Below are 57,047 nucleotides of genomic sequence, written 5' to 3'. Positions count from 1 at the left end.
GCTGGTGAAGAACGGGCGGCGGCCGAGGCACTGGGGACTGCGAGGACGCAGCTTGGCGCGGCCGACCAGCGGTTGCGCGCGGCGCTTCGTGCTGCCGACGAAGCGGCTACGGCGCTAGAGCGGCTTTCCGGGCGGCGGGAGGCCGTCGAGGAGCGACTGGCCGAAGCGCGCGCTGATCTGGGCGCAGCCCGGGCCGAACATGACAAGATGGACGCTGCGCGCGCGGCGGTGCCGGACGGGGACGGGACGCGGACGCTGGTGGCATCGCTTTCGCAAGCGAGCGAGAAGGCGCGCATAACTGTCAGCCAGTTGCAGGCGGATCAGGCCCTGGCCGACCGGGCTTTGGCGAGCGATCGTGAACGCATGGCTGCGGCTGACGCGGAAGCCAAGGGCTGGCGCGCGCGGGCGGGCGAGGCGGCGAAGCGGATCGCCGCCATGGTAGAGCGCGGCGAGGCGATTGCGTCCGAGCGCGATGGGCTGGCACAGCAGCCCGACAGGCTGGCGACGGCGATCGCCGCCTTGTCTGAGCAGGGCGCGGGGCTGGCGGACGCGGCGGAAGCGGCGCGGCGGGCGGAGAGCGAGGCCGAAGCGGCGCTGCGGGTTGCCGAGGAACGGGCAGCGCAGACGGGTGAAGCGCTGGCTCAAGCGCGCGAACGGCGGGCGACTGCCGCCGCGCGAGCGGAGGCAGCGGAAGAGAAGCGGGTGGAAACCAACCGTCTTTCGGGCGAACGCTTTGAATGTCTGCCGCCGGTGCTGCCCGAGAAGCTGGGCTTTGCCAGTGCCGACATCCGGATCGCGCAGAGCGAGCAGGGTGACCATGACCGTCTTTCCGCCGAGCGCGAGCGGATCGGGCCGGTCAATCTGGTGGCCGCGCAAGAATTGGAGGAGCTGGAGGCAACGCAGGCGGCGAGCCGGGCCGAGAGCGAGGAACTTGCCCAGGCGATCAACCGGCTGCGCGGGTCAATCGGCAGTCTCAATCGCGAAGGTCGGCAGCGGCTGCTGGCGGCGTTCGAGGCGGTGGACGGGCATTTCCGGCGGCTGTTCACGACATTGTTCAACGGCGGACAGGCGCATCTGGAACTGATCGACAGCGACGATCCGCTGGAGGCAGGGCTGGAGATCATGGCGCAGCCGCCTGGCAAGAAGCTCGCTGCGCTGACGCTGTTATCTGGCGGAGAGCAGGCGCTGACGGCCGTCGCGCTGATCTTTGGCCTGTTCCTGACCAATCCGGCGCCGATCTGCGTATTGGATGAGGTCGATGCACCATTGGACGATGCCAATGTCGAGCGTTTCTGCGACCTGCTCGATGTCATGGTCGGGCAGACCGACACGCGCTACCTGATCGTCAGCCATAACGCGGTGACCATGGCGCGGATGCACCGGCTGTTCGGTGTGACGATGGTGGAGCGGGGGGTAAGCCGCCTCGTTTCCGTCAATCTGGGCGGCGCGGAAGCGCTGCTGGCGGCGGAATAGGAAAGCGGCGAGGCTTCAGCGCGGCTTGCGCATGCGACGGAACAGGCTGCGGTCGGTGACCGGTTCGAACATCTCTTCAGGCCCTTCCGGATCGAGTAATTCATTTTCGGCCAGCCAGGCCTGCACATCGTTGAGGTCGGGCGTCACATAAGGGCGCAGGGTTCGGCCAGGCTTGTCACGCAGTTCCTCGATCCCGGCAATCAGCCCGCGCTCTGCAATGACGGCGGATACCCGTTCGACGGGCAGATCCAGATGTTCGGCGATCAGGTCATCACGAATGCCGAGCACGGTCGCTTCATGCCCGGCATTGGCGGGAAGGGTCCCGTCGATCGTGACATCACATTCGGTATCGAGCCGCATCGAACGGTTGTTCATGTTGGACGAGCCCACGCGCAAGGTCCGGTCATCGACGATCAAGATCTTGGCATGGACGTAGATCGGCTCACCACGCACCGTGAAAGGATGGTAGATGCGCAGCTTGCCATAGGCGTCACGGGCGCGCAGGGCTTCGACCAAGCGAGCGCGGGCAGTGTCCATGGCCTGCTGTTCCAACCAGCCATCGGCTTGTTCCGGATTGATGATGACGATTTCCGGCCCATCGGGATCACCCAGCCGCGCGGCGATCGCCTCGGCGATGCGGCGGGATGCGAAGTACTGGCTTTCGGCGTAGATGGATCGCTTCGCAGACGCGATCTGGTTCAGATAGAGCCGCTCAATCTCTTGCAACGGCTGCTGATCTTCCATTTCCGGCGCGGAACGGGAAATGGCGATATCGACATTTTCAAATTGCACCGGCAGCGCGTCGGGCCAGCAATCATGTTCGCCGAAGATCGGTTCCAGATCGCCGCCGCCGGCCCCATTCCAACGGGCGCGGGCATGATCCCCCAACACCATCGCGACATCGCCTTGCAAGGCGGTCGTCGCGTCATGCCAAGGCCCATAGGCGGAACCGTCCGGGTGGTGACGGCCCGGGTCCTCGTCGCGATGATGGCGTGTGTCCCACCGGTCGCTGGTCATGTCGATGCCGCCGCAAAAGGCAAAACAATCATCGATCACGACGATCTTCTGATGGTGGGAAGCCCCAGGGGGATGATGGCTGTCCAGCTTCACCTGTATGCGCTTGTGCGCCATCCATTTGACGGTGGTAAAGAGGTTGGCGGGCTGCACCATCGACTTCATCGCGCCAACGTCCCAGCGCAACAGGAAGATTTCCAGCTCCGGCTTCTCCGCGACGAGCCAGCTAATGAACTCGCCGATGATGACGGGCGCTTCATCCTTGGCTTCGTCCTCGCGGATCAGGCTGATCGCGGCGTCAAAATCCCAACCGATGAGCATGATCCGGCGTTTTGCCTTGAGCATGGCTGCGCGGGCGTGGCGGAAATAGGCTTCCGCATCAATGATGACGCTGGCCTTGGCGGCGCGGGCGATGCGCCAGCAATCCTCACCCTCTTGCGGCATGCTCATGCACTCCCCACGACGAGGCAGCCAAGGAACATCAAGAACCCCGCGAAACGGTTGGAGCGGAACTTGGTGAGGGGATCGGCTCCATCCTCCTTGAGCGTTCCTACCTGCCAGAAAAGATGAACCGCCATCGGCAGCGAGGCAGCTAGAACAAGCCATTGCGGCCGCACCTGCCAAAGGGCCGCCGCCCAAAGGGAAAGCGCGAGCAGGTAGCAGAGCATTACGCCGCCGCGCACATGGCGGCCCATCGACAAGGCGCTCGACCCGATACCGATCAACGCATCATCCTCCCGGTCCTGCAACGCATAGATGGTGTCATAACCCACGACCCAGAAGATGGTGCCTGCGTAAAGCAACAGCCCGGGCGAGGTAAGCGCCCCTGCGACCTCGCTCCAGCCGACCAGCGCTGCCCAGGAAAAAACAAGGCCAAGCCAAAGCTGCGGCCAGCCAGTGATCCGCTTCATGAAGGGATAGGCAGCGACCAACGCGAGACTGCCGAGCGACACGATCTGCGCATAAGGGCGCAGTTGCAGGAGGACCGCGAGGCCGACGAGGCAAAGCAGGATGAGCCACGCCCATGCAGTACGCAGGGAAAGGGCACCGCTCGCGAGCGGCCGGGCGGCGGTGCGGGCGACTTTCCGGTCGAGGTCGCGATCGACGATGTCGTTGAACACGCAGCCCGCGCCGCGCATGGCGATGCTGCCGAGCAACAGCCAGAGGATCAGCGGCCAGCGCTCCCCTGCCCCGCCCGCCAAAACCACCGCCCAGGCCCCCGGCCAGAAGAGCAGCCACCAGCCGATCGGACGATCGAGCCGAGCCAGTAGCGCGAGCGCGCGGGGCGTCGCGGGCAGGCGGGCGAGCAGGCCGCGGGCCTCGCTGTCTGGGACTATGGTGTCACTCAACGTCACGCTCGCTTGTCGAAGGGCCGTTCTTCCTCTTTAGAGAAGTAAAGGGCTTCGACAAGCTCAGCCCGAACGGAGCATTGGAATATGACCGCAACCCCTGCATGGCCGCCGCAGAGCGCGCCGCGCCTGCATGTCGAGACGCAGTTAGGCGACGGCGTGGCCGTGCCGGTCGATGGCAACCCGGCCCATTATCTGATCAGCGTCATGCGGGTGAAGCCGGACGACATCGTCCTGCTGTTCGACGGCAGGTCCGGCGAATGGGCCGCGCGGGTGCGGGACATACGCAAGCGCGATCTGGTGCTGGAATGCGTCAGCCAAACCAAGGCACCGGAGGAGGTGCCCGATTTCTGGCTATGCTGCGCGCCGATCAAGAAAGGCCGCATCGACCTGATCGCGGAAAAAGCATGCGAACTGGGTGTCGCGAAGCTGCAACCGGTACTGACGCGCCGAGCTGTGGTGGACAAGCTCAACCTCGACCGGCTTCATGCGCATCTGGTCGAGGCGGCCGAACAATGCGGCCGCACCGCGCTGCCTGACCTCAGCGGCATGGTGAAGCTGGACGCGTTGCTGCGCGACTGGCCGGAGGATCGCTGGCTGTTTTTTGCCGATGAAAGCGGCGGCGAACCGCTGCACGATACGCTGCGCGCGCATCAAGGCCCTGCGGCGTTCCTGATCGGGCCGGAGGGCGGCTTCGACCCGGCAGAGCGGGAGGCGATCCGCGCTGTGGCAAAGGCCGTGCCCGTGTCCCTTGGCCCTCGCATCCTGCGCGCGGAGACAGCGGCGATCGCCGCGACGTCGGCGTGGATGACGCTGAACGGCGACTGGCGATAGGATAGCTGTTCCAGTTGCAATCCGAAATGGGATTGCAGCCCCGGTGGACGCAACCTATTTGTCCCCCGGGCGCTGTCGATTGACGCGCAAGGGGGACAGGCTAAGGCGGGGCATGAGCACGAGAACCGACTCAGGGGGAATCGATCCCGTCATCGAAAGCCGCGACCAGCTGATCGTGGCCTTTTCCAAGGGCGCCAAGCCCAAGGACCGCTGGCGCATCGGCACCGAGCATGAGAAGTTCGTCTATTCAAAGGCCGATCATCATGCGCCGTCCTACAGCGAGCAGGGCGGCATCCACACGCTGCTGATCGGCCTGACGCGCTATGGCTGGAGCCCGGTGTTCGAGGGTGACAACATCATCGCCCTGTCCGGCGCCGATGGAACGGTGAGCCTGGAACCGGCGGGTCAGTTGGAACTGTCCGGTGCGCCGCTGGAAAATCTGCACCAGACCTGCACGGAAACGCAGCGGCATCTGGAACAAGTCAAATATGTCGGCGACATGCTCGGCCTCGGCTTCCTGAGCTTGGGCATGTGGCCGGACAAGACACGCGACGAACTGCCCGTGATGCCCAAGGGGCGTTATGACATCATGCTGCGGCATATGCCGCGCGTGGGGTCGATGGGCCTCGACATGATGCTGCGGACCTGCACCATTCAGACAAACCTCGACTATGGCAGCGAGGCGGACATGGTGCAGAAGTTCCGCGTTGGCCTCGCCCTGCAACCTCTCGCAACCGCGCTGTTCGCCAATTCACCCTTCACCGAAGGCAAGCCCAACGGCTTCCTGTCCTATCGCAGCCATATCTGGTCGGACACCGATCCACATCGCACGGGCATGCTGCCCTTCGTGTTCGAGGACGGCTTTGGCTATGAGCGGTACGCCGACTATGCGCTCGATGTGCCGATGTATTTCGTCTATCGCGACGGCCGCTATATCGATGCGGCGGGCCTGAGCTTCCGCGACTTTCTAGACGGCAAGCTATCGGTGCTGCCGGGTGAAAAGCCGACCGAGAAGGATTGGGAAGATCATCTGTCCACCGCCTTCCCGGAAGTGCGATTGAAGAGCTTCCTTGAAATGCGCGGGGCCGATGGCGGACGAGCCGATCGCATCACCGCCCTGCCCGCTTTCTGGGTTGGCCTGCTCTATGATCAGGGCGCGCTCGATGCGGCCTGGGATCTGGTGAAGGGCTGGACCATGGAGGACCGGCAGACGCTGCGCGACGCGGCGCCGAAGCTGGCGCTGGATGCACCGTTACCGGGCGGGCGCAAGTTGCGCGATATCGCAGCGCAGGTGCTGGATATCAGCCGCAGCGGACTGAGGGCGCGGGCACGGCTGAACGATATCGGCGACAATGAAACCGCCTATCTGGCACCGCTGGACGAGATCGTGGCGGCGGGGCGTACCCATGCCGAAGAACTGCTCGACCGTTATCATGGCGAATGGGCGGGCGACCTTTCCCGCGTCTATGATGAGGAAAGCTTCTAACCTATTCCGCTGGCGTCAGGCTCGGCTGAACCTTGCGCCTGCGGCCCGTTGCCCAGGCGAACAGACGGGGGACGGGCGCGTTGCGCTCCATCCATTGGCTGTAGTCGCGATAGGCGGGATCAGTAGAAAGGTGCGCCTCTTCGGTCCGGGCGCGCCAATAATAGACGGCGTTGGTCGCCGCCAGCATCGCGCAGTTGCGCACCATGTCAGTGAGGCTTCCCGAGACCGTGAGGAAGGGCAGCGCTGAAAACCACCAGAACAGGTTCTTCGACAGGTAAGCGGGGTGCCGCGTCCAGCGATACGGCCCGTGCGTCAGGATGCCGCGATGGGTGAGGTTGGAAAAGCGGATGCCGAACACCACCGTCGCCCAGGCATAGATGGCGGTTAGCAGGACAAGCCAGCTGCCCAATATCCATTGCAAGGTCGTGTGCCCCTGCGTCCAAACGTCCCATTCAGCCCCGCCTGCATGATAGTCCAGCGGTCCCCCTGACCCCATCAGCACGAAGGGCGGGTAGCAGATCAGCGCCGCCACCCACCCGGTCAGCAATGGATTGGCGGAACGAATATGGGAATCGAGCGGCTTGCATGTCAGCAGGTAGCCGACCGTCGCCATGCAGACATCGATCATGAACATAACCGCGATCAGGAAGGCGGCAAGGTTCACCGGATTGGCGAAGGCATGATCCAACCGCCAGTCCACCACGCTGGCAAAATTGCCCGGCACGATGGAGAGCATGAAGGCTAGGAAAAAGCCTTTGACCGCCCATGCGCGGGCATGATTGGCGACCTGCGCCATGTCCGGCGCGCCCGCTGCTCCGCCGATGACCCATTGCCCGAAGGCATGGGTGGCGTCGCAGGGTTCGACCAATCGCCGGTCCAGCCAGACGACATAGGGAACGGAGAACAGCACAAGCCAAGGGGCCGCGTCCATGAACAGGTTCATGGAATAATGATAATTCCCGCTCCAGTACCAGCGGGCGAGGCAGTAGAAGATCGCGAGCGCCAGCCATGTTGCCCAAAGGCCAGCAATCTTGACGAGGCTGATGTCGAGGATAGCGCGCCATGGCCGGGGAGGCGCCTGCCAATCGATACCAGTCGATGGATTGCGATGAACCCTGTCCACCAGCAGCGACCACAAGATCATCGGCAGCCCGCAGGCGATCACCGCCGCGAAGCCCGCATTGGGGCCGTTCATCCCATAATGCCGCGCCACCACCGCCCAAAGGGCAAGACCGGCCAGCCCGGCGAAGCCTACGCCATGGCTGACGGCAGAGGGCGGACAAGGATCGGTAGCGGAAGACATGCCCGGCTTATGCCGGGAAATGGTAAGCAAGCCGTGAAGCTACCTCAGACGCCGCCCAGCACATTGATGGTAAAGGCCAGGATGCCAAGGTTGAACAGGAATGCCGCGAGGCAATGCGCGGTCACCACCTGACGCATGGATGTGCCGGTCACCCTGACATCGGACGTCTGGAAGGTCATGCCGAGGGTAAAGGCAAAATAGAGAAAATCGCTGTAACCGGGCTCCTTCGTACCGGGGAAGTCGAGGCCCTGCTGATCCTTCCCATGCCGATCGGCCAGATAGAAGAGATGCGCATAATGCATCGCATAGACGAGGTTGGAAAAGAGCCAGGCAAGCGCCAGCGTCACAAGCAACAGCGCGATGGCGGCTGCATTGGGGCCGCCATGCTGGCTGACGGCTGCACCCACCGCGACCAGCACCACCAGCGACACGATGCCGGTCAGGAGCAGCATCAGGCGGCGATTGGCATCATTTTCCTGGGCGGTGCGACGCATGCGGTCGGGGTCGGCTCGCAGAAGCGGCGCGGCCACAGCGATGAAGGCAAGAGAGGCACAATCGAACCCGGCCATCACCGCCTGATGCCAGGGCATCAACCAGCCGAATGGCAAGGCGGTCGCCAGCAACGCCAGGAACATGCCGTAGCGCCAGGGAAAAACCAGGGAGCGGGCGGAAGAAGGCTTCATCCGCCCAGAAAGCCGCAAAAGGACGATGCTGGCAAGCGGCCGTCAGAGCACCGCTTCCACCAGACCAAGCGTCGCGGCGTCATTCGCTTCGAGATACCAGTTTTCCGGTGCCCGCTTCAGCACTTCGTCGAGCGAGATGCTGGAGCCCAGGATCAGGTTGGAAAAGCCTTCATTCTGGATGGCGATCGATGCCTCGATCTCGTTCAGGGCGGCCCTTAGCGGTGCGATGCAGGTGGACAGCGGGCCTTGAAGGTGGATGTCCTTGGTGATCAGCCGTTCATGGATCATCACCCGCGTGCCACGCGTGAGGTAGCGGTTTTCCTTGGCGAAAAAGCCCATGAAGGTCGCGCCTGCCGAATAGACGGCGGTCTTTCCCAGGAACACCAGTCGCCGCGCGGCGCTGAGTTCCGAATGAAAGCGGATATCCTCCCCCATCATCCGCGCGATTTCCGGGTCGCCGCCAAGCGTAGAAATTTCTGTCACCACCAGCCCGTCGGAGGGCGCCGCCGCCAGCGCCTCCTTGAAGTACAGATACATGGACTGGTCGACGGGACCGGAGAGGCGGATGGCGGGACAGGCGAAGTCCTGGGGTGAGAGCAAGGGCGCTTGCATCGACATCAATGGGTTCCTGATAGACTAGGGATGGGCTGCACTACGTCCGGCGCGGGAATTGGTGCCAAGGCAGGCGCGCTTTTGACTGGCGCTATCCTTGGGAGCCTGTAAAGAACAGATCATGACCAAAGGGTGCGGGGCATGATCGCGAAACTCAAAGGGCGGCTGGACAGCACGGGCACTGACCATGCGATCATCGACGTGGGGGGCGTGGGCTATCTCGTTGGCGCATCGTCGCGCACCTTGTCGGCGCTGGGTCCGGTAGGCGAAGCGGTGACGGTGCATACCGAAATGCTGGTGTCGGAGGATTCGATCCGGCTGGTCGGCTTTGCGCGGGGGGAAGAGCGCGACTGGTTCCGCCTGCTGATCGGCGTGCAGGGCGTGGGATCGCGCGTGGCGCTGGCGATCTTGTCGGCGCTCGAACCGGCCGAACTGCATCGCGCGGTGGCGACCGGGGACAAGGCGATGGTGGCGCGCGCCAATGGCGTCGGGCCGAAGCTGGCGCTGCGAATCGTCAACGAATTGAAGGACAAGATCGGCGCGGCGCCGGGCGCTGGCGGCGTGCTGGGCGCGGGCATCGCGCCCGTCATGGCCGGAGGATTGGGAGCGGACGCGATTTCCGCCCTGCAGAATCTCGGCTTCAAGCCTGCCGAGGCGAGCAGCGCGGTTGCTGCTGCGGAAGAAGAACTGGGCGATAGCGCGACCCTGGATGCGCTCGTGCGGCTGGCGCTGCGGAAGGCGGCCAAGTGAGCGAGGAACGGTTGATCGCCTCCACGCGCCGGGCGGAGGATGTGGACGCCGCCCTGCGGCCCAAATCCCTGACCGAGTTTATCGGGCAAGAGGCTGCGCGCGGCAATTTGCGGGTCTTTATCGAGGCGGCGAAGCAGCGTGGCGACGCGTTGGACCATGTGCTGTTCTTTGGCCCGCCGGGGCTTGGCAAGACGACGCTGGCGCAGATCGTGGCGAAGGAAATGGGCGTCGGTTTTCGCGCGACGTCGGGACCGGTCATCGCCAAATCGGGCGATCTGGCGGCACTGCTCACCAATCTGGATGAGGGCGACGTGCTGTTCGTGGACGAGATCCACCGGCTCAATCCTGCGGTCGAAGAGGTGCTCTATCCCGCGATGGAAGACCGCGCGCTCGACCTGATGATCGGCGAGGGTCCTTCGGCCCGGTCGGTGCGGATTGATCTGCCGCGCTTTACGCTGGTGGGCGCGACGACACGGCAGGGGTTGCTGACGACGCCGCTGCGGGATCGCTTCGGCATTCCGGTGCGGCTGCAATTCTACACCGTGGAGGAACTGGAACTGGTGGTGCGGCGCGCGGCGCGGCTGCTGGACCTAGGCATCACGTCCGACGGGGCGATCGAGATTGCCCGCCGGTCGCGCGGAACGCCCCGCATCGCCGGACGGCTGCTGCGGCGGGTGCGCGACTTCGCCAATGTCGCGGGGGTAGAGGCAGTGGACGCCAAGGCGGCGGACGCGGCGCTGAGCCGGTTGGAGGTCGATCAACTAGGCCTCGACCTGATGGACCGCCGTTACCTGATGATGATCGCCGACATTTATCGCGGGGGGCCGGTGGGCGTGGAGACGCTGGCGGCAGGCTTGTCGGAGCCGCGCGACACGATCGAGGAGGTGATCGAACCCTATCTGATCCAGCTTGGCCTGATCGCTCGCACCGCGCGGGGCCGCTGCCTGAACGGGCCGGGATGGAAGCATCTGGGGCTCAATCCGCCCGCCGGATTGCAGGACGGGCTGTTCGACTGAAAAATGCGTGACCGCTACGGCAAGGCGCGGCTATAGCGTGGGCAAGGAGCGGATGCGCGCATCGGACGCGCTCTAGAATCAAGGAGTTGCGCTGCTTTGCGGGCGATCGAACAGTATCCCAATCTGGTGACCATGTTCTTCGCCCGGGCGAAGGAAATGGGCGACCTCCCCTTCCTGTGGCGCAAGACGGTCGGCGGCTGGCAATCGCTCAGCTGGACCGAGGTGGCGTTGCAGGTGGCGGGACTTGCCGCCGCGCTCAAGGCGCAGGGACTGAAGCCCGGCGACCCGGTCATGCTGGTGAGTGAGAACCGTCCCGAATTCTGCATCGCCGATCTTGCCATCATGGCAGCGGGATGCGTGACGGTCCCGACCTACACCACCAATACCACCCGCGATCATCAGCATATCCTGACCGATAGCGGCGCCCGCGCGGTGATCGTATCGACGGCCAAGCTGGCCCAGACGCTGATGCCCGCCGTGTTGCGATCGCAGGCGAGCTTCATCATCGGCATGGAACCGCTCCGGGGCGCGCAGGGGGATCTGTCCTGCCATCTCTGGGCCGACATGGTCGCGTCCCGCATCGCCGATCCCGACGCCTGCGACGCTGAACAGACCGCCAGGCGGAATGACCTGGCCTGCATCATCTACACCAGCGGCACGGGTGGTGCGCCACGCGGCGTCATGCAGCATCACGGCGCGATCCTCTGCAATATCGAGGGCGCGGGCAGGCTGGTGGCGGAGGATTTCGGCTGGGGGGATGAGGTGTTCCTGTCCTTCCTGCCGCTCAGCCACGCTTATGAGCATAGCGGCGGGCAATTCCTGCCGATCATGCTGGGTGGGCAGATATATTATGCGGAGGGGCTGGAAAAGCTCGCCAGCAACATAGAGGAAGCGCGCCCGACGATCATGGTCGTCGTGCCCCGCCTTTTCGAAGTGCTGCGCGCCCGGATCATCAAGTCGATCGAGAAGCAGGGCAAGTTCCCCACCTGGCTGCTGACGCAAGCTTTGCGGATCGCCGCGAAGGAGCAGAGCGGTAACATATCGATCGCCGACCTGCCGATGAAGCTGCTGCTCAACCGCACGCTGAAGCCCAAGATCGCCAAGCGCTTTGGCGGGCGGATGAAGGCGCTGGTGTCAGGCGGCGCGCCGCTCAATCCGGATGTCGGCCTGTTCTTCGACGCCATGGGGCTGACGCTGCTGCAGGGCTATGGCCAGACGGAGGCGGGGCCGGTGGTCAGCTGCAACCGACCGAGCGCGGGCATCGCCATGGACACGGTGGGGCCGCCACTTGATGGGGTCGAGGTCAGGATCGCCGAGGATGGCGAGATATTGGTACGCGGCGAACTGGTGATGCAGGGCTATTGGCGCAATGCCGCCGAAACCGAAAAGGCGCTGAAGGATGGGTGGCTGCACACCGGGGACATTGGCGAGATCGACGCCAAGGGCCGCATCCGCATCACCGATCGCAAGAAGGACCTGATCGTCAATGACAAGGGCGACAATGTGTCGCCGCAGAAGGTCGAGGGCATGTTGACGCTACAGCCTGAGATCGGTCAGGCCATGGTCTATGGCGACCGGCGTCCGCATCTGGTCGGGCTGTTGGTGCCCGATGCCGAGTGGACGCGCGAATGGGCGGCGGCGCACGGCCTTGATGCGGGCGCGGTCTCATCCGACGCCACCTATCAGGCAGCATTAAGGGCGGCGGTCGATCGGGTGAACGAGGAATTGTCCGTCACCGAACGGGTCCGGCGCATCATCCTGGCGGACGAACCCTTCACCATCGAAAATGGCGAGATGACGCCATCGATGAAAATCCGCCGCCACGTCATCAAGGCGCGCTATCAGGAGCGGCTGGACGCACTCTACAAGGGCTGACGGTTAACGGCCGGGGGTGCGATAGGGCGTGAACGACCCAAGCGCGCAACCGCCGGTGATCGACCCGATGGCGAGATCAGCGCTCCGCGCGATGTCGCCCCGGCAATATTGCGAACCCGTCGGCTTGATGATGAGTGTGTCGCCCCTGCCCAGCCCGGTGCAACCGCCGATCAGGTCGTTGCGATAGATCAGCCGACCGCTCACCCGGTACAATAACACGCTTTCGCTGATAGCGGTCAGGCTGGCGCCGGGATAGCGGGTCACGCAGTTGACTGGCTCGCCCGCGACTTTGCCCTCCAGCGCCGCTTCCAGCCGGTCAGCCTGCTTTTCCGTAAGGCGCGGGGGCTCGCTACCGCCCGCGCACCCTGCCAGCATCAGTGGCGCCAGACACATCCATGCACGCATGGCTTTTCTCCTGCACATCTTCCCGTGAAAGGGAGACGGCGGCGCAACGCCCGAACCGTCAGGCGGTATCCTTGGCCTTGCGGCGGCGAGCCAGCTCGGCGGCATCGCTCGCGCGCATGAAGATATTGGTCGCGCGCTCCAGCCCTATGGTCGTGGGCACGGTAGCCTCGCCGCGTGCACGCGCAGCATCGACCTGCACCATTCGGTCGGCGAGCTCTTCATTGTCCGGCTCGATCGTCAGGCCAAAACGGCCATTGCCCTGCGTATATTCATGGGCGCAATAGACCATCGTGTCGTCCGGCAGCGCCGCGAGGCGGGCCATGTTGGCGAACATCTGATCCGCCGTCCCTTCAAACAACCGCCCGCAGCCCATGGCGAACAGCGTATCGCCGACGAAGATGATGTGATCGTCAGCCAGATGATAGGCGATATGACCCGCCGTATGGGCGGGCACCTCCATCACGGTGGCGACATGATCGCCGATGCGCACCTTGTCCCCTTCCCCCACCTGCCGGTCGAGCGTGCCGATCTTGGTGGCCTCTGCGGCGGGACCGGTGATCAGGCAGCCGGTCGCCGCCTTGATCGCCGCATTGCCGCCCACATGATCGCCATGCCAATGCGTGTTCCAGATCTGGGTGATGGTCCAGCTCCGCTCGGCCGCCGCCGTCAGCACGGGGTCCGCCACCGCCGGATCGACCACCACGGTCTCGCCACTGGCATCGTCATGCAACAGCCAGACATAATTATCGGACAGGACCGGTATTCGGACGACGCTCAGCATGACCTTACCAGACGCCCGTGTTGGGCATGGACGCCCAGGGTTCGGCAGGATCAAGATAGCCGTCCTGCAGCAACTCTATCGAGATATTGTCAGGCGTGCGGACAAAGGCCATGTGGCCGTCGCGCGGGGGGCGGTTGATGGTGATGCCCGCATCCATCAGTCGCTGGCACACCTCGTAGATATTATCGACGCGATAGGCGAGATGGCCAAAATTCCGGCCTTCGCCATAATTTTCCGCTGGCCTGCCATCTTCCGGTGGCCAATTGTAGGTCAACTCAACCTGAGCATCCTCATCCCCCGGCGCGGCGAGAAAAACGAGCGTGTAGCGCCCATTTTCATTGTCGAAGCGTTTCTGCTCCTCCAGCCCCAACAGCTTGAAGAAGGCGACCGTGCGGTCAATGTCAGTCACGCGGATCATGGTATGAAGATATTTGGTCAAGCGGTCGCTCCGTTCGTCGCCAGTAAGCAACGGTTCATCTCGGCAATGGCAGGAATGATCCCAAGATAGGGCGGCGCAGGCATGGATGGAAGAGGAGACGCGAATGGCAATCGAGTATCGCGACAAGGTGCTGCTGGGCTGTGCCGGGCTGCTGGCTCTAGGCTTGGTCAGTGGCGGCTATCTGCTGGGCGACGGGCTGAAGCGCGCGAAAGCTGCGGATCGGTCGGTCACAGTGAGGGGCCTGGCGGAACGCAATGTCACGGCTGACCTTGCGACCTGGTCGATCAGCTATGCCGCAACCGGTTTCGACCTGCCCGCCGTGCGCGCCGAGATCGACAATAATACGCGAGAGCTGAAAGCCTATTTCGCAAGCCTCGGCTTCAAGCCGGAAGCGCTGACGCCCACGGGTGCGGGCGTCAATCAATATATCAACAATGGCGTCAACACGATCACCATCACTCAACGCATGTTGTTGCGCACGACCGACATCGCCCGTGCTCAGCGCGCGGTCGCGCAGCAGTTCGATCTGGTCCGCCGGGGCGTCACGTTGCAGGAAGGTTCCGGCATGCGCTACAGCTTCACGAAGCTCAACGACGTCAAGCCGCCGATGGTGGCTGCCGCGACCCGCGATGCCCGCGCCGCAGCCGAGCAATTCGCGCGCGACAGCGGCGCGAGCGTCGGCGGGATCAAGAGCGCCACCCAAGGCTATTTTTCCATCGATCCACGCGATGGAGAGGCGTACGGGTCGAGCGACACGCCCTATAAGAAGGTCCGCGTGGTCACGACCGTCGACTTCTACCTTAAATAGGCGGGTTCAGGCGGGCGGCAGCCGGGTAAGATTATCGGCAGCCGCCTTGCCTGCGGGCGATTGCGGCGCGAGCTTGACTGCTCTTTGCCAGGCCGATCGGGCGATGTCGGCATGATCGGTCAGGACAGCGATATTGCCCTCCTCCAAAGCCACGGACGCGTCATCGGGAGAAAGCTGCACCGCCCGCGCGATATGCGCCTGCGCCAGCTTCAACTCCCCCGCGCGGCGGGCGAGCGTGGCCGAGAGCAGCCACGCCAGCGGGTCCTGCGGCACCTGCGCCAGCGCCACATCGAGCGAATCGCGCGCTTCCTTGACCTCACCCAGCGCGACGAGGGCGCGGGCGCGATCCAGATGCGTTTCGCCTTTTTCCACGCCGTCGGGTAGCCCGCGCGCCAGTGCCGCGTCGAAACTGGTGCGCGCCTTGGCGGGATCGCCCGCCGCCAGCGCGGCATTGCCAGCCTGCGCCCATAAGCGCGCGCTCTGCGCCATTTCGCCGCTGCGCTCGGCCTCATCAGCAGCTTGTTCAAAAGACACGATCGCGGGCGCCCACCGCTCCGCGCGGGCATAGGCGAAACCCATGCAATGGCGGGCGTAGAAGCTACCCCCCTCCAACCGCCATTTCTGCGCGAACGCGACGCCTTGCTCGGGCGACTGAATCGCCTCGTCGAGACAGGCCTGGAAGGGCTTGGCATATTTTTCCGGAACGGGAATGCGACCGTCAGCAGCGAGGCTTGGTACGGGCGTCTGCGCCTCCTTCTTGGGCCGGTTCATCACGGCCTCTGTTTCCGGATCATAGGCTTGCGGCGTCAAAAGCAGCAGCGGGAGAAATAAGCTCATCAAAGATTGTCCAAAAGACTGCCGAGAGTGCGGATCAGCAATGCAATGTCGCCATCGCGCGACAGACGGTGGTCGCCATCCTTAATCAGCAGCGTCTGCACGTCATATGAATGCAGGCGCTGAGCGAGACGCACGGCGGTCTGCCAGGGTACGTCGCGGTCCTCCTGCCCCTGAAGAAGCCGCACGGGGCAATCAATCGCGATGGGACCGTTCAACAGGCGAAGCGCCTGTCCCGACTGCCAGAAGGCAAGCGTCGTCACCAGCGGTTGATCGCCATAGGGCGTGGGTTCGGTCAGCCGCCCCTGGGTGGCGAGCAAAGCCTTGTCCGCATCGCTAAAGCCCCATTCGGTGAAATCCGGCGCGGCCGCGATGCCGACCAGACCGACAACGCGATTAGGGCGAGCCAGCGCGATCAGCAGGGCAATCCAGCCGCCCATGGACGACCCCACCAGCAGCAACGGCCCTTCCGTCAGGGCATCGATCAACAGCAGCGCATCGTCGCGCCAACTGGCGAGCGTGCCATCCTCAAAACGGCCTTCGCTGGCGCCGTTGCCGCCATAGTCGAGCCGCAGCATCGTCCTTCCGGTCTCCGCCGCCCAGGCGTCAATAGCCACCGCCTTGCCACCTTCCATGTCGGACATGTAGCCGGGCAGAAAGACGATGGTTGGCCCCGTACCCGCACGATGGCGGTAGGCGAGCCGGACCCCATCGGGACGGGCGAACAGCGCCAGCGGCGCGGCTTGAAAGGGGGTTATCGGCTGTCTCCACTGACGATCAAGGCGTCCTGCCTGATGCAATAGACGCTGACGCGCAGAAAACCAGAAAGGAAGAAAAATAATGCCCGCCACGGAATTGACAGTGTGAGGACCAACGGCTAATCGCGCCGTCCTACCCCGTGCCCAGATGGCGGAATTGGTAGACGCACCAGCTTCAGGTGCTGGCGATCGCAAGGTCGTGGAGGTTCGAGTCCTCTTCTGGGCACCATATCCCCTTGAAAAACAAGGATTTTTCCGGGGGTTTGGCACAAATTGGCACACTAGCCCCCTCGGGGGACGCCATGGGCCGTTTCAAAATTGCGATGAACAGTTTCGCCGCGCCGCTGCTTGCCAAATCTCTTGTGCCCCTTCGATGTAGCAGGTCTGGGCAATGCCTTCGCTGCGGCACATTGCGGCGATGCCGTCCTCGCTATGCAATCCATCCAGCATAAGGCGAATCTCTGTCGCGGCCGAGAAATGTCGCCGCGCTGTCAGCGATGCGTCACGACGCCCCGCGCGCAGCAATGGGCACGGCGCGCGGGTGAGAACCTTGAGGAGGGTATCAGGCGCTGGGACGAGCTCGACCAGAAAGCCGACAGTCGCTTCGAATAGATACTGTGGAGCCGATGTGCAGGCTATCCGTCCTTGATTCTGGTAGTCGGTTGAACAGCCGGCAGCTGGTTGTTCTGCAACACGAGCTTGAAGACCGCGATCGCTAGGGTGATCATGTCGCCGAGCAGCGTCGCGGCCACGATCGTAACGACATGCGCCGGATAATCGTCATGGCGCAGCAGGATGTAGGTGCAGGCAGCCGCGACGCCGAGCAGCAGCAGGTTGATGCCATAGCCAATCCTCAGCTTGTAGCTGAACCACTGGGCACCTTGGCTTTTGGCCTGATCGAAGGATTCGCGCTCCTGGCGCAGTTGCTCCAAGGCGCGGGCATCCTTCACTGCTCGGCGTCCAACGCTTCGCCCTCTTGAATCGAGCGTTGGATATTGCGCTCGGCATGCGCGAGAATCTCTTTGTACAGCGGAAACGCAGGCGACAGTCGCGACATCTTTGCCAGAATGGTGTTCGCATTGTCCCGCGCGGACAGATCGCGCGGCATGGGCTCGCCAACCGATCCCGACCAGCCGCCGCTGAGCGCACCGGCAGAAAATTGATCGAGCCCGAACGCGACCGCTTCCTGATCGATCTGTTTGCAGCGGTCGAAATATCGCAGCACGAAAGCTTGGTGCTTGAACGGGAAACGGTGATGGCCGTGACGCACAATCCTGGCGATCCAGCGGAGATCGACAGCATCGGCTCTCGCAAGCACGGCGCCGAAGAACGCGACAATGCGATCGTCATCTGGCCGAAACATCTTTGCGATGAGGCTGGCCCGGCGGTAGTGCGCCCAGCCGCTGTCATCATCATGAGCGCGCAGCCATGACCAGGCTGCTGCCAGGATCGTCGCTAGCGCCGGTGACTTCTCGAAGCCGAGGTGATCCCGGCGCGCGGCAAAGCCGAGTACGGAAAAATCATCATCGCGCTCGTCGCGGGTCAGCGACCAGTCGGCGCGCGCGAAGAGGAATTCGGCGAGTGCGGCCGCGTGATGCTCGGCAAGGTGCTGCAGAATCTCCTCGACATAATGTCCGTCGATCCGCGGCAAGCGCTGCATGCCCGAAAGCAGGAGCGTCACATCGTTATCTTGCAGGCGCATCAGCAACGTCTTCCGTTGGCTGCAGAGCAGGCCGGCGACATGGTCGAGCAGAAGCGGCTCTTGATCGAATCGCACCATCAACGCGAAGTCGATTATCGCGCGAGGCAGCAGATTGCGCCATGTCCGTACTGCCGTGATTGCTATGGACGCGACGTTTGCATCTTCCGATCGCAAGGCGCGTTCGAGCAGGGCGTGATCGGCGTCGCTATAGGGACGCTTCAGCCCGATCAGCGCGCGCGCAGCTCCCTGCCGCAGATTATTGTCCGGATCGTCGAGCAGCAAAGCGACAAGACGACGGCCTTCCTCCGGCTCGTTCTCGAACTTGGCGCCGACTGCGATGCCGATGAAGTAGCGCAGGCGGTGCGATGGGTTGGATCGGACAATGGCGATCAGTGCATCGCCGACCCGCAGATCGGCGGTGATCAACTTATCGATGAGCTGACCAGACTGGCCGGTTGCCTCTCCCGCCTCGTCGAGCTTTTGCAGCCGATCCGAAATCGCTTCAAGCAGCGAGGCCGGCTCGAATTGACGGATCAGCTCTTCGGAAAAGGCCTCCTGCCAGTTCTTGTCTTCTTCCCAGTCCTCATAGGCGATCTGACCAGCGAAGTTCCATTCGGCACCGTCAGACAGCGCACCGTAGAGCCGGAAATCGATGCTGTCAGGCATAGCGGCAAATATGTCCCGTACAGCATCGCCGAGCGCACCTTCATCAAACTGCGCGTGCCAGGAAAGGGAGCGGATCAGACCGATAAGGGTCCAGGGCTCGAGGTCACCCTTATCGACCAATTGGCCGATCTTGGCGATAGTACCGGAGAATTCACGCTGATAGGCTTGATCAAGCTCGTCCGGCGCGACGGTGTTCAACATGCCATAGGGTGCACGCACCGCGCTGTTAAGGAAAAGGGCTGCCCTGCGAGCCGTGCGCGGATGGTCGCTATTCAAGAGAGCAATCGCGTTGTCGATCACACGCTCGCGCAGTGACGCGACGACGGCATGATCGACGAAGAAAGGGTTGAGCGAGAAGCCGCGGCCGGTCGAATGGGTGGTCATTCCCTGTCCGCTCAGGAGCGGTTCGAGGAGGTCGAGCGGCGAATAGATGCTGTTCCAGGCATCCGGTTCCTCAAGCAAACCAAACGCAAAGCGCGAGAGATCCTCGTTGAACGCGAAGGATTTATGCTCCTCATAGCCAATTAGATCGGCGAGAATGCGGATGGGATGATCCGGATTGGGGCCAAGGTCGCGTGCGTTATCGCGGCCCAGATCCCACAGCAGGCGCAGCGCGGTCATGCGATGTTCGGCGCTGAGTGCGATGCGCCGCAAGATCGGGCCAAATTGCAAGTAGATTTGGTTCTTCGCGATCATGGCCTCGACAAAATCGAGCGCTTGGCCAGGCTGATAATAGGCCACCGCTTCAATGGCCTGGAGGCGCCCATCATATTCGCTGTCTATGCCGCGCAACGCCGCCCAAATCGGATCGAGGAGCTTGCTCGCCGACGGGTCGCCTTCGGACAGGCGCCAGTCCATACGGCCGAGATTGACGAGAACCTGTTCAAGCTTCTGGTGGCCGACCGCCTCCGCAATCTGAAGTGCGAAGGGTGTGAGCGCGCCATCGGCGCCGACGCAGCTCTCCTCGATCAGAAAGTCGCCGAGCAGGTCGGGCATCAGCCGATAGAGTTGGCTGCGCTTGAAGATGACGCCGCCGTCGATCAGGATTTTAAGCGCGCGGGTCACCTCAGTGACGGTGACGGCCGGCCGGACCTTCGCAATGAGGTCGGCGACGCTGCGATCGTCGACATGGAAGGGCTGAACGACGGCCAGGACTTCCATCACCGCATGCAGCACCGGTGCGTCGTTTGCTGCACCCAGGTTGCCGGTGATCACCTTGGTGAAGCGCGACAACATGATCTGCCGCAGGTTCTTCTCCCGCCGCGCCAGTTCTGGCGGAATGCCATCGCGAGCAACAACCCGGGCGGCCATGGCTGCGATCAGCGGGCTGTCCTGCGCAATCTCGGATATGGCGTTGGCAAGGTGATCGTCGCCGCCGAAGGTGTCGAGCACCTGCGCGATCAGCTGCTTGAGTTCGGCCTTGCTCTGGCGCCGGAGCGAGATCGTCATGGGATCGACGATGTTGAAAATGGCGAGTTCGTTGCGAATGCGCTGCTCGGCATAGGGTCGTGTCGCGATCAGCAGCCGAGTCTTGTTGGCGGGGTCCGCGGCGTATTCAATGAGGACGCCCAATCCCTCACGGTCATGCGCGTCATCGATGACAAGCACTTTGCGGCCGTGACCCAGGGTTTCGAGGCTGGCCCTGCTGACGTCGCGGGCTGCGGACAGGAAGCGAACCAGCGTGGTTTTCTTCTTAGCCTGGAAGGCGGCGACACCTTCCTTGATGATGCGCGTCTTGCCCATGCCGCCAGGGCCGGTCAGCAGAACGACCGGAGTCTCTTCCTTGTCGGCAAGGCCTTCGGCAAGCCTGGCAATCTCCGCTTCGCGCCCGACCATTGCCCAATCGTGGCTGAACACCGCGTCTCGTCCGCGGAAGGGAGCAAAATATTGATCGGCCGTAATCCACGGCCCCGGCTCGCTGCGGCCGAGGAGAGCAAGGCGCTGACCGCTGAAATATATGTCGACCAGGCGGTCCTGCGTTTCCGCAGGGAGAGTTCGGACGAGACGGTTGATGTCGTGCTTGTCCCAAAGGGTCCAGCCGTCGTGGGCGGCTACTGCCTGTGCAGCTTGCGGGCTCGCGACCCGGCTAAGGACAAGGAACCGTCGATCGGCCTTGAAGCTGTGATGCCGGACGACCTTGTCGACGTCGGCCGGTCCGAACCGTTCGACACGTTTGCACTGGAGACTCCATATCATGCCATCAGGGAAGGTGGCAACGACGTCGGTTCCGTCTTGGGTGTGTCCGCTTCCCCCCTGGACGGACACTCTTGCTTCGGGGTGCTTTGCCTCTAGAAGATCGGCGACGAACTGCTCAAGGGCTGCCGGCGATAATGCTTCGAGCGGAAATGGCGGCGGCGCCGTGACAATCGTCGGTTGGCCGTATCCGGCAAGGAGCATCAATTCGGTCGGATTGGCGTCGATCGCTCGGGCCAATGCGGGTATCTGCTCGACGGATGGTCGATGCGTGCCAGCTTCCCAACGACTGACGCTCTGCTGCTTAACACCCAGCTGATCGGCGAGATCGGCCTGTTTGAGATTTGCGTCATTTCTCCCCGCGACGATGCGAAGAGCGAGATCAGCATAAGGCTTGGGGCGAGTCATTCGCACACAGTAGAGGAGTGCGGTCAATTTCGCAAACATTTGATGTGTGTGAAGCGGCGCATTGCTCCCGGCTCCGAATAGTTATAAAACCTCGGATATGAGCGAGCAAATTACAAGGAAACATAACAAGGTCGGCGACGGGCAGAGGGCGCATGCCCTACGCCTGCTTGGCCGGAAGGGCATGATGCGCACGCGGGAATTTGTAACCGAGGGCGTCGCCGCTACTACGCTCGTGAGAATGGAGCGAAACGGAGACATTCTTCGCCTCTCTCGCGGCCTCTACCAACTGGCCGACGCCGGGTTCGACACACATCATGATCTTGCCGAGGCAGCCAAGCGCGTACCCAAGGGCGTCATCTGCTTGGTGTCCGCCCTCGCATTTCACGGGCTCACCGATCAGATACCGCGCCGCGTTTGGATGGCCATCGGAGCACGCGACTGGGCGCCAGGAGATCACGGCCCGAAACTGCAGCTAGTCCGGATCGGCTCGGCGCAACGCGACGTCGATATCGAACTGCACACCATCGAAAATGTCGAGGTGCGCATCTTCAATGTGCCACGAACCCTCATCGACTGTTTCCGCTTCCAGAAGCGAGTCGGTCTCTCGGTCGCGATCGAGGCTCTTCGCGAAGCGCTGCGACTGCGGCGCGTGACACCTTCAGACATTGCAGCGCGCGCGCAGAAGAGCGGCACCTGGTCGGCGATACGGCCCTATCTCGAAGCGCTGACGATCGATGGCTAAACCGGTCCAGAATCTGGGTGCATCGGTTCGGACACGCCTCCTCAATCATTCGCGCGCGCACGACCAGAGCTTCGAACTCATTCTCATTCGGTTTGCGCTGGAGCGGCTGCTGTATCGTTTGAGCCAATCGGCGCATGCTGACCGCTTCATCCTCAAGGGCGCAATGTTGCTCTCGATCTGGTTCGATGATCCGACCCGTCCGACACGCGATCTCGATCTCCTCGGTTGCGGCGAGGCCGATAGCGAGGCGATGCTCGCGACCTTCCGAGATATTCTGTCGGTCGAGGTCGAGGATGGCATCACATTCGACATCGACTCGCTCAGGATCGATCGCATCAGAGAACAGCTTGAATATGGCGGCGTTCGTCTCCAGGCCGATGCTGATGTCGGCGGCGCGCGCGTCCGCGCGTCGGTCGATATCGGTTTTGGTGATGCGCTTGAACCTGGCGTCGAGGAGCTGGATTACCCGGTTCTGCTCGATTTCCCTGTCCCGAAATTGCGGGCCTATGCTCAGGAGACGGTTATCGCAGAGAAGTTTCAGGCTATGGTGCTGCTTGGCCGTGCAAATTCGCGAATGAAAGATTTCTATGACATCTGGCTCTTGAGTCGATCGTTCACCTTCGATCCCGACCGGGTCGCACGGGCGATCGCCGCCACATTCGCCCGTCGCAAGAGCCCAATCCCGTTCGAACTGCCCGATGCCCTGACTGACGGCTTTGCCGGCGATCCTGCCAAGCTTACGCAGTGGACTGCTTTTGCCCGCGGACTGGACGCAGCGCCTGCGGATCTCGGACAAGTCATCGCAGATATCCGAGATTTCCTGATGGAAAATGCGCGGCGCGCGGCGGCGATAGGCTAGGCAAATGTCCAAGCTCACGGCCAACCAGCACTATGTCTGGCAATATCATCTACGTGCCTGGGCGACCCCGAAAAAGTTGTGGTGCAAGCGAAGCGATCAGGCCGAGCCGTTTTCGACCACGCCGCGTAACGTCGCCAGCGAACGCTATTTCTATGAGTTCCAGGAGCTGCGGCCTGTCGATCTGGCCTATATCGAGCAGTTGATTGATCGAAGCGGTGACACTGGCTTGCGTGAAGCAAACCGAGGCTGGGTCACATTCTTCCAGAGGACTTTTGTCATCAGGCGCGCGCTTGCCGATCGCACGATCGCTGCGCCGCTCAAGGCGCAACTGGAGACCGAGCTGCGCAATATCGAGCGCATGCTAGGCGAGACGTATCATCAGGGCATTGAAGGCCGGACGGTGCCGTTCCTGGATGCCTCGAGGCGCCAGGATGCATCTTTCCATGACGACGCAGGACAATGCGCCACGTTCATACAATTTCTGACCCTGCAATATTTCAGAACCGCCAAGCTCAGGAACGACATGCTGGCCATTGCGAACCCGCTGCCCCACGACATGGCTCGGACCTGGCCGATCGAGGCGTTCATCTACGCGACCAACGTGGGCGCGAGCTTGTATCGGCAGCGCCGATCCTATCGACCGCTGTTCCTCCCAAACGACACCGACATTCCGTTCATCACGGGCGATCAGCCGATCATCAATCTCATCGGGACCGAGACCGAAGAGCTGGACTTCTACTATCCGCTCTCGCCTAAGCTGGCCATGATCTACACCGCGACACCCGAGCGCTACCCCTGCGCTGGACGCCCGACGTCGCGCTTCCAGGTCGAACACTACAATTTCCGGATGTTTGCGCGCTCCGACGCGCAGATTTACGGCAACGATCCGGCCTATCTCAAGGCCGTGGCCGCCCTCCCCAAGAGCCCGGACTGGCGAAATATAGGCGTGATGCGGTAGCTTCGCGAACCAACTACCGAATTTGCCGAGGACGACCGCCTCGCCGATTGGGAAGATCGCTGCTGACGCGTGCCCACTCGCGAGCAACTTCCGGGAGCCATCTAGGACGGGCCAACGCAGCGACGCGCGGCGGCAGCTTTTCGGGACACTGTGATACCATCCGGCAGATGGTGCTTTCCGAATAGCCCAGGAACTTCGATAGCTCTCGGGGCGTCCAGAGCCTATCATCCTCCATCGCCGGACTTTCTCGAATGGTGATCCCGCCGCCTTCCAGTGGGCTGACTCTCCGCCCCGAAAGTCATAACCATCTGCGCTGACAGCCCTTCCGCGTCGGTAAAAAGCGTAGCATTGATCGGGCAAAGCGGATCATCGATCCGCACTCCCAGATAGTCACGGGGCGGATCGGCACGCGATTGCCGTTCCCAGGCGTCACCTATGGCTTGCCAGCCCAGCATGACCCGGAACGCCGGATCACTGTCGACAACTCGATTGTCATTGGGCACTAGGCGGATTTTGCGATGGATGGTGAGGGTCTGGATTTCACCCTCCCAGCCGCCCTGCTTCGATCGTGTAAACCGTCCGATGATCCTCCCGCGCGTCATGTCCCGGCCTCGGCTTGCTTGCGCGCCTTTACAAAGGCCCGGTCGCTGACGAGAAAGGATTCAAGCATCGCGGGGATCAAGTCCGCGACAGTCGCCGACTTGTCGTCATAAGTCGCGCGGTAGAGGTCCCGATAGGCGTGCAGGTCCGCATCCAGGTCAGGCGTCACGGTGATGCCGATCTTGACCGGGGTGCGGTCTGGAAGTCTGGCGAGTTTTAGCATGGGGCTTCTCCGGTCAGCGCCCGCGCCACTCCCGAAGGACCAAATCGCGGTGAACGATCACGCGGAGCGGCCATCCGGGACGGACGGTGATGGTGGGCTGGATGTTGAGGTTCTTGGACACGATTTGCTGACCCGCTTGGTTGGCGGATTGCTGGGTGGACTGGCGGAGCGCCCGGACAAGATCGCTCTCGTCGCCACCGATCGAAACTTCTGTGCCGACGCCGAGCAGGGTCGATAGCGCGACGCCCTTGAGCAGCCGCCAGGTGTGGTAATCCACCTTGTCGGTCAGGCCGGCATAGCCTGCCGCGTCGGTGGCAGGCAGATTGTCGATCTGGATGGAACTGCCATCGGGCAGGATGATCCGCTGCCAGACCAGTAGCGCGCGGCTCTGCCCGAACGCCACGACGCTATCGTAGCTGCCGATCAGGCGCGCGCCCTGCGGGATCAGCAGCGTCCGGCCCGTCACTGTGTCGAACACATTCTCCGTCACCTGCGCCACAACCATGCCGGGAAGATCGGAGTTGAGGCCAGTGAGCAGGCTCGCCGCGATGACGCTGCCGGCCATCACCTGATAGGGCGAAGCCGGGGTCTGAAGCGCATGGGCATTATAGATGCCGCCCGATGCCGATTGCCCGACAAAATCCAGCTTGCGTTGCTGGTTGTTCTGGTCGCGCTCCGGGTCCAGCGCGAGCCGGCCTGTCGGTGCAGCTTCGCCTGCTGCCGGCACCGCGCCCGCCGCTTCAGATCCCGCTGGAGCGGAGACCGCTGCCGCCGCGCGGCCCGACGACTGCACCATCACGCCGGCCTCGCGTGCCTGTGCCGCCTGCGCCGCGATACGCTGGCGTTCGGCTTCGGCCGCCTGCTTCTGCGGCGTCATCGCTGGCGGCATAGCGACATCGCCGGTCACTCCGCCTCCGGCCTCAAGCTGGCGCTGGCGGTCGAGGATGGGTCGCCCGAGATCGCCGGGAAGCGGAGCGCCCAGGATCGGGGTGCCAGGCGACACCTCACCATAAGTGCCGGGAAGGTTCGCCACGGCATCGGCGGGCGTCTTGCGATCACTGACCGCGCGCTCGTCGGCGGCGCTGACGATGTGGAGCGTCTTCGGCCCCAACGCCATCCAGGCGATGCCGGCGATGGCGAGCGAGCTGGCGGCCGCGCCGCCGATGATGACGCCGCGCCGGAAGCGGACGACGCGGCGCGGGGCCGCGCGCAGCACGAGGGTTTCTGGCGGGGCTTTGGACGGGGGCGCAGATTCCGGTGTGCACGCTGTGGGTGCCGTGGGTTCGGGCGCGTCCGGATCGACGGGCGGGATTGGGGCGGCCCTCATTTGCGCGCCCTCCCGTCCGTGCGGGCAATCCGCACGATCTGCTGCGGTTTCTCGCCAAGGCGAAGCTCGGCCGCCGCGAACAGACGGTCGACGATATAGTGATTGCCGCTGACACGGTAGTTCACCAATTGCGTGTCGCCCAGCGGGCCGACGACGAACAGCGGCGGCGCCTCGCCCTGATCGAGCCGTCCGGGAAACTCGATATAGACCTTCGTGCCGTCGTCCCAGGCACGGACCGGCCGCCAAGGCGGGCTGTCGCCGCTGATCTCATAGCGGAACCTCAGATTGGTGAGCGCGACATTTTCCGCGACCGGCTGTGCCCGCTCGGCGCGGGCATTCTGGCCCCGCAAGGCCACCAGCCGGTCCTGCGGATAGGTCCAGCTTATCGCCGCCATCGCGGTCGCGTCGGTGCTTTCGAGCGCCAAGTGATAGGCGCGACGGTCGGTCGTGATGACCATGTTCGTGACAAGGCCGGGCGCGAAGGGCTTCACCAGGACATGCACGCGCGCCGCATCGCCCGCGCCGCTCACGGTATCGCCGATGATCCAGCGGACGGTATCGCCAGCCGAGACCGCCACCAGCTTCTCGCCAGCCTGCAAGGCGATATCGCTGACCCGCTCGGGTGCGGTGTAAAGCCGATAAAGCGCCCCTTCGGTCCAGGGATAGACCTGTACGGCGTTGATATAGCCCGCGCTCGACGGTTCGCGCGTTGCGGCCCGGTTCGCCGCCTCGATCCGCGCGGTGGGTGCACGCGTCTCGCCCTTCACCGATGGCGGGGGTTGAAGCTGGCCGGGAAGCGGCAGCGGCACCGGCTGTTCGACGATCTCGACCGGCCGGGGCGGCTCGGTCTCGATTGCGGCGGGCCGGAACTCCGCTGCATCGTAGCTGATCGCGGGCGGCGGCGTCTTGCCCGCGCAGGCGGCAAGCGCCAGCGTGGAGGCGCACAGGATGGCGATCTCGGTTTTTGGCCGGGTCATTGTCCGGTTACTCCTTCATTGGTGGAACTGGCGGGCGCGGCCGGGAGCGGCGCAGCGTCCGGGATGACGGGCGCGGCAGGTGCGGGCTGCGAGGGCGCTGCGGGCGGAATCTCCGCCTTTGGCCGCTGCCCTTGCTGACCGGACGATGCGGGCTGGCCCTCCAGTTCGCGCGCCCAGTCGATCGCGTTGACGAACAGGCCCAGCGGGTTCTTGCGCAGCGCATCAGCAGTCTTGGGCGGCCGGAGCATCACGGTCAGCATGGCGGTCCAGCGCTCGGTCTTGGCCAGGCTCCCGCGTTCGTAGATGCTCTCGGTCCATTTGACCTGGAAGCTGGTGTCGGATGCGCGGACCACGCTCGTCACCTGCGCCGAGACGCTGCGCTGGCCGATCCCGGCGAACGGGTCGTTGCTGCGCGCATATTCGTTGAGGAAGAGCGCGGCGCGATCACTTGCGAAGTCATAAGCATCCAGCCAGTTGCGCTTGACCAGCACCGGGTCGGTGGAGACCGATCGCACATTCGATATGAACCGGCCGAGATGCCATGCGATCTGTCCGTCGGTGGGCTGATAATTCTGGATCGCGGGTGCGACCGAACGGGCCTCGCCGAGCCGATCGACCTCGACCACATAGGGCGCGACGCGGCTCTGCATCGACTGCCAAACGTTGGAGCCGATCAACACGCCGGTCAGGCCCAGGCATCCGAACGCGACCAGCCGCCAGTTCTTCGCTTGCACGCGGGCGGAGCCGATGCGCTCGTCCCAGAGCTGGCCCGCGCGCTGGTAGGGTGTTTCTGGCTGCGGGCTGTGCCCGTAGCGCTGGATGGATCGTTTGAAGAACATCGATAATCACTCCTTGTCGCTGAGGTTGGGATTGGCGGCGGAGCCGGGACGATCGCCGTCCTTGATGGTCTGCATCGCCATGTGGCGGTGATGACGGGCCGTCTGCTGCGCGCGCAGGCTGCGCGCCCATGCGGGGGCACTGTCGGGCGCGCCCGCGCCTGAAGCGTTTGATGTCGCGGGAGCCGGTGTCGTGCGGCCCGCGTTCCACGCCGCTTGGCTCCCGCGCGCAGCGCTTTCGCGAAGTGGACTGGCGATGCGCGCGGCTGCGGCTTTCATTCCCTGCGATGCAGCGCCGCCAGCGGCCGTCGACATGCCGCCGAGACCAGCACCGATGCTCGCGCTGCCGGATGTTTCCTGCCCGAGCCGATACGCTGTCGAGGCAGCCGATCCCATCGCGGTTCCGGCCTTGATCGCCCCCATACCGCCGCGACCGGCTGCCATTGCGCCACGCGCGCCGAGCATGGCCGCTCCGCCCGTGGCAAGGGCCGCGCCTGCGACCGTGCCCACGGCAGCGCCCGCGCCAAGCTGGGGTGCGCCCGAGACAAGGCCGGACGCAATACCGGGACCGAAGATGCCAAGCCCGAACAGCGTGAGCGCGCCCATCAGCAGGCTCAGCGCCTCGGCGATCTCCGGCTCGCTGCCGACAAGGGCGGTCAGTTCGCCGAAGAGATTGGTGCCGATGCCGATGATGACGGCGAGCACCATGACTTTGATGCCGGAGGACACGACATTGCCCAGCACCCGTTCGGCGAGAAAGCTGGTCTTGTTCCACAGCGCGAACGGCACCAGCACGAACCCCGCGAGCGCGGTCAGCTTGAACTCCAGGATGGTGATGAAAAGCTGGATGGCGAGGATGAAGAAGGCCAGGACTACCAGCAGCCAGCAAATGAGCAGCACTGCGATCGACAGGAAGTTACCGAAAAACTCCGGGAACCCCGACATCTCCGTCACCTGATCGAGCAGCGGATGCGCGGCGGTGAAGCCGGTCCCGGCGATCGCGCCGGGATGCATCAGGTCGTCGGCCGATACGCCCCCGCCGCCCGCCGTGATGCCGAGGCCGGAAAAGCTCTTGAAAATGATATCGGCCAGCGTGCTGAAATTGCCGATGATGAAGGCGAAGGCCCCGACATAGAGCACTTTCTTGACGAGCTTGCCGAGCACGTCCTGATCGTTGTCCATCGCCCACCACAAAGCGGCAAGCGTCACGTCGATGCCGATCAGGACGGTGGTAAGAAACGCGACATCGCCGGACAGCAGCCCGAAGCCGCTGTCGATGTAGCTGATGAAGGCTTCGAGGAAGCTGTCGATGATGTTGAGGTCGGGATTCATGGTCAGCCGCCTTGCCGTGCGCCGTCAGTTGCGCGTGTAGATGTCGGCCGTGCCGATGAAGCGCTTCGTCCGCTCGCGCGCGGCCTCCATTGCCTGCTGCTGGCGCGCGCGCTCCAGCGCATCGGCGCGATATTGCGCCGCCATCATCTGCTGGATCTGAAGCTGCTGGCGGGTCGAGAGCGCGATAAGCTGGTTGGTGGCCTGTTGCGCCTGCAAGCTGCCCGTGGCCGACTGGCTCTGGCTGACCAACTCCGTGAGCAGGTCGGCATCGGCCTCGATATTCTCTACCACCTGCGCCTGCACGCGCATGCTCTGGCGATAGCCCTGCATCGACGCCTGCAAACGGGCGCGCGCTTGCGCGATGATCTGGCTGGTGGACAGCGTCCGGTCGAACTCGGTGGGAAACTGCTGGCGCAATGCGTCATCGGTGGATGCGAGATCGAAGGCGATGCCCTCGGCCTTATTCATCAGCGTGCCGATGCGCTGCATCGAGCGGGTGATCTGATTGAGTGAAGAGAAGTCGAGGCGCTGGAGATGCTTGGCCATGTTGGTCAGCATCGACGCCTGATTCTGGAGCGCCTGTATCTGATTGTTGATCTGGGTCAGCGTGCGCGCCGCCGTCAGCACATTCTGCGCATAGTTGCTGGCGTCGAACACCGGGATGGCGTGCGCCGGTGTCGCCTGCAGGATCGCGGCGGCGGTCATGCTGGTGGCCGCGAGACAGGCGGCGAGGATACGGGTTTTCATGAGAACAGCTCCTGTTGGTGGGGGTTGAGAGGATCAGCCGCTGCCGGTTCGACAGCGGGGAAATCGGCGAGCAGATCGGCGGCCCATTCGATGCCGCGCGCACGCAGCATCGCGGCGGCGAACCCCTCCGGACCGTGCCGTTCGAGAAGGTTGTCGATCAGGCTTTGGCTGGCGGCGTCGGAAGAACCGCAAAAGGCGAGCGCGACAGGCCCCAGCGCCAGTTCGAACAGCCGGTTGCCGCGCCGCGATTGCAGATAATAATGCCGCTTGGGCGTGGCGCGGGCGATCAACTCGATCTGGCGCTCATTGAGGCCGAAGCGTTCATAGGTGGCGCGGCCCTGCGGCTCGATCGCGCGGTCATTGGCGAGGAAGATGCGCTGCGGGCAGCTTTCGATGATCGCGGGCGCGATCGAACTGTCGGCGATATCGGCAAGGCTCTGCGTGGCGAACACCACGCTGACATTCCTGCGGCGCAGAACCTTGAGCCATTCGCGGATGCGGGCGGCGAACACAGGATTGTCGAGAAACACCCACGCCTCGTCGAGGATCAGCAGCGTCGGTCGCCCGTCGAACCGCTCTTCGAGCCGATGGAACAGATAGGTCAGCACCGGCAGCACGACGCCAGCCGTGTTCATCAGCGCCTCGGTCTCGAAGCATTGCACGTCCGACAGCGCGAGGCGGTTTTCTGCCGCGTCGAGCAGGCGGCCGAACGGACCTTCCAGCGTGTAGGGCATGAGCGCAGCTTTCAGTGCGTTGGACTGCAGGAGAACCGCAAGGCCGGTCAGCGTGCGTTCTTCGGGCGGCGCGCTGGCGAGGCTGGTGAGCGCGGACCACAGCGCTTCCTTGACCTCCGGCGTGACATCCACCCGCTCGTGGGCGAGCAGCGAAGCCGTCCAGTCAGCGGCCCAGGCACGCTCGCTCTCATCATCGATGTGGCGCAAGGGCTGGAACGCCAGGGCGTCGCTCTCGCCCAGCCCATGATGCTCGCCGCCCATCGCCAGCACGGCGGCGCGCGCCGAACGGCCCTTGTCGAAGATATAGACCTGGGAGCCAGGATAGCGGCGGAACTGCAAGGCGAGCAGTGCCAGCAGCACGGATTTGCCCGCGCCGGTCGGGCCGACGATGATCTCATGCCCGACGTCGCTGACGTGGGTGGACAGCCGGAACGGCGTCGATCCGCTCGTCTCGGCATAGAGCAGCGGCGGACCGGAAAGATGGTCGTTGCGCGCCGGTCCCGCCCACACCGACGACAGCGGCATCAGGTGCGCGAGGTTCAGCGTGTGGACCAGAGGTTGCCGGACATTGGCATAGACATGGCCGGGCAACGAACCGAGCCACGCCTCCACCGCGTTGACGCTCTCGCGGATGCAAGTGAAGCCGAGACCGTTGACGATACGCTCGACGATGCGGACCTTCTCATCGGCCGCCGCGCGATCCTCGTCGCTGACGGTGATGGTCGCGGTGTAGTAGCCGAAGGCGACATGATCGCCGCCGAGCGCCTGTAGAGCGAGGTCGCTATCGGCCACCTTGTTGTCGGCGTCGCTGTCCGTCAGTGGGACCGGCTCGTTCATCATCACTTCGCGCATGAGCTGCGCGATCGACTTGCGCTTGTTGAACCATTGCCGCCTGATCTTCGTCAGCGTCTTGTTGGCGGCGGTCTTGTCGAGCGCGATGAACCGGGTCGCCCAGCGATAGGCGAAGTCCTGGTGATTGAGCGCGTCGAGAATGCCGGGGCGCGTGGCATTGGGAAATCCCAGCACCGTGACCGTGCGCAGATGCCGATCGCCCAGCATTGGTTCGATCCCGCCCGACAGCGGCGTATCGACCAGAAGCCCGTCGAGATACATCCGCGTGGCTGGCGCGGCGACCGGATGGCGCTTCGTGGAAATGCATCCGTGCAGGAAGGTCAGCGTCTCGCTGTCATCGAGCGGCCGCACCTCCGGCATGAGGCCGGAGAGAAGATCCAGCACGCGATCGGTCTCGGCGATGAAGGCACGTAGTTCCTGCCGCCAGTCGCGGCCCTCCTGCGGCACCTCGCGTTCGAGCAGCGCGCGCTCCGCGCGAGATACCTGATCGGCGGGCGGCAAATAGCAGAGGGTCAGATGATAGGCGCTCTCGAAATGCTGGCCCTTGCGCCCGTCGAAATGGGCGCGGCGTTCCTCGTCCACCAGCCATGAGGCAGGATCGGGAAAGGCGCTGTCGGGATAGCCCAGCGCGTGCGAACGCTCGGCGTCGAAGAACAGCGCCCATCCGCTCCCAAGCCGGCGCAGCGCATTGTTCGCCCGCGCGCAGACCGAGACCAGTTCGGCTTCGGTGGCGGATTCGAGATCGGGACCGCGAAAACGCAGCGTCCGCTGGAAGCTGCCGTCCTTGTTGAGCACGACGCCGGGTGCGACCAGCGCGGCCCAGGGCAGATGATCGGCCAGCCTATCAGCCGCGCCGCGATATTCCTTGAGGTTCAGCATGTGAGATATCCCCGTTGGCGAAGGTGCCGCGCGAGCACGGCGGCGAAGTCGGGATCGCGCTTGGCCGCGAATACGGCGAGGCTGTGCCCTGCGAGCCAGAGCAGCAGGCCCGCGATCCATTGCTGGAGACCCAGCCCCATCGCGGCGGCGAGCGTGCCGTTGAGGATCGCGATGCCGCGCGGCGCGCCGCCGAGCAGAATCGGCTCGGTCAGCGCCCGGTGCAGCGGCACCTCGAAGCCGTCGATATGGCCTCCCGCCGCGATGGAGCTGGCCCCCGCCATCAGACCAGCGCCCCGCCGCCGAAGCTGAAGAAGCTGAGGAAGAAGGAACTGGCGGCGAACGCGATCGACAGCCCGAACACGATTTGGATCAGCTTGCGGAAGCCGCCGCTCGTCTCGCCAAAAGCCAGCGCCAGGCCGGTCGTGATAATGATGATGACGGCGACGATCTTGGCGACCGGACCCTGAACGGATTCGAGCACCTGTTGCAGCGGTTCTTCCCAGGGCATGCCCGAGCCCGACGCCATCGCCGTGACGGGAAAGATCAGCGTGGCGGCCGCGATGGCGGCCAGTTTGAGCGGTAGGCGCGTGTGCCTGGGCGCAGTAGTAGCGTGCATTTTCAGTCTCCTGTGTGGGTGGGGATGGCGAGGTCGGTGACGGCGTAATCGCCGTCGCTATCGAGACCGCGGACCTCAGCCACGCTCTCGACCCTGCGGCCGGTTCCCCGGCCGGAGATGAACACCACCATGTCGATCGCGTCCGCGATCAGGCGGCGAGGCACGGTGACGACGCCTTCCGAAACAAGCTGCTCGATCCGGTAGAGCGCGGAGCGCGCGCTATTCGCGTGGACCGTGGCGATGCCGCCCGGATGGCCGGTGTTCCAGGCCTTAAGCATGTCGAGCGCCTCGCCGCCCCGGACCTCGCCGACGATGATGCGGTCGGGGCGCAGGCGCAGCGTGGAGCGGACAAGATCGGCCATGCTGACCGCGCCCGGTTTGGTGCGCAGCGCGACCGTATCTGGCGCGGCGCATTGCAGCTCGCGCGTGTCCTCAATGATGATGACGCGCTCGTCGAGCGTTGCCATTTCATTGAGGAGCGCATTGGCGAGCGTGGTCTTGCCGGACGACGTGCCGCCCGCGACAAGGATGTTGCGGCGCTCGACAACTGCCATCGACAGCGCCAGCGCGACTTCGGCGCGCATGATGCCGTCCGCCACATAGTCGATCAGGCGATGGATGCGGGCGGCGGGCTTGCGGATGGAAAAGCACGGCGCGGCCGATACTGGAGGCAACAGCCCCTCGAACCGTTCGCCGCCTTCCGGTAATTCCGCGCTGACGATCGGGGCGCCGGCATGGACCTCGGCGCGGAGATGGCTCGCGACCAGGCGGATGATCCGTTCGGCCTCGGCGGCCTCCAGCCGTGCGCCGGTATCGACGCGGCCTTCTCCCAGCCGGTCCAGCCGGAGCGCGCCGTCGGGATTGACCATGATCTCGATCACCAGCGGATCGGACAGGGCTTCCGCAATCTGCGGCCCCATCGCCGTGCGCAGCATCGCGCGGCGGCGGCCCTGCGCGGTAGCGTTGACAAAACCGCTCATCGCGCCACCTCGCTGGGCTGTGCGAGCGGTTTAGGGCCGGCGGCCATCTGGCGGCCGATCTGCTCGATGAACCTGTCGAAGCGGTCACGGCCGATCGCGCGGGCGGCAGCATCAGGTTCGGGCAGTTGGGCGGTGAGGCAATAATGCTGGTGGACGAACAGCGAGAGGCTTTCCAGCAGCACCTGCACGTCGCGGCCTAAGCGCCCAAGCTGGAGGCTCATCCGGTCCAATCGTCCGCCGAAGCGGTCGTCCAGTTCGTGGCTACCCTGCCGGGTCAGCCAGGCGTCGAGCGCGGCTACCAATATATCGGAGCGTGCGACGCCGGGCTTGGCGGCCATTTCTTCCAGCCGCTCGGCCAGCTTCGGCTCAAGGAAAAGCTGGTAGCGTATCTTGTCGCGGTTCCGCATCACATGTCCCCACCGAAGCTGGGGAGGATGTCGCTGCCGCGCTGCTTGCCCTCGTTCATCGCGACGGCGCGGGCGACATTGCTCAGGCTGGTCATCGCGCGCCGGTCGGCGGCGGGATCGGCATCGTCATCGTCGCCGGGCGTGGTATCCTGCTCGCGCTCGGTTGGCTTTTGGGCCTGTTCTTCGGGCAGGCCGGGATGGCGCTGCTGCTGCAAACCACCTTCGGCTTCCTCGTCGAATGCCGCGCCTTCCGCTTCGGCGGCAGCGGTCAGCCCTTCATGCAGGCCGCGAACTTCGCTGCCCCAGTCGTCCGGGCGCGGGCTGGGACGATCGACATAGACGCCATCGCCATTGTCGAGACTGGGTGGTGGCAGGACGCGTGACGTGAAGTTGCGATCCTCGTAATAGCGCAGCTTCTTCGCCCGGATCGGGGCGAGGCCGGACACCATCACCAATTCATCGGCGGGCGGAAGCTGCATCACCTCGCCGGGGGTTAGCAGCGGCCGCGCCGTCTCCTGACGCGATACCATGACGTGCGACAGCCAGGGCGCGAGGCGGTGGCCGGCATAGTTGCGCTGGGCGCGCAGTTCGGTGGCGGTGCCAAGGGCATCGCTGATCCGCTTGGCCGTCCGCTCATCATTGGACGAAAAGGCTATGCGGACATGGCAATTGTCGAGAATGGCATTGTTCTCGCCATAAGCCTTGCTGATCTGGTTGAGGCTCTGCGCAATGAGGTAGGCGCGGATGCCGTAACCGGCCATGAAGGCGAGCGCGGTCTCGAAGAAGTCGAGACGGCCGAGCGCCGGAAACTCGTCCAGCATCATCAGGAGCTGATGCTTGCGGCTTTTCTTGGGATCACCTTCCAGACGTTCGGTTAGACGCCGGCCGATCTGGTTGAGGACCAGACGGACAAGCGGCTTGGTGCGCGAGATGTCGGACGGTGGAATAACTAAGTAGAGGGAGACCGGAACCGACCCATCGACAAGATCACTGATCCGCCAGTCGCAAGCCGCCGTGGTCATCGCCACCGTCGGGTCGCGGTAGAGACCGAGAAACGACATGGCGGTGGAGAGGACGCCGCTGCGCTCGTTCTCCGACTTGTTCAAAACCTCGCGCGCCGCGCTGGCGACGACGGGATGGACCTGCGGACGCTCCTTGGTTCCGAGATGGTTGGTCGCCATCATCCGGCGCAGCGTGTGGGCGAACGACCGCTGGGGATCGGACAGGAAGGTGGCGACGCGCGCGAGGGTCTTTTCTTCCTCCGCGTAGAGAACGTGGAGGATCGCGCCGACCAGCAGGCTGTGGCTTGTCTTCTCCCAATGCGACCGACGCTCCAGCGCGCCTTCCGGGTCGACCAATATGTCGGCGATGTTCTGCACATCGCGAACCTCGTCCGACCCTTTGCGGACTTCGAGCAGCGGATTGTAGCGCGCCGAGCGCGGATCGGTCGGATTGAACAGCAGGCAGTGCGAGAAGCGCGACCGCCAGCCTGCGGTCAGCGTCCAGTTCTCGCCCTTGATGTCGTGAACGACGGCGCTGCCGGTCCAGGATAGCAGCGTGGGCACGACCAGTCCGACGCCCTTGCCCGAGCGGGTCGGCGCGAAGGCCATGACATGCTCCGGGCCGTCATGGCGTAAGTAATCGGCGCGATAGCGGCCGAGAAAGACGCCCGCGTCATCGAACAAACCTGATTTCGCGATCTCGCCGCGCGATGCCCACCGCGAGGAACCGTAGGTGGTGACATTGCGGTTCTGGCGTGCCCGCCAAAGCGAACCGCCAATGGCCGACGCGCAGCCGAGAAAGCCGCTCGCTCCGGCCAGCGCCCCGGCCTTGTCGAACACTTCGGGTGCATAGGCCTCGAAATGATACCACCAGCGAAACAGGTCCCAAGGCCGGTAGACTGGAATGTCGAGAATGAAGATCCACGGCAAGCCAAGCTGTGCCTGATAGCCGAGCATCGCGGCGGCCCATTGGGTCGCCGCCCATACGCCCAGAATGACGATGGCGAAAACGATGAAAATCTGCCCGACGAGCAGCTTGGTGGGTGTCATGATGCTGGCTCCGACTCGCGGGCCGCGACAGGCGGCGCGAACGAAGCGAAAGCTGCATCAGGTCATGAAATGGGCGTGATACCCCTGATGGTCCCCGAGCATCCTCAAATGCCCCTGTCGGTCAACGCAGGAGGGAACAGGTTCATGGGCGGAGAGACAATTCGCGCGCGTTGAGCGGGAAATCGGTCTCCGCATCATAAAGAATAATCCCGGCCGATACGCCGGTTGCGCTCACTGTCAGTGTTACGGGACGTGGGCCGATCTCGGAAGCGATCAGTCGGCGGGCGAAGCGCCAATGTCCATCATCCGCGCATTCGGGCAGATTGACCATGATGTGAAAATCATAGCCGGTCGGTTCGTGAGTGCGAGATTGGCGGTCGGCGGATGGGCCGGTCAGCGCGATGCTGACGATCCGGCCATCAGCAGGCACTTGCGTCGGCGAATTCTCGACGAGGTCGTATACCCCTATCTTGCCTGGCTCGAACAGGAGGGCATAGCTGACTGGAACACTATTGCGGTTCGAATGGCGCGAGACGTAGAGCCGATCGGTTATGACGTTGTCATTGTTGATGAAAGCCAGGACTTTTCAGCCAACCAGCTCCGGGCTGTCCGGCAGCATCTCGCGCCGGATCACGCAGTAACCTTCGTCATTGATACAGTGCAGCGGATTTATGCGCGCGGATTCACTTGGACTGAGGCAGGCTTTGATGTCCGGCCTGAACGCGTTCACACTCTTCGTGCCAACCATCGAAACACCGTGGAGATTGCGGCGTTTGCTGCTTCGATCTTAAACGGCCTCGCGGCGGAAGCTGACGGGGTCCTGCCCAATCTTGCGGCTGCGTCGACACATGGTCCGCGACCAAAGGTGTTGCGCGGCCTATATAACCGTCAGGTGCGATGGGCGGTCAACCACATCGCGAACACGATCGACCTTAGAACGGATTCGGTCGCGTTCCTCAAACCTCAGGCGGGTGCTTGGTTCGCAACTTTGCGTAACGAGCTTCGCGCAAACGATATCCCATTCGTAGATATCACCAGGGAGCAAGATTGGCCTGACGGCGACGAAAACGTCGCGTTGTCGACCTTCCATTCGGCGAAGGGATTAGAGTTCGATTACGTTTTCATCCTCGGTTTTAATGATGAGAATACCCCTTTTCCAGATGAGCAGCTCGACGATGAGGTTTTCGTTCTCCGACGCCTTTTAGCGGTCGCGGTCGCGCGGGCGCGCAAAGAAGTGATCGTCGGTTATAAGCCCGGCATGCAATCCAGACTCATTCAATATTTCGGTGCAGGTACGTTCGATCAGGTGGACGTGTGACGATCGAAGCAATCATTGGCGAACGCGAGATTGAGGAAGTCTTGCATTTCACGACGCATCGGGGGCTCGTCGGTACATTGGCCAGCGGCGCGCTGAAGTCGCGCTATCGGCTACCTGAGGATCAATATCTTCAGCACATTCTTCATGTGAATGCAGCGGTCCGGCCAGAGGCAAGCGCCTTTTTTGATAAGGGTGACAATTGGCTGGATTATGTGAATCTTTCTATTTCGGAGATCAACCGGCGGTATTTTGAAGTCTCCGAACGCTGGCATGCGACAGGCGACGTGTGGTGGTCGATCCTTGCCTTCGACCCGTCGATCATGACGCACGACAATGTCGTGTTCGCGACGACGAACAACTCGTATGATCGCTGCGCCCGTGCGAGAGGGCTGCAAGGCCTTAATGGACTTTTTGCGCCGGTCATTCGTCGCAAGAGCCCGAGTTGGTCGGTGTCTCGGCTAAACCGCGCCCCGAAATTGCCGACGTGTGAGCAGGCCGAGGTGCTCTATCCCGCAGCGGTTTCCACGGATCACCTAATTCGAATCTACGTCCGTGAGGAGGAGTATCAGGATCAGGTGGCCGGCTGGCTAGAAGAGTTTGGCTTACCGGACGTCGAGGTTGTATGGTCGCCGTCAAAGTTCGCTGGGAAAAAGAATTGAACGCTGAAAGCTCCTCCGTTGCCACCTCTCGCGAGCAGCCGTCTTATGAACGGGCTGTTGTCAATTCTGCTCTTTGGGCAGCGGCCGGGGACGCGCTCGGCTGGATGACCGAGCTTTCGCGAGGTGCTTCGGGCGTCGCTCATCGAACGGGATCGAAGACCGTTTCGCATCCCGTCCGGTGGCAGCGAATCATTGGAGGGAGAGGCGGTCCGCGGGTGGACCTTCCGGCAGGCACCTACTCTGATGATACTCAGCTCAGATTGGCCGTATCCCGTGCTATTCGCGGGAACGGCGAATTTGATGCGGAGGCTTTTGCAAAGGTCGAGGTTACGGTTTGGACGAGCTACGCCTTGGGCGCTGGCTTAGGGACCAAGGCGGCCGCAGCCAATCTCGCGCGTCGGAGCGTCAATTGGTTCTCTAACTTCTTCGACAGTAGCGGTTCTCAGTATATATCAGGCGGTGGAAATGGGGCGGCCATGCGCATCCAGCCGCATGTATGGGCTGCTTCCACCATATCCGATATTATGCTCGCCAATGTGCTTAAGGACGCGCTGGTCACGCATGGACACCCTCACGGGTTTTGTGGTGCGGTTTTCCATGCGATGTGCGTCGCGCATTCTCTGAAGTGCGGTGCCGTGCCCGAGCCATCCGACTGGATTGGCTTCATTGAACACCTCCACGTCGTTCCGGAACTGATCGACATGGATCCACAGTTGGCGGCATTTTGGCAGTCGGCGTGGGAGAATAGCGCTGATCAAACGCTGATTTCGGCGGTCCAAGGTATGCAGCAGGAGGCACAAGCCGACATTGAGGCTATCCTCCCTATTCTGAAGGATAGCCCTGCCGATGCCTATCGAAATGTCCTTGAAAAGATTGGTTGCCTGACGTCCAAGTTTCGAGGGTCCGGATTTAAGACTGCTCTTGCCGCGAGTGCGCTGTCATGGTTGTTTCGGGAACGACCGATTGAGGACGCGCTGATACTGGCTGCCAATGAGCTGGATAGCGACACGGATACGATCGCAACGATGGCTGGCGCTATCCTAGGGTGCATCCAAGTCGATGAGCCAGTTTGGGAAATTCAGGACCGCCCATACATCGTCAGGGAGGCCAAGCGCTTGGCAACGATAGCCGGAGGCAAGTTTCAGGACAGCTTCACTTATCCCGACCTCGGGCATTGGTCACCGCCAACAAGACAAACGGACGCTGTAGGCATGAACGGCGCAGGGTTGGCATTAGCTGGTCTTGGACCGCTCAAAGCGATTGGTCCGATCTGTTCGCGACGTTCGACGCCGATTTCATGGAATGGAACCCGGAAAACGACGCTCGCGATCTCGCCGTCCATTTGCTCAATCTGGACAGCGATCAGGCAGATAGCAGTGAAGTTGGTGGCGCACTCGGTTGGGAGCCGCGCCGGTTCAACGCTGCCGCTGCCTATCTCGTTGCGGCGCGCGTCGTCGAGCCGATCGAGCATATGGGCGGTGACGCCTACTGGCCTTGCGGCTTCCTGATGGGCGATGAATTACTGCGGTTCGTGCGCAGCCTGTGACCAGTATGATGTCGAACAGCGGCAGGTCATCGCAGCAGATGGCGCCAACCGCCGCCGATCAATGTGTTGGCGGTTCGTAGCAGGCGCTTGATATTCGTCCGCATATGATCGGATTTGCCATACCAGTGATTGCGCACGGTTGCTTCACCATGGATGACGCAGGCTATGTCCCGATGGCTTGCCCCGCTCCGCCGCCCGTCCCATGCCTGGAGCGCCAGCGCCCATCGTCTGGCCCGGCGCTCGGGCGGGAACAGGGTCGTGGGAAAGCGCCCCAGCCGGCAAAGCGCGGTCAGGCGGCGCAGCGTCAATATCTTCGCTCTCACATCGCCGTCGCCGGGAAGATGATAGTCGAGCCGGACGGGGCCACCCAGCAATGTGCCGGAACGCACCTCGATGCGGATGCAGCGTGGCCCATCGGCGATCAGCACATGTTCGCCTGCGTCGCGCGAGCGCAGGACAACGATCGGCTGGCGGAGCGTGTGAAGGTGGAACGCTTCGGCGGCATCGGTCGAGACGGAGCGTGCATCGACGGCGAGCACCGGCGCATGAAGCTCTGCGCACCAGAAGACATGCCCGGCAAAGTCGGCAAGACCAGCGAATGCCGAGAGCGGCAGTGCGCCGTCGTGGCGCTTGCAGCTTTGCATTAATGTGAGAAGGCACAAGGGCGGCTCGGCGCGCAGCATCGTCCATGATACGCCAGGGGGCACGGCGGGCTCATGCCCAAGCGAGCGGCGTAGGCATTCCCACGCCCATGTTGCCCTGTCGAACCCCAGCAAGCGATCGTAGCGCGCACGCTCGCGCCATGCGGATGCGGCATCCGCCCGGATGATCTCCACCATGATCGTCTCCAAGTGGTCCGCGCCGCGCAATGCGCAAGGGGCGGACTTTAAGGTGCCCGCGCGGCACCGCTAGCCGGTGGTCGCGACGCCCGATCCGGCAGCGGAGAGATATGGCACAAGAAAGCCGGGTCTGTATCACGGTAAACACCGGCAATTGCTGGAAATCAGGGATTGAATGCGGTGAAGGCGGTCTTGCCGAGTGCGCGCCAAACACAGTAGCGGAGCGTCTACGGCGTTCGGCAACACAGGTCTCTCACAGCTTATGCCGTTTGAAGCCAGCGCGTGTGGAATTGCATCCCCGAAATATCGGCTCATTTAGACTATCTATGGATACGCGCATTCCCACGCGTTTTGCGTCATCTCGGCGATCGAACTGTGGGACAGACCAAAACCACGGCGATGTCGTTCGCTGGCATCTCATCCATTGTTGCGCATCTGAGTCGAGGTGCCGGTCATTGCCTTGCCGCCGCTTCCGCCTGAATCCTGTGCAACAGCGATTGAGCGCGCTGAACATTGCCGCCGTGAGGATCGGTGGCGATCGGCAATATCGCGGCTGCCGCCTCCGCATAACGATGGTGATCCGCTAAAGCCGTTGCTGCGTCGATCGCTATATCGCCCACCAACGGCGCAAGCTTGTGAGCCGTCTGAAGTTCGCCAAGGACCTCTTCCGATTGCGCTGCCCCAGCGTTCGGCGTTGTGAGCGCGTGCCGGTAGAGGGCTGTATAGTATGAAGGATCAACCGCGATGGCCTTTGCGAACCAGCCATGAGCCGCCGCATAAAGTTCGGCACGCCTGGCTTCGTCTTGGCGACCCGCGAAAAAGTCCGCAATTCCGCGATAGTAGAATAATTCAGCATCGGGCGGCGTCTTTGCGATCAAATTGTCGATGATCGCGATACCTGCGGCGCGGTCGCCAGAGCCTATCTCTGCGCGCGCCAATACACGCTGGGCATAAGCGTCGCCGGGATAGCGTGCGGCAACCGCCCGTATCGCTTTCAGCGTCTCCGCCTCGACAGCAGGGTCGGGAATGCCGAGGTTGAGCGCCACCTGACGTAACAGCAGATCATCGGCGGAGTCCGGCAGGGCGCTGATCGCAATCGCGGGAAGCGCCCCCTGATCGCGCCCCATCGCACCGAACCCGATGCCGCCATCCCTGTAGCGTTTGAGATCGGCGTCGAATGCGGCATGATCCTTACCGAAGGCGCTCTGGAATGCCGTTGGTTCGGCGACGCCGCGGTGCAGGTCGGCAAGATAGCGGGTCAGTGCTTCGCGGCGCTCGGGCGCCGCGAAGAGATAATGAACGATCAGCCAACTTTGCGCGTAGAATTGCGGAAGCTGCGCGGCGGACAGGCCGCTACGCCCCGAAGCGAAGATACGCTTTACCGGCAACCACGTGCCTCGCAGCAGGTTGGCCGCTCGCCCCGGGTTGGGGCGGCCAATCTCGATCCGATCGTTAAGAAAGCGTGCGGTCATCACATATTCGGCGAAGCCCTCACTGTACCAAGCCGGGTATGCGGCCGGATAATAGCGATTCATGAAATGATGGGCATATTCGTGCAGCAGCACCTCTTCACCGCCAAGGCCGGGACGATCGCCTCGAGCTGACAGCGCTGCCGTGCCGCCGACCCGTGCCATATAAACGCCCAAGGCATTCTCAGGAAGGCGAACGACCTGGCGGAGCTTACCGGCCGATCCGACCAGATAGACCTTGAGCGGCGCTGGCGACGGCGGCGCGGCGGTCTCTGTCAGCGTCCGGAGCAAACGATCGTAGTTTTCGAGCAACGCCGTGGATTCGCGCAGGCCGGCCTCGCTGCCGTCGCTGGTAACGATGAAATTGTCGGAACGGGCTTCCAGCCAGCGGGCATGGGCAACGGAAGGGAGCACCGCGCCAAGTGCCAGCCATAGCAGCCTGGATCGCCATATAAGAGTCATCATCGCTTTGCTCATGCGGAGAGTGCTTTCGTTGTCCAGCCGTTCGCAATAAGAGTAGTAGGAGGCGCACTTGGGGCTTACATGTCGCTCAGGAACGAAAGGGCGGTCCTCCTTGGCGTTCCCGCCATCGAAATCCCCTGACGAGATCAATCTCTATCCGATTCTCTTGACAGCTTGCGCGTACGATGCCTTCTGACGAGGTTGTTGACGATCTTATACGCACCGACAGCAGCTAATACCGTCAGGAATAGGATGAACGACAACATCGCCCACATATGCTTGAAGTCAGGATGGCAAGGAGACGGTCGTCCTTCGCAACCGCCTCCTCCCATCACTGACCCTACAAACATTACAAAAGCCGCAAATAGCCCGGTCAATAGAACGGGAATTATAGCGACCATGCCCCAGTTTATCTGTTTCATGGCGATATCACCTTACCCTCCGCAAGACATGTTGCTGCCCTGCATTTGGTTTGCGAAGGCCTTGGCATTTATCTCAAATTGGTTTCCGTCATACATTCCGGCTCCAAAAAATCCTCCATACACTGACGATATTCCATACAGAGAATAGAAATCGCTACCGTATTGATTAAACTGAGCCGCATGAAATACTTCTTCGTATGCAGCTTTGTTCTGGAACGTAATAAAACTATTGAAAAATTCAGGTTTCACGTAAATCGTGTTGCCCTGAGTAACCGCAGCAGTTCCAGACTGTGCCCACGCAATTGAAGTATAGATATTCTCTGCGCCATCGAGTCCAGATTTAAAGGTAACTTGTCCCAAGAAATCGTTAGGCATGCCCTTGGCTTGAAGCTGGTTCCTTAGAAAATTAATCTGGCATGGGTCGAGAGCATCCGTCTGAACGTCATCGGTGTCCTCGCCTTCGCCTCCCGCTATCAAATCCAACTCGTCCGCCATCAGGAGACGGATTCCTTCAAATTCACCGCTGAAATGTCGCATTGATTGGTCCTCCTATCTCTTTGCTATTTCACTTTTGATGTTCAACGAGCCTGATCAGCTTAACTTTTCATCTTCGATGTATACCGAAACCCTATTTTGGTCGGTTATGGTTGTCGATCCAGTAAACGTGATAGATCTGACTTATTTACCGCAAATAAACTGAGAGCTATCTATCGCTTTGAATGGACGAGAATATATATTCTACTTTTGTAGCTCGCCTTTCCTAGCTTTTTGGTCCAGCGGAGCATTTCTCTACGTTCACCACGTCGCCGCGTGCGCTGAATTGCAGTGCGACCCGTGTGCCTTCACAGTCATAAGTCGATGAGGTGGATACGCCTGCGGGAGTATATGCTTCGACCAACGGCGGAGCCCCCCCCCCTTGGGCAAAAGCTTCACCGCCGATTCCGAGGCCTCTCAGGGTGAAAACGGATTTCGCAGCACAATCCATTTTAGCAACCTTCCTTTGAATGTTTGCCACCTCCGCCACCGTTATCAATTAAACAATTTTATACCGGATTCACTAGACCACATTATAACTCTACCGAACGAATCCGCTTTTGACTTAAGCGTCCCAGTAATCATAACCTTATCATATTTTTCGCTGCAATTTATATCTATAAGATATATACTTTTCAACTTTGATAATCTGTCATTCCAAATTTTTATATCTGATGCTGATAGTTCAAACTTTCCATGGTACTCTGACAACGTGACAGATTTAGATGCGACCAATGTGCGAAGGAAGATTTTCTTTCCCAAGCAAACTGCGGAAGTAGATGTGACTATCTTTTCTGCCTGTCTCGTTTCCGCCATAGGAGGAAGATCAACGGCATGAGCAGGAAATGACATTAATAATGAATAAGCTATTCCAGCCCACTTCATCATATCACGGACAATTTGTGTTTGGTCGATAGTGCCCCGCCTCTTGCGACGCCATCCATCTATCATGATCATTAAGAGATGTGTTGCTATTTTGTGTGTACATGAATTCCTTAACAGATCCATCATGAAGAATGTATTGCCTCAGATTATTTATTCTTTGATCTAGCTGCATGGCTATGGCGTCCATGTGCTGATGGTCATCGCCCGATGGCTTATCCCAATTCCAATCTGGAGTGACATCTCTCCATGTATTTGTGGCAGTGTCGAAAGCTTTAGTTGGGTGGCTATGAATCATGCCAACTACATCATTAGGATCCCATCCTGCGTCCAATCCATTGGGAACCGTGTTACCGGACCCTCCCCTTATTTGACCGGCAACAATGTTGCCAACGGCATCACGATACAGATACGCCTTATACTCTACGGTAGCGTAGTCAGGCTTTGCCATCATCTGCTGGCGCAACTGATCTACCTTAGTATCGGTCTGTCTATCTTTGCAGTCATCGAAACTATCAGGAATATCATCACCATCATTGCCGTGCCCCCCGGAGATGACATCTAATTCATCTGCCATGAGAGGCCTTATTCCTTCAAATTCGCCGCTAAAATGCCGCATAGCCTGAATCCTCTCTTTAATCTTGGTCGACCAATATCATGGGCCTGACAACACCATCCAAAATGTAAACCTGAACAGTATCTTTGTGTATATTTTTTGTCTCGCCGATGAATGCGACCGTGGAAACGGTTTTGCTACAAAGAAATTGGACGGAATCTACTTTAATAATTGGCTTAATCCAATGATTCCAGTTATTTAATGCTACATTGGACAAGATATTTTTGCCGCTACTATATCTTAGTACACGAAGACCATCATCTCCAAGGCTATACTCAAATATTATCTCTGTTCCTCCACAGTCGTATTCTGTCTTAGATAGAATTCTATTTGGCGAATAGGCGTCGACGATCGGTGGTGGATTTTGAGCGAAGGCCGCTGGAGCCGCTAGAAATAAAATGGCAGTGGGTACTTTTTTCATGGCACACTAACATCCTTTCTCGGGATGGTAGTTTCCAGATTGTTGAGCACGTCTTGCGGCGTTTTGCGCTTCCTGTAAGGTGTTATTGGCTAGCACGTTGGCGCCCAGGTAGTTGTATTCCTGAAGCCCGCCAGATGTCGAAATGTAAGTTCTGACTTGGGTTGAATCAGGCCCGCCCACGAGGTCAGCAAAATATTTTAGTTGGGTCATGTCTTGCGCAGATGGCCCGAAGGAATGAGGATGGTTATGAACTATCCCTACGACTTGGTTCCAGTTACTGAACCCTAACTGCTGCGGAGTATATCTGCTAAGGTCAACGGTGCCGCCTTCTCCTATTGCTAGGTTAGATGTATGTAAGCCGCCGTTACCATCGGACCAAATAAAGCCAGCATATTCTCGGCTTGCATAATCTGGTTGTTGTTTGATTTGCCACTCTAAGGAAGCTGCAAGCTTATCCGCTGTCCAATCTAGATGATAGTTCCAATTGGCCGGAACCGCTGGGGCGTTCCCTAAGCTGGGATCCCATTGCCCATTGCCAGGGCAGAGGTCCCGGTCCGTGGGAGGGCCGTCAGAACCCGATCCACCGCCGGAATAGCCCCCACTGGAAGTTGGCGTCCAGCTGGAGTGATATCGCCTAGCTGTTACAACGATGTCATCCGCATCTGCTGGGGGTGGCGGTTGCGGCACGTCGTCCGTGTCTTCCCCATCTCCGCCCGAGATCATATCGAGTTCGTCCAGCATGAGGAGGCGAACGCCTTCGAATTCGCCACTAAAATGCCGCATAGTCTATCTCCTTTGTTGGATGATGAGCTCTCGCTCGCCGCTTGCGAGTATTTCCGTGTCATTGGCTTCGTGATCTGATGAAACTGCCGCGTTGGAATTTCTCTCAGCCGGTGGCTGAACGGCCATTCGGATCGCCTGACCATCGATAATCTGGTAAATGATGTCAGCCATCCTGATTGTTTCGGGACGGTGCGCTACGAGAATACGCGTGCCGCCAAGCTGTTTGATGGCTTCGACCACGCGGCTCTCTGTGGTTACGTCGAGATGAGCCGTGCCTTCATCAAGCATCAGCACGCCGGGATTGCGATAAAGGGCGCGCGCCAGCAGTACGCGCTGTTTCTGGCCACCGGACAGGTTCGATCCCATATCGCCCACAGAGGTCTCGTACTTCATCGACATTCGCATGATGTCGTCGTGGATGGCCGCACGGCGACAGCAGTCGATGATGCGGTCCATGTCATAGTCCGGGTCGAAGAAGGCGATATTCTCTGCCAGCGATCCGGCAAACAGCGTGTCCTCCTGGCTTACCGCGCCCAGATGCATGCGATAATTGCGGGCACCGAACTCCTGAACCGGAATGCCATCGATCAGCATCCTCCCCGATGTCGGTTGCAGTAGGCCGCACAATATCTTGAACAACGTCGTCTTGCCCGCGCCGGATGGGCCTACGAGCACCGTTGTCCTGCCCGGCTCAATGCAAAGCGACACCCCCTTGAGAACAGGCGGTTGTCCAAAACCGTAGGAAAATGTCACATTTTGCAGCTCGATGATACCGATCTGGGGTAGCGGTGCGCTTCCCTCCTCCGGCTCGCGCTGCTCCAGCGCGATATCGGAGATCCGGTCAAGATGGACATCCAACAAGCGGTAGTTCAGCAGCTGGTCGATCAGCCGCGTCATCGCGCCTATGAAGCTTTGTTTATAGGCCTGGAAGGCGAAGACCATGCCAAGCGTGATCGACCCGCCCAGCACCATCCGGATCGCCACATAGATGAACAGCAGGTTCTCGATCGCGATGATGAAGCTGTTTGCCGTGTCGAAGCTGCCCGTCAGGCGACCCAGCCTGATCGTGCCGTTGACGACGTCAGCCTTCCTGTTTTGCCATTGGCGCTGGCGATTGCCTTCCTGGCAGAACATCTTGATCGCAGAAATGCCGCGAATATTCTCGATGAAGGCGGATGTCTTTAATGCCTGTGCGGTCAGCACATTGGCGTTGGCGAACTTCATCGACTTGAAGGATGCGAGCTTCAGAAGCGCGTACAGGCACACTACCCCGCCGGTGAGGCTCGCTAGAACCGGCGAAAAGACGATCATCAGGCAAATCGTGGCCATAGCCAACGCGCCATCGACAATCGAGCTGACCAGCCCTCGGGTCAGCAAATCCGTGATCGGCTGAAGCGAGGAAAAGCGGGACGTCACATCACCCAGGTGCCGCTTTTCATACCATGCGGTCGGTAGGTGGACGGCGTGGCGGAAAAGGTTCACCGCTGTCTGGATACTCAGACTGTTACTGAGACTGAGGACGAGGCGGCTTCGCACCCACATCGCGGTCGCGTTCAGGAGGAGAATGCCCGCAAAGCCAATAGCGATGATATTGAGGAGATCAAAATCGGAACCGGGCAGCGCGGTGTCGATCGCCAGTTGCGTGTAGAAAGGCACGACGAGCGTCACGATCTGCATGATGATCGACAGGGCCAGTATTCGCGTCAGCGCTGGTCCCAGTCCCCTGATACGCGACCATAGTTGACTGAGGTGCAGGCGCGTGCGCTTGACCACCGGTGTGAAGGCCGCGCCCGGTGTCAATTCCAGAACGATGCCGGTGAAGTGGCCCGAAAGTGCCACTTCGTCCAGGAGCAGCATTCCCTTTGCAGGGTCGAGAACCGAGTATCGGGTGCCGCGCAAGCCTGGCCGCACCTGATCGAGCACCACGTAATGGTTGAGGTCCCAATGCAGGATCGCAGGCAGCGTGAGTTGCTGGAGCGAAGCCATATCGCTTTTCAGCGCGCGACTATGAAATCCCATCTGATCAGCGATCGCAATCAGATCCTTGAGCGAACTACCGCGGGTCGACAGTGGGAAACGGCGACGCCAGGCAGACAGATCGCGCTTGTCGCCATAATGGCGGGCGACCATCGTCAGACAGGCGAGACCACATTCGCCGCCCTCCGCCTGACGGACATATTTATCCGGTCCGAAGAGAAAGCCGCTGCCGCTCATGTCCGCTTTCTCACCGAATTGAGCGGCTGCAGCAGCCAGTCAACGAAGGACCGTCGCTCCAGGATCACTGTACCCTGCAAAGTCATGCCGGACTGGAGCGGCAAGGGCTTGCCAAAGGCAGGCACCGTCTCATTGGCGAGGCGGACGCGAATGAGATACACCGGCTCCTCAATCTTCACCGGCACGTCGATTTCACCGGGCGCATAGGCGGTTCGAGAGATTGAGGCGATGGTCCCGGCGAACGTGCCGAACTGCTTGTAGGGGAAGGCATCGTAGGAGATGCGCACGTGCTGCCCCACGCGTATGAACCCCACGGCTTTGGAAGGCGCATAGAGCTGCACCTGGAAAACCGAGCGCTGCGGCACGACGCTTAGCAGGGGTACACGAGGATCCACGCTGCGCCCTGGTGAGGCCTGCAGGGCTGTGACCCGGCCGTCAACGGGCGACAGGATCGTGTAACCGACATCAACCCTGGCGCGCGAACGCTGTTGGAAAAGGGAGCCGAGTTCGCCTTGCAATGCGGCTTTCTCGCGCAGCTCATCCATCGGCAGCCGACGCAACTGCGCGACCGTCTCGTTACGCCGTGTAGCGAGTTGCACGAGCTGCTGCTTGATCTGTTCGGCGCGCTGCCGCTCGGCAAGCAGGGATTGCCGCCGACGGTCCATTTCCATCTGACTGATGAAGCCTTTCTCGGCGACGGGCGTGATCCGCCGGATTTCCTCTTCCTTCGATCGGATTATGGCTGCCTGAATCACCGACTGCTCGCGCAGCGTGACCTGTTCTCCCGCGTTGGTCTCAAGCGAGGCGGACAATTTCTCTCGCTCAGAGGAGAGCGCGTCGTGCGCTGCCTGCATTTGCGCCTTGACGCTATCCGTCTGGCCAGTGAGCGCCGTAAGGCTATCCCTGGCCGCGCTGCGTGTGTCCTCATCACGCATGTCGACGCCGATGAAGGCGAGGGGCTGGTCACGGCGCACCGCCGAGCCGTCACGCACGAAGACCCGCTCCGCCACGCCGTTACGGATTGCAAAAACCTTGGCGGAGGGCTGGGAGGTCATGACCACGCCGGGCACGGCTTCCGTGCGAGGATAAGTCGCGGTCGTGGCCCAGACAATCAACGAAAGGCTGATCGCAGCAATTGCTACGACAAGGCGGGAGCTAATGCGGCTGTCGGAAAGAACGACATCGCCGTAGAGACGCTGGCGGCGCCGCTCGGTCACTTGCTCCCGGAAAAGATTGTTCGCAGTTTCGGCCGTCATGGCGACGCCTCCGTTATGCGAAGGCAGGCATCGGGGTTGTCTGCGGCACGGCAATCTGGATGATGTCAGCCTTCGCCAGATCGCGGATTATGGCTTCCAAGGTGCCGGGTTCAACGTCCGACATCTCCTTCTGAAGACCCTCCAGATCGAGTGCGGTGTGGCGAGCGAGCGCCAGCGCGACACGGTGATGATCGCCCACGAGCTGTAACGGTGATCCATTCACGTCGAACTGCTCCGCATTACCGTCGGCATGGCGCGTGTTCAGCATCAGCCGGGTGGCTGCGGGAAGCGGCGTTTCGGCCTGCTTGAGGAGATGGCCGATATTGAACGGGGAAACCACGCGCTCACGTTGGCGCGAACGAGCGTAGAAGGCCTCTAGGGTGGCGGGGTGCATTAGCGCCTCGCTTACCGCCGACACGGCTTCGGCCACATGGCGGGGGTCTTGCGCGTCACCCATCACCGCATGGCGAACCTCGAGAAGGCCGGGCAGGACCGAGCCGCAGGCCCAAACGAAATAATCGAGAACCAACGGCGTGTGGATCGCCACCGTCAGGTGGAGAGTATCGCTGCCTGCCACCGGCTCTACCTTGTGCCACCAACCGCGGGGCACATATAGTGCGTCGCCTGCCTGCAATATCTCGTCAATCACCGGCGCGCTGGGAAGCTCGTCCTTGCGATCATTGCTGACCTGGCTGCTGATGGGAAGGGGGTGGGTGGGCTCGTATATCCGCCAATGTTTGCTACCGCCGATTTGCAGGACGAAGACGTCATGCGTATCCCAATGGACGTTGGTCGCCGGCTCGCCGCCCAGGCATGCATAAGCGTTGGAGGTCGTCTGAGCACCTACAAATCGGCCGATCTCGGTGCAAACGTCCCTAACAATGGGTGAAACGAGTTCGATGCGGTTCAGCACGACGGTCGCGCCCTTGGACATCATCTCATAGAGTCGGTCCTTGCGAATCCGGCGCGTTCTGATGCCGATGTCGACATAATCTTCGACATAGTGGGACGGGTCGACCCTGCCATTATGGAGCACCTTCAATAGCTCTCGGGTGGGATCCTGGAGATCCAGCGCCGCATCGATTGTCGACCAACTGAAGGGTGACGGATCAAAGCACCGCCGTACAAGCCAAGGCCTTTGTTCAAATAATTCCTTACGGAAATTGTTCCGACTTAATGGAAAATCGAACATAATACCCCCAATAACTCTATTATAGTAATAGTCTTATATTATTTATTATTCTCACAACTAATTACGAGATGACTAATTATTATTGATTTCGAAGTGCACCCCTGTTGGATAAATGCTATATCAATTCTTGCCTTCGTCAAATCTATTTAATTTCGTTTCCGATCAAAAAAGTTCCGGAATCTCAGGCCGGTTGTTCGTTGTTTATATCTCATTCAATGACCCTCATATTCGCCGCTCCCGCGGCCGGTCCGAGAGGATGTGCCAAGCGCGTTTCTCACCGAGATTTCTGGCCTGCGAGATAGGGAAGGGCCTGAAGGTATTTGCGATTGGTTCGCAACAAAGAAAATGCTACGCGCCTTGGTGGGTATCGTCGCTAGGTAGGGGCGTCGGGTTGAGTGTCTAAAATCGATAGCCTTCAGCTATTTCTTGCATCTCAGGCGGATCTCCTCCGTTACGCGACGAGGATCACTGGTGATTCTGCAAAAGCGCAAGATGTAGTGCAGGATGCTTGGTTGCGCTTTCGCGCGACCGCCAACTTGCGCACCCTTGAGGAGCCGGCCGGCTATCTCTTCCGGATAGTTCATAACCTCGCACTGGACAGCCAGCGGCGGGATGGCCGCGAGGGTCGCATCTTCACAACCGAAGCAACCGTTGCGACCGAGCTTGTCGCAAGCGACCAACCTTCCCAGCAAGTGAGCGTGGAGGCCAAGAACGAACTCGCCCTGCTTCACAAAGCCTTGGGACAATTACCCGCCCGGACTCGCCGGGCATTCGAAATGCACCGCTTCGAGGACATGAAGTTGATTGAGATCGCGAAAGAGCTTGGCATATCGAAGAGCCTCGCCTCGGAGCTGGTGATTGAGGCCGTCGAGTTCTGCAAGAAGGCCCTGCGGAGGCGCGATTGAACCATTTTTCGAGATATTTTCCGGAACCGTGGGAGTTCCGTTCGTTAAATGCATAAAACGATAGCATACGCGCGCTGCGCGCTCAGATGGAAGATGCTGGAAACGGTATGACCGGGGAAAAGGAGGTGGACTCAATGCGGAGCGCGCTCAGCCGAGAGGCCACCGCCTGGTTGATTCAGCTCGAGGATGAGCCGGACAATGAGGCGCTGCATGTCCAATTCATAGATTGGCTCGCCACCAGCTCCGCGCACCTCGCCGCGTGGGAGGAAACCGCGCATGTATCGGGATTGATGTCGGCAGCTGGTCCGTTGCGCGCCGACACACCGCCGTCGCTGTCGGGGCATCAAGCTTGGTTTCCAAAGGTCGGGCGCGCCAGGACGTTCGCAGTGCTGGCGCTGGCGGCATGCTTCGCGTTGTTCGCCGCACCCGACCTCTCGCTTTGGATGCACTCGGATGAGATCACGCGGACGGCGGAGCTGCGTGTGGTTCGACTCAAGGATGGCAGCATTGTCCATCTCGCTCCGGGGACAGCTATCGCCTTTAGCGACGACACGAAGGGGAGAAGGCTGGATCTGCTGCAAGGCGAAGCCTGGTTCGATGTCGCACATGATGAAGCACGACCGTTCCGCGTAGTCGCTGGGGATAGTCGGGTGACTGTCCTCGGTACGGCCTTTTCTGTAGAGAAGATGGGCGGTGGCACCGCCGTCGCCGTTCAGCGCGGCCGTGTCTCAGTGGAAATGCTTGATGCGGCGTCTCCACCACGTGTCGTGCTGGTCGCGGGTCAATCGGTATTGATGAGTGCAGGCAGCGCGATCCGCGGCGCGATCAGGCCGGACCGGGTCGCGACTTGGCGTGAGGGAATCGCAATCGTCAACGATCAGCCGATCGGCGACGTCATCGATCAACTTCGCCCTTGGTATAAGGGCTACATCGTTGCCAGAGGGTCTGGGTTAAAGGACCGACGGGTCAGCGGCGTCTATGATCTTCGCGATCCCGATCTCGCTCTCGAGGCGTTGACGCGAGCGCATAATGTGACGATTTCCCAACTATCTCCGTGGCTCCGGATCGTCACCGTCGGCTAAGCCGGTCAAGAAAACTTCCTCTCATTTCATTTTTTTCTGGAATCGGCCGACGCCCACGCGTTTAGTTTATGCAACTGCATCGCAATAGCGTTGTGGTTGATAGTCTATTTCGACGCGGGGGATCGGTTAGGTGAGTTCGGGGAGTAGCTACAGCAATTTCGGAAGCCGCCAGCGTTGGGTCGGGGCACTCCTCGCCTCTGTGATGCTCGTTGGAGTGGGGGCGCCACCCTTGGCGCAGGCGCAGTCGGCCCCGCAGGAGCGCGCGCGATCGTTCGATATAGCACCGCAGCCTGTTGTCGATGCTTTGACAGATTTTGGGCGGCAGTCGGAGTTGCAGGTCAGTATGAATGCCGATCAGGTCCGGGGCCTTTCGTCCCCAGGCGTACAAGGCACGATGACGGCTTCGCAAGCACTGGGGCGTCTGCTTGCCTCGACAGGGTTGGTGGCCCGCATCGAAGGCAGGATCGTTTCGTTGCGCAAGGTCCCAGTCGCCGAAGTCGATCCTCCTCAATCCGATACTGTCCTCTTGGGTTCTCTTCGAGTCGAGGGTACGCCCATCGTGGCCGCCTCTTCGGAGACTGGTGCGGAGCGTGATGCCCGGCAGAAGGATGCCATATACGATCAGGATATCTCATCGACTTTCGCAAGCCGCGAGGAGGTGGAGCGCTACAAGGGCGTCAACACCGCCGACGTCCTTAAGGGCATGGTCAACGTGTTCAGCGGCGATGCACGCAACGGCGGCGCGCTCGATCCCAGCATTCGCGGGATCCAGGGGCCGGGCCGCGTACCCGTCATCATCGACGGCACCGAGCAGGCGCTGACCGTCTGGCGCGGCTATAATGGCGCGAGCAATCGCAGCTATGTCGATCCGAGCCTGATTTCTGGGCTTCAGGTGCTCAAAGGACCGGTTTCGACGCGGGGCGTTAACGGCTCGACCGGCGGCGCTGTAGTCATCAACACGCTTGATGCGGCAGATATCCTTAAACCCGGCAAAAATTTTGGTATCGAACTGAAGCTCGAGGGCGGCAACAACTCGACCAATCCGCGCCTGCCGACGCTTCTCACAGGCCAGGATTATCGAACAATCCCTGGCTTCGTCTGCCTAGGCGTAGGTGCATCTCCGACCTATGCCTATTGTGATCCCTCGCTCCGCGTGAACCTACGCACGCCCGACGACAATGAGTCTTTCTCCGCCGGGGATCGCGCGATCCGCTTGGCCGTCGCAGGCCGGATAGGCGATTTCGATCTCTTTGGTGCCTATGCGTTCCGCGAGCGCGGTAACTATTTTTCGGGTGAGACTGCGCCGGACTATTACAGCCAAGAAGATCTGCCTCTCAATTCGCACACCTTCGTCCGCAAGCTCGGTCTCAACTATGAACCCGGCAATGAAGTCCCCAACACGTCGAGCGAACTGGAATCCTTCCTGTTCAAGGCGACGTGGCGGATTGCGGACGATCAGGCGCTGCAGATCGGGTTCCGCGACAGCAAGTCGACCTTCGGCGACATCCTGCCGTCGCGCATCTTCACGGTGGGCGGCCCTACGTTCGGGAATGTCCAGTGGCCGCTCAGCAAGGTGCATGCGCAGGCCTATAACGCCGAATATAAATGGCAGCCGGACAGCCACTGGATCGATTTCCGCGCCACGGCCTGGGCCACCGATACGGTCAGCGACACCTATAGCTCGGGCGGTTTCCCCAATGCGGCAGCCGACCCGCTCTTCGGCGGCGATCCGACCATCGTCAACACCGCCATCTCCAATTCCGACAATGACCGGTACGGCTTTACTGCCAGCAACCAGTTCAATTTGTCATCAAAGCTGAGCTTCCTTTTGGAAGGAAACTGGCAGCATGAGCGCCTGCGCTCGGGCGACGAATATTCGACCGCTGCCGCCAATGGCTGGCGGCAATTGCCGCGCGCCGGGCGGCGCGAAGAGTATCGCATCAACTTCAGCGGCGAATGGCGACCGGCGAGTTTCCTCAAGCTCAATGCTGGCCTGTCTTATTCCGGATATTGGGCTCAAGACGACTTCTTGCCGGAATACCTGAGACGCCAAGGTGGATCGGTCAGCCGACCGGTTACGACGAGCTGGAGCACCTCCTACCAGACAGCCGGCTCGGGCTTGGCCGATTATGAAATTTACACACGTAACATGCTCGCTGGTAACGGCTTTACGCCTGAAGATATTGAAGCATTTCTGCCAATTTTCCTTTCCAGCTACGATCCCAACGTCCCTTTCAATATAACTTACAACGGCCCTGACTGGGCTCCTGACGCTGATGGCCGCTTCAAGCGGGCGGACAATATCTGTCTGAATGGCTCGCTCGATAACGTCGCAAACTATACAGGGACGTGCGTCGTCACCGCCAATAATACCTTCGTTCCCATTACAGAGGCCAAACGTAAATCCGGCCGTGGCTGGGCGCCGACGATTTCGGCCACAGCATATATCAGCAGCGCGAGCCGGGCCTATGTCCGCTACGCTGAGGCCTATCGCTTCCCCAGCATGTTCGAGAGCACGATCGGCTTCTCGGCGTCGATCAACCCGCTGCGCGATCTGAAGCCCGAGCGTATCCGGTCCTGGGAAGCTGCCTGGGTTCAGGATCTTCGGCCGCTGTTTCGCCTCGGTGAAGGGCAGCATGCTGATCTCAAGCTGACCTGGTTCCACAACACCACGCGCGACGTGATCGAGCGAAGCACCAACCTGATGTTCAGCAACGTCGACAAGCAGGTGGTCGCCGGCTTCGAGCTGCAGGCGCGCTTCGACAACGGCACCTTCTTCACCGACCTTAGCGCCAGCCACATGACCACCAACAAGGTCTGCGATGAGAGCGTCGCCACCCAGTTGGACCCGTCGCGCGGTCGCGTTCCGGATTGCGTCAAATATGGCTTCCTGTCGGGCTTCCTACTCACGCAAGCAACACCCGAGGATACGGTCAATTGGACCGTGGGCGGACGATTCTTCGGTCGCCGGCTTGAGGTCGGCGGGCGCTTCACCTGGTATGCTAGCTACGACAATCCACAGCTCGCGGAATTCACCAATGCCGACGACTGCATCGGCGGATGCTTCCTCAACATCCCCTATACCTGGGGCGAGATCATCACGCTGGATGCCTACGCCAAGTTCAGGATCAACGACAGCTTCAGCGCCGAGTTGTCGGGCCTAAATCTCAACAACCGTTATTATCTCGACCCTCTGTCACGCTCCATGCTGCCCGCGCCGGGCCGAACGGTGCGCCTCAGCCTGACCGGGAGGTTCTGACCGAGATTCAGGGCCGTCGCCCACATCCAACAATCTTGGCTGACCGGGATGATGGGTGACGACCCTGGATGACGCGCTCGAACGGTCGGGCGCTCCAACAAGCAGGAGACGTAATATGAAGCTCGCACATCTCAAAGCCCTTGGTCTGGTACTCGCCCTTTCGAGTACGATGGCCGGCGCCGCCCAGGCTCAGGTCGTCGGCGGAACCAGCGATTCCTCCAAGGTGACGATCGCCGCCAGCACCGTCGTCGGCGGCCCACACAGCGCTGGCAAGGTTGGCATCCATGTGCCCAATCTCGCCGCAGGCCAGTATATCGATTTCCAGGGCCTGAAGACTGTCCTCGGTGCTGATGCCAACGGCGTGACCACCTTTACCGCCGTCACCGGCACTGTCACCGATCACAGCCAATATGGCCGTTTCGACTTCGCCAAAGTCGGCAGTCACGACATCTATTTCGGTGAGTGGAAGCAGACCGCGAGCGTTACCGCCGGTGACCACACCGTCTATTATGGCGGCACCGGCGCCTCGACCTCTGTCCCGTCCAGCGGCTCGGCCAGCTACTCGGTCAAGGGCATCAGCGACTATCAAGGCAAGGGCATTCTGAACGGCACGTTCAATGCCGCCTTTACCGGCAGCGGCGGCACGCTCACGGGCAGTCTGGCTAATGCTGGCGGAACC

The 57,047-nt window shown here is 61.5% G+C and carries 52 protein-coding genes, 1 tRNA gene and 1 pseudogene (2 of these 54 cut by a window edge); 19 read left to right on the top strand and 35 right to left on the bottom strand.

The genetic code is table 11. From position 1 onward, the window contains the following. On the top strand, nt 1-1,473 hold the end of the coding sequence (gene smc, locus ACZ5U1_RS11870; RefSeq protein WP_464778580.1) for a chromosome segregation protein SMC. 1,968 nt of this gene lie to the left of the window's left edge; the window shows 1,473 of its 3,441 coding nt (coding positions 1,969-3,441); its start codon lies beyond the left edge, outside the window; it ends in the stop codon at nt 1,471-1,473. Between the two features lie 15 nt (nt 1,474-1,488). On the opposite strand, the gene ACZ5U1_RS11865 is transcribed toward smc, so the two are convergent. Next, entirely contained in the window at nt 1,489-2,937 is a 1,449-nt protein-coding gene (locus ACZ5U1_RS11865; RefSeq protein ID WP_464778579.1) for a phospholipase D-like domain-containing protein, read from the bottom strand. After that, a complete protein-coding gene (ubiA, locus tag ACZ5U1_RS11860; RefSeq protein ID WP_464778578.1) occupies nt 2,934-3,836 on the bottom strand; it encodes a 4-hydroxybenzoate octaprenyltransferase in 903 nt (300 codons plus the stop codon). The genes ACZ5U1_RS11865 and ubiA overlap by 4 nt, the downstream gene beginning before the upstream one ends. An 87-nt stretch (nt 3,837-3,923) precedes the next feature. Here ubiA and ACZ5U1_RS11855 point away from each other — a divergent pair, with 87 nt between their 5' ends. Together ACZ5U1_RS11855 and ACZ5U1_RS11850 are read left to right on the top strand one after the other, a co-directional pair. Further along, nucleotides 3,924-4,670 (top strand): 16S rRNA (uracil(1498)-N(3))-methyltransferase, encoded by a 747-nt coding sequence (locus tag ACZ5U1_RS11855; RefSeq protein ID WP_464778577.1) that lies wholly within the window; start codon nt 3,924-3,926, stop codon nt 4,668-4,670. A 112-nt stretch (nt 4,671-4,782) separates the two neighbouring features. Next, complete coding sequence (locus ACZ5U1_RS11850) at nt 4,783-6,156, top strand: glutamate--cysteine ligase (protein ID WP_464778576.1); 1,374 nt, start codon at nt 4,783-4,785, stop codon at nt 6,154-6,156. A gap of 1 nt (nt 6,157) precedes the next feature. On the opposite strand, the gene ACZ5U1_RS11845 is transcribed toward ACZ5U1_RS11850, so the two are convergent. From ACZ5U1_RS11845 to ACZ5U1_RS11835, 3 genes are read right to left on the bottom strand one after another with little or no spacing between them, the layout of a single operon-like run. After that, nucleotides 6,158-7,459, bottom strand: coding sequence for a methyltransferase family protein (locus tag ACZ5U1_RS11845; protein WP_464778575.1), 1,302 nt, complete (start codon nt 7,457-7,459; stop codon nt 6,158-6,160). Nucleotides 7,460-7,503: 44 nt separating this feature from the next. After that, nucleotides 7,504-8,142 carry a DUF1345 domain-containing protein gene (locus ACZ5U1_RS11840; RefSeq protein WP_464778574.1) on the bottom strand — a complete coding sequence of 213 codons (639 nt, stop codon included), beginning with the start codon at nt 8,140-8,142 and terminating at the stop codon, nt 7,504-7,506. Nucleotides 8,143-8,184: 42 nt separating this feature from the next. Then, nucleotides 8,185-8,760 (bottom strand): peptidase S14, encoded by a 576-nt coding sequence (locus ACZ5U1_RS11835; RefSeq protein ID WP_464778573.1) that lies wholly within the window; start codon nt 8,758-8,760, stop codon nt 8,185-8,187. Between the two features lie 135 nt (nt 8,761-8,895). On the opposite strand from ACZ5U1_RS11835, the gene ruvA reads away from it, so the two are divergent. The 3 genes from ruvA to ACZ5U1_RS11820 all read left to right on the top strand — a co-directional run bounded on the left by ruvA (nt 8,896) and on the right by ACZ5U1_RS11820 (nt 12,395). Then, nucleotides 8,896-9,504 (top strand): Holliday junction branch migration protein RuvA, encoded by a 609-nt coding sequence (gene ruvA, locus ACZ5U1_RS11830; protein WP_464778572.1) that lies wholly within the window; start codon nt 8,896-8,898, stop codon nt 9,502-9,504. After that, entirely contained in the window at nt 9,501-10,520 is a 1,020-nt protein-coding gene (gene ruvB, locus ACZ5U1_RS11825) for a Holliday junction branch migration DNA helicase RuvB (protein ID WP_460989146.1), read from the top strand. The genes ruvA and ruvB overlap by 4 nt, the downstream gene beginning before the upstream one ends. A gap of 132 nt (nt 10,521-10,652) precedes the next feature. Next, complete coding sequence (locus tag ACZ5U1_RS11820) at nt 10,653-12,395, top strand: AMP-dependent synthetase/ligase (protein ID WP_464780039.1); 1,743 nt, start codon at nt 10,653-10,655, stop codon at nt 12,393-12,395. 3 nt (nt 12,396-12,398) lie between these two features. Here the strand turns inward: ACZ5U1_RS11820 and ACZ5U1_RS11815 are convergent, their stop codons facing one another. From ACZ5U1_RS11815 to ACZ5U1_RS11805, 3 genes are read right to left on the bottom strand one after another with little or no spacing between them, the layout of a single operon-like run. Continuing rightward, nucleotides 12,399-12,800 carry a hypothetical protein gene (locus tag ACZ5U1_RS11815; protein ID WP_464778571.1) on the bottom strand — a complete coding sequence of 134 codons (402 nt, stop codon included), beginning with the start codon at nt 12,798-12,800 and terminating at the stop codon, nt 12,399-12,401. A gap of 58 nt (nt 12,801-12,858) precedes the next feature. After that, complete coding sequence (gene gloB, locus ACZ5U1_RS11810; protein ID WP_464778570.1) at nt 12,859-13,581, bottom strand: hydroxyacylglutathione hydrolase; 723 nt, start codon at nt 13,579-13,581, stop codon at nt 12,859-12,861. A gap of 4 nt (nt 13,582-13,585) precedes the next feature. Then, complete coding sequence (locus tag ACZ5U1_RS11805; RefSeq protein WP_464778569.1) at nt 13,586-14,020, bottom strand: VOC family protein; 435 nt, start codon at nt 14,018-14,020, stop codon at nt 13,586-13,588. Between the two features lie 103 nt (nt 14,021-14,123). Between ACZ5U1_RS11805 and ACZ5U1_RS11800 the strand changes: the two genes are divergently transcribed. Continuing rightward, entirely contained in the window at nt 14,124-14,828 is a 705-nt protein-coding gene (locus ACZ5U1_RS11800; RefSeq protein ID WP_464778568.1) for an SIMPL domain-containing protein, read from the top strand. Between the two features lie 6 nt (nt 14,829-14,834). On the opposite strand, the gene ACZ5U1_RS11795 is transcribed toward ACZ5U1_RS11800, so the two are convergent. Together ACZ5U1_RS11795 and ACZ5U1_RS11790 are read right to left on the bottom strand one after the other, a co-directional pair. Then, nucleotides 14,835-15,665, bottom strand: coding sequence for a tetratricopeptide repeat protein (locus ACZ5U1_RS11795; protein WP_464778567.1), 831 nt, complete (start codon nt 15,663-15,665; stop codon nt 14,835-14,837). Further along, a complete protein-coding gene (locus ACZ5U1_RS11790; RefSeq protein ID WP_464780038.1) occupies nt 15,665-16,420 on the bottom strand; it encodes an alpha/beta fold hydrolase in 756 nt (251 codons plus the stop codon). The genes ACZ5U1_RS11795 and ACZ5U1_RS11790 overlap by 1 nt, the downstream gene beginning before the upstream one ends. Nucleotides 16,421-16,562: 142 nt before the next feature. Here ACZ5U1_RS11790 and ACZ5U1_RS11785 point away from each other — a divergent pair. After that, nucleotides 16,563-16,649, top strand: a tRNA-Leu gene (locus tag ACZ5U1_RS11785). Nucleotides 16,650-17,055: 406 nt separating this feature from the next. Here the strand turns inward: ACZ5U1_RS11785 and ACZ5U1_RS11780 are convergent. The 3 genes and pseudogenes from ACZ5U1_RS11780 to ACZ5U1_RS11770 form a co-directional block, all read right to left on the bottom strand. Further along, entirely contained in the window at nt 17,056-17,370 is a 315-nt protein-coding gene (locus tag ACZ5U1_RS11780; protein WP_464778566.1) for a hypothetical protein, read from the bottom strand. Further along, complete coding sequence (locus tag ACZ5U1_RS11775) at nt 17,367-20,021, bottom strand: HEAT repeat domain-containing protein (RefSeq protein ID WP_464780062.1); 2,655 nt, start codon at nt 20,019-20,021, stop codon at nt 17,367-17,369. Before ACZ5U1_RS11775 ends, ACZ5U1_RS11780 begins: the two co-directional genes overlap by 4 nt. Before the next feature lie 828 nt (nt 20,022-20,849). Further along, nucleotides 20,850-21,296: pseudogene (locus ACZ5U1_RS11770) on the bottom strand (helix-turn-helix domain-containing protein); the annotation flags it as partial. Between ACZ5U1_RS11770 and ACZ5U1_RS11765 the strand changes: the two are divergent. The 4 genes from ACZ5U1_RS11765 to ACZ5U1_RS11750 are packed head-to-tail and all read left to right on the top strand — an operon-like array spanning nt 21,249 to nt 23,948. Continuing rightward, nucleotides 21,249-21,470: a hypothetical protein gene (locus ACZ5U1_RS11765; protein ID WP_464780061.1), complete on the top strand. Its 222-nt coding sequence runs from the start codon at nt 21,249-21,251 to the stop codon at nt 21,468-21,470. The pseudogene ACZ5U1_RS11770 and the gene ACZ5U1_RS11765 overlap by 48 nt on opposite strands. A 16-nt stretch (nt 21,471-21,486) precedes the next feature. Continuing rightward, a complete protein-coding gene (locus tag ACZ5U1_RS11760) occupies nt 21,487-22,131 on the top strand; it encodes a type IV toxin-antitoxin system AbiEi family antitoxin domain-containing protein (protein ID WP_464778565.1) in 645 nt (214 codons plus the stop codon). Continuing rightward, nucleotides 22,124-22,990, top strand: a complete 867-nt coding sequence (locus tag ACZ5U1_RS11755; RefSeq protein WP_464778564.1) for a nucleotidyl transferase AbiEii/AbiGii toxin family protein — start codon at nt 22,124-22,126, stop codon at nt 22,988-22,990. Before ACZ5U1_RS11760 ends, ACZ5U1_RS11755 begins: the two co-directional genes overlap by 8 nt. 4 nt (nt 22,991-22,994) lie before the next feature. Then, the gene (locus tag ACZ5U1_RS11750) at nt 22,995-23,948 is read left to right on the top strand and encodes a DUF4238 domain-containing protein (RefSeq protein ID WP_464778563.1); all 954 of its coding nucleotides are present in this window, start codon (nt 22,995-22,997) and stop codon (nt 23,946-23,948) included. A 224-nt stretch (nt 23,949-24,172) separates the two neighbouring features. Here the strand turns inward: ACZ5U1_RS11750 and ACZ5U1_RS11745 are convergent, their stop codons facing one another. From ACZ5U1_RS11745 to ACZ5U1_RS11685, 13 genes are read right to left on the bottom strand one after another with little or no spacing between them, the layout of a single operon-like run. Further along, on the bottom strand, nt 24,173-24,550 hold the full coding sequence (locus tag ACZ5U1_RS11745) for a DUF736 domain-containing protein (RefSeq protein ID WP_464778562.1): 378 nt from the start codon (nt 24,548-24,550) through the stop codon (nt 24,173-24,175). Further along, nucleotides 24,547-24,771: a DUF2274 domain-containing protein gene (locus ACZ5U1_RS11740; RefSeq protein WP_464778561.1), complete on the bottom strand. Its 225-nt coding sequence runs from the start codon at nt 24,769-24,771 to the stop codon at nt 24,547-24,549. Before ACZ5U1_RS11740 ends, ACZ5U1_RS11745 begins: the two co-directional genes overlap by 4 nt. A gap of 13 nt (nt 24,772-24,784) precedes the next feature. Then, complete coding sequence (locus ACZ5U1_RS11735; RefSeq protein ID WP_464778560.1) at nt 24,785-26,098, bottom strand: TraB/TrbI/VirB10 family type IV secretion system protein; 1,314 nt, start codon at nt 26,096-26,098, stop codon at nt 24,785-24,787. Continuing rightward, on the bottom strand, nt 26,095-27,075 hold the full coding sequence (gene trbG, locus ACZ5U1_RS11730) for a P-type conjugative transfer protein TrbG (protein WP_464778559.1): 981 nt from the start codon (nt 27,073-27,075) through the stop codon (nt 26,095-26,097). The genes ACZ5U1_RS11735 and trbG overlap by 4 nt, the downstream gene beginning before the upstream one ends. Next, on the bottom strand, nt 27,072-27,914 hold the full coding sequence (gene trbF / locus ACZ5U1_RS11725; protein ID WP_464778558.1) for a conjugal transfer protein TrbF: 843 nt from the start codon (nt 27,912-27,914) through the stop codon (nt 27,072-27,074). The genes trbG and trbF overlap by 4 nt, the downstream gene beginning before the upstream one ends. Before the next feature lie 6 nt (nt 27,915-27,920). After that, nucleotides 27,921-29,243, bottom strand: a complete 1,323-nt coding sequence (gene trbL / locus ACZ5U1_RS11720) for a P-type conjugative transfer protein TrbL (protein ID WP_464778557.1) — start codon at nt 29,241-29,243, stop codon at nt 27,921-27,923. 24 nt (nt 29,244-29,267) lie between these two features. After that, nucleotides 29,268-29,990 (bottom strand): P-type conjugative transfer protein TrbJ, encoded by a 723-nt coding sequence (trbJ, locus tag ACZ5U1_RS11715; RefSeq protein WP_464778556.1) that lies wholly within the window; start codon nt 29,988-29,990, stop codon nt 29,268-29,270. After that, the gene (gene trbE, locus ACZ5U1_RS11710; RefSeq protein ID WP_464778555.1) at nt 29,987-32,455 is read right to left on the bottom strand and encodes a conjugal transfer protein TrbE; all 2,469 of its coding nucleotides are present in this window, start codon (nt 32,453-32,455) and stop codon (nt 29,987-29,989) included. The genes trbJ and trbE overlap by 4 nt, the downstream gene beginning before the upstream one ends. Next, nucleotides 32,449-32,736: a VirB3 family type IV secretion system protein gene (locus ACZ5U1_RS11705; RefSeq protein ID WP_304537696.1), complete on the bottom strand. Its 288-nt coding sequence runs from the start codon at nt 32,734-32,736 to the stop codon at nt 32,449-32,451. The genes trbE and ACZ5U1_RS11705 overlap by 7 nt, the downstream gene beginning before the upstream one ends. Next, nucleotides 32,736-33,071: a TrbC/VirB2 family type IV secretion system protein gene (locus ACZ5U1_RS11700; protein ID WP_464778554.1), complete on the bottom strand. Its 336-nt coding sequence runs from the start codon at nt 33,069-33,071 to the stop codon at nt 32,736-32,738. The genes ACZ5U1_RS11705 and ACZ5U1_RS11700 overlap by 1 nt, the downstream gene beginning before the upstream one ends. Before the next feature lie 2 nt (nt 33,072-33,073). After that, entirely contained in the window at nt 33,074-34,051 is a 978-nt protein-coding gene (gene trbB, locus ACZ5U1_RS11695; protein ID WP_464778553.1) for a P-type conjugative transfer ATPase TrbB, read from the bottom strand. Beyond that, complete coding sequence (locus ACZ5U1_RS11690) at nt 34,048-34,458, bottom strand: CopG family transcriptional regulator (RefSeq protein WP_464778552.1); 411 nt, start codon at nt 34,456-34,458, stop codon at nt 34,048-34,050. Before ACZ5U1_RS11690 ends, trbB begins: the two co-directional genes overlap by 4 nt. Then, complete coding sequence (locus tag ACZ5U1_RS11685; RefSeq protein WP_464778551.1) at nt 34,458-36,509, bottom strand: conjugal transfer protein TraG; 2,052 nt, start codon at nt 36,507-36,509, stop codon at nt 34,458-34,460. The genes ACZ5U1_RS11690 and ACZ5U1_RS11685 overlap by 1 nt, the downstream gene beginning before the upstream one ends. A gap of 295 nt (nt 36,510-36,804) precedes the next feature. Here ACZ5U1_RS11685 and ACZ5U1_RS11680 point away from each other — a divergent pair, with 295 nt between their 5' ends. From ACZ5U1_RS11680 to ACZ5U1_RS11670, 3 genes are read left to right on the top strand one after another with little or no spacing between them, the layout of a single operon-like run. Next, nucleotides 36,805-37,827: a 3'-5' exonuclease gene (locus tag ACZ5U1_RS11680; RefSeq protein ID WP_464778550.1), complete on the top strand. Its 1,023-nt coding sequence runs from the start codon at nt 36,805-36,807 to the stop codon at nt 37,825-37,827. Beyond that, on the top strand, nt 37,824-38,486 hold the full coding sequence (locus ACZ5U1_RS11675) for a DarT ssDNA thymidine ADP-ribosyltransferase family protein (protein WP_464778549.1): 663 nt from the start codon (nt 37,824-37,826) through the stop codon (nt 38,484-38,486). Before ACZ5U1_RS11680 ends, ACZ5U1_RS11675 begins: the two co-directional genes overlap by 4 nt. Next, the gene (locus ACZ5U1_RS11670; RefSeq protein ID WP_464778548.1) at nt 38,450-39,994 is read left to right on the top strand and encodes an ADP-ribosylglycohydrolase family protein; all 1,545 of its coding nucleotides are present in this window, start codon (nt 38,450-38,452) and stop codon (nt 39,992-39,994) included. Before ACZ5U1_RS11675 ends, ACZ5U1_RS11670 begins: the two co-directional genes overlap by 37 nt. 64 nt (nt 39,995-40,058) lie before the next feature. Here the strand turns inward: ACZ5U1_RS11670 and ACZ5U1_RS11665 are convergent, their stop codons facing one another. The 9 genes from ACZ5U1_RS11665 to ACZ5U1_RS11625 all read right to left on the bottom strand — a co-directional run bounded on the left by ACZ5U1_RS11665 (nt 40,059) and on the right by ACZ5U1_RS11625 (nt 50,966). Then, on the bottom strand, nt 40,059-40,871 hold the full coding sequence (locus tag ACZ5U1_RS11665; protein ID WP_464778547.1) for a DNA -binding domain-containing protein: 813 nt from the start codon (nt 40,869-40,871) through the stop codon (nt 40,059-40,061). A gap of 452 nt (nt 40,872-41,323) precedes the next feature. Continuing rightward, complete coding sequence (locus ACZ5U1_RS11660) at nt 41,324-42,805, bottom strand: hypothetical protein (RefSeq protein WP_464778546.1); 1,482 nt, start codon at nt 42,803-42,805, stop codon at nt 41,324-41,326. Between the two features lie 431 nt (nt 42,806-43,236). Beyond that, complete coding sequence (locus ACZ5U1_RS11655; RefSeq protein ID WP_464778545.1) at nt 43,237-43,761, bottom strand: hypothetical protein; 525 nt, start codon at nt 43,759-43,761, stop codon at nt 43,237-43,239. An 886-nt stretch (nt 43,762-44,647) separates the two neighbouring features. Then, nucleotides 44,648-45,259: a hypothetical protein gene (locus ACZ5U1_RS11650; protein ID WP_464778544.1), complete on the bottom strand. Its 612-nt coding sequence runs from the start codon at nt 45,257-45,259 to the stop codon at nt 44,648-44,650. A gap of 16 nt (nt 45,260-45,275) precedes the next feature. Next, on the bottom strand, nt 45,276-45,677 hold the full coding sequence (locus tag ACZ5U1_RS11645) for a hypothetical protein (protein ID WP_464778543.1): 402 nt from the start codon (nt 45,675-45,677) through the stop codon (nt 45,276-45,278). A gap of 6 nt (nt 45,678-45,683) precedes the next feature. Then, the gene (locus tag ACZ5U1_RS11640) at nt 45,684-46,460 is read right to left on the bottom strand and encodes a hypothetical protein (protein ID WP_464778542.1); all 777 of its coding nucleotides are present in this window, start codon (nt 46,458-46,460) and stop codon (nt 45,684-45,686) included. Between the two features lie 3 nt (nt 46,461-46,463). Beyond that, nucleotides 46,464-48,674, bottom strand: coding sequence for a peptidase domain-containing ABC transporter (locus tag ACZ5U1_RS11635; RefSeq protein ID WP_464778541.1), 2,211 nt, complete (start codon nt 48,672-48,674; stop codon nt 46,464-46,466). Beyond that, nucleotides 48,671-49,891, bottom strand: a complete 1,221-nt coding sequence (locus ACZ5U1_RS11630; protein WP_464778540.1) for an HlyD family secretion protein — start codon at nt 49,889-49,891, stop codon at nt 48,671-48,673. Before ACZ5U1_RS11630 ends, ACZ5U1_RS11635 begins: the two co-directional genes overlap by 4 nt. Before the next feature lie 52 nt (nt 49,892-49,943). Next, nucleotides 49,944-50,966 (bottom strand): JmjC domain-containing protein, encoded by a 1,023-nt coding sequence (locus tag ACZ5U1_RS11625; RefSeq protein ID WP_464780037.1) that lies wholly within the window; start codon nt 50,964-50,966, stop codon nt 49,944-49,946. A 551-nt stretch (nt 50,967-51,517) separates the two neighbouring features. Here ACZ5U1_RS11625 and ACZ5U1_RS11620 point away from each other — a divergent pair. The 4 genes from ACZ5U1_RS11620 to ACZ5U1_RS11605 all read left to right on the top strand — a co-directional run. Then, on the top strand, nt 51,518-52,027 hold the full coding sequence (locus ACZ5U1_RS11620; RefSeq protein WP_464778539.1) for a sigma-70 family RNA polymerase sigma factor: 510 nt from the start codon (nt 51,518-51,520) through the stop codon (nt 52,025-52,027). Between the two features lie 134 nt (nt 52,028-52,161). Continuing rightward, entirely contained in the window at nt 52,162-53,109 is a 948-nt protein-coding gene (locus tag ACZ5U1_RS11615; protein ID WP_464778538.1) for a FecR family protein, read from the top strand. Nucleotides 53,110-53,239: 130 nt separating this feature from the next. Further along, entirely contained in the window at nt 53,240-56,368 is a 3,129-nt protein-coding gene (locus ACZ5U1_RS11610; protein ID WP_464778537.1) for a TonB-dependent receptor, read from the top strand. A gap of 115 nt (nt 56,369-56,483) precedes the next feature. Continuing rightward, a protein-coding gene (locus ACZ5U1_RS11605) for a Slam-dependent surface lipoprotein (RefSeq protein WP_464778536.1) crosses the window boundary here: on the top strand, nt 56,484-57,047 show its 5' portion. The gene runs 216 nt beyond the window's last position; the window shows 564 of its 780 coding nt (coding positions 1-564); its start codon is at nt 56,484-56,486; the stop codon falls past the right edge of the window.

It is taken from the genome of Sphingobium sp. TomTYG72 (assembly GCF_055394715.1).
This window is presented reverse-complemented; position numbering and strand designations above follow the sequence as displayed.

Excerpts from the sequence above, each read along its gene's own strand:
- ACZ5U1_RS11865 (WP_464778579.1), bottom strand. The coding sequence starts at position 2,937 with ATGAGCATGCCGCAAGAGGGTGAGGATTGCTGGCGCATCGCCCGCGCC.
- ACZ5U1_RS11855 (WP_464778577.1), top strand. The coding sequence starts at position 3,924 with ATGACCGCAACCCCTGCATGGCCGCCGCAGAGCGCGCCGCGCCTGCAT.
- ACZ5U1_RS11850 (WP_464778576.1), top strand. The coding sequence starts at position 4,783 with ATGAGCACGAGAACCGACTCAGGGGGAATCGATCCCGTCATCGAAAGC.
- ACZ5U1_RS11845 (WP_464778575.1), bottom strand. The coding sequence starts at position 7,459 with ATGTCTTCCGCTACCGATCCTTGTCCGCCCTCTGCCGTCAGCCATGGC.
- ACZ5U1_RS11840 (WP_464778574.1), bottom strand. The coding sequence starts at position 8,142 with ATGAAGCCTTCTTCCGCCCGCTCCCTGGTTTTTCCCTGGCGCTACGGC.
- ACZ5U1_RS11835 (WP_464778573.1), bottom strand. The coding sequence starts at position 8,760 with ATGTCGATGCAAGCGCCCTTGCTCTCACCCCAGGACTTCGCCTGTCCC.
- ruvA (WP_464778572.1), top strand. The coding sequence starts at position 8,896 with ATGATCGCGAAACTCAAAGGGCGGCTGGACAGCACGGGCACTGACCAT.
- ACZ5U1_RS11820 (WP_464780039.1), top strand. The coding sequence starts at position 10,653 with ATGTTCTTCGCCCGGGCGAAGGAAATGGGCGACCTCCCCTTCCTGTGG.
- ACZ5U1_RS11815 (WP_464778571.1), bottom strand. The coding sequence starts at position 12,800 with ATGCGTGCATGGATGTGTCTGGCGCCACTGATGCTGGCAGGGTGCGCG.
- gloB (WP_464778570.1), bottom strand. The coding sequence starts at position 13,581 with ATGCTGAGCGTCGTCCGAATACCGGTCCTGTCCGATAATTATGTCTGG.
- ACZ5U1_RS11800 (WP_464778568.1), top strand. The coding sequence starts at position 14,124 with ATGGCAATCGAGTATCGCGACAAGGTGCTGCTGGGCTGTGCCGGGCTG.
- ACZ5U1_RS11795 (WP_464778567.1), bottom strand. The coding sequence starts at position 15,665 with ATGAGCTTATTTCTCCCGCTGCTGCTTTTGACGCCGCAAGCCTATGAT.
- ACZ5U1_RS11765 (WP_464780061.1), top strand. The coding sequence starts at position 21,249 with ATGCGTGCCAGCTTCCCAACGACTGACGCTCTGCTGCTTAACACCCAG.
- ACZ5U1_RS11760 (WP_464778565.1), top strand. The coding sequence starts at position 21,487 with ATGAGCGAGCAAATTACAAGGAAACATAACAAGGTCGGCGACGGGCAG.
- ACZ5U1_RS11755 (WP_464778564.1), top strand. The coding sequence starts at position 22,124 with ATGGCTAAACCGGTCCAGAATCTGGGTGCATCGGTTCGGACACGCCTC.
- ACZ5U1_RS11750 (WP_464778563.1), top strand. The coding sequence starts at position 22,995 with ATGTCCAAGCTCACGGCCAACCAGCACTATGTCTGGCAATATCATCTA.
- ACZ5U1_RS11745 (WP_464778562.1), bottom strand. The coding sequence starts at position 24,550 with ATGACGCGCGGGAGGATCATCGGACGGTTTACACGATCGAAGCAGGGC.
- ACZ5U1_RS11740 (WP_464778561.1), bottom strand. The coding sequence starts at position 24,771 with ATGCTAAAACTCGCCAGACTTCCAGACCGCACCCCGGTCAAGATCGGC.
- ACZ5U1_RS11735 (WP_464778560.1), bottom strand. The coding sequence starts at position 26,098 with ATGAGGGCCGCCCCAATCCCGCCCGTCGATCCGGACGCGCCCGAACCC.
- trbG (WP_464778559.1), bottom strand. The coding sequence starts at position 27,075 with ATGACCCGGCCAAAAACCGAGATCGCCATCCTGTGCGCCTCCACGCTG.
- trbF (WP_464778558.1), bottom strand. The coding sequence starts at position 27,914 with ATGTTCTTCAAACGATCCATCCAGCGCTACGGGCACAGCCCGCAGCCA.
- trbL (WP_464778557.1), bottom strand. The coding sequence starts at position 29,243 with ATGAATCCCGACCTCAACATCATCGACAGCTTCCTCGAAGCCTTCATC.
- trbJ (WP_464778556.1), bottom strand. The coding sequence starts at position 29,990 with ATGAAAACCCGTATCCTCGCCGCCTGTCTCGCGGCCACCAGCATGACC.
- trbE (WP_464778555.1), bottom strand. The coding sequence starts at position 32,455 with ATGCTGAACCTCAAGGAATATCGCGGCGCGGCTGATAGGCTGGCCGAT.
- ACZ5U1_RS11705 (WP_304537696.1), bottom strand. The coding sequence starts at position 32,736 with ATGGCGGGGGCCAGCTCCATCGCGGCGGGAGGCCATATCGACGGCTTC.
- ACZ5U1_RS11700 (WP_464778554.1), bottom strand. The coding sequence starts at position 33,071 with ATGCACGCTACTACTGCGCCCAGGCACACGCGCCTACCGCTCAAACTG.
- trbB (WP_464778553.1), bottom strand. The coding sequence starts at position 34,051 with ATGAGCGGTTTTGTCAACGCTACCGCGCAGGGCCGCCGCCGCGCGATG.
- ACZ5U1_RS11690 (WP_464778552.1), bottom strand. The coding sequence starts at position 34,458 with ATGCGGAACCGCGACAAGATACGCTACCAGCTTTTCCTTGAGCCGAAG.
- ACZ5U1_RS11685 (WP_464778551.1), bottom strand. The coding sequence starts at position 36,509 with ATGACACCCACCAAGCTGCTCGTCGGGCAGATTTTCATCGTTTTCGCC.
- ACZ5U1_RS11680 (WP_464778550.1), top strand. The coding sequence starts at position 36,805 with ATGTCCATCATCCGCGCATTCGGGCAGATTGACCATGATGTGAAAATC.
- ACZ5U1_RS11670 (WP_464778548.1), top strand. The coding sequence starts at position 38,450 with ATGGTCGCCGTCAAAGTTCGCTGGGAAAAAGAATTGAACGCTGAAAGC.
- ACZ5U1_RS11665 (WP_464778547.1), bottom strand. The coding sequence starts at position 40,871 with ATGGTGGAGATCATCCGGGCGGATGCCGCATCCGCATGGCGCGAGCGT.
- ACZ5U1_RS11660 (WP_464778546.1), bottom strand. The coding sequence starts at position 42,805 with ATGATGACTCTTATATGGCGATCCAGGCTGCTATGGCTGGCACTTGGC.
- ACZ5U1_RS11655 (WP_464778545.1), bottom strand. The coding sequence starts at position 43,761 with ATGCGACATTTCAGCGGTGAATTTGAAGGAATCCGTCTCCTGATGGCG.
- ACZ5U1_RS11650 (WP_464778544.1), bottom strand. The coding sequence starts at position 45,259 with ATGCGGCATTTTAGCGGCGAATTTGAAGGAATAAGGCCTCTCATGGCA.
- ACZ5U1_RS11645 (WP_464778543.1), bottom strand. The coding sequence starts at position 45,677 with ATGAAAAAAGTACCCACTGCCATTTTATTTCTAGCGGCTCCAGCGGCC.
- ACZ5U1_RS11640 (WP_464778542.1), bottom strand. The coding sequence starts at position 46,460 with ATGCGGCATTTTAGTGGCGAATTCGAAGGCGTTCGCCTCCTCATGCTG.
- ACZ5U1_RS11635 (WP_464778541.1), bottom strand. The coding sequence starts at position 48,674 with ATGAGCGGCAGCGGCTTTCTCTTCGGACCGGATAAATATGTCCGTCAG.
- ACZ5U1_RS11615 (WP_464778538.1), top strand. The coding sequence starts at position 52,162 with ATGCGGAGCGCGCTCAGCCGAGAGGCCACCGCCTGGTTGATTCAGCTC.